The sequence below is a fragment of the Acinetobacter sp. 5862 genome, from assembly GCF_024494585.1.
Taxonomy (GTDB): Bacteria; Pseudomonadota; Gammaproteobacteria; order Pseudomonadales; family Moraxellaceae; genus Acinetobacter.
Window position 1 is genome coordinate 1 of sequence record NZ_JANHGP010000067.1, and the last position, 43755, is coordinate 43755.

The following is a 43755-nucleotide window of genomic DNA, read 5'->3' on the forward strand; positions in this document are numbered from 1 at the left end:
GACGTAACTGGCGCAATCAAGTTACAAGAAGGCGTAGAAATGGTTATGCCTGGTGACAACGTTGAGATGTCAGTAGAATTAATCCACCCGATCGCAATGGACCCAGGTCTACGTTTTGCGATCCGTGAAGGTGGTCGTACTGTAGGCGCTGGTGTTGTTGCTAAAGTAACTGCATAATCGCTTAGAGTAATAAAAAAACACCCCTTTGGGGTGTTTTTTTATGTCTATTGTTCGACAATCTATCCTTAATTGTGTCCTAAACTGATACCTTGCTGTCCTAAACTGCACTTAATTCATCGCAATAAAACCGTAATATAAAACACAAGAAAATGAACAAAAGTACTAAATGGAAATTTTCCATTTAAAAGGAGTCAACAGCATGAATGCTAAGGTCAATATTTCAAACCGCGCTGGCGCTAGTTTTCCTGTACGCCGAATGGATTTTGAGTTTGGCGAAGTTCCACGGTATTGGGCAAATGGAGATGCTGCTTTAACTCATTTTATGACTGCACTTTCAGCACTGTTTCCAGAGGGTGAACAATTTTTTGTGAATAGTACCCGTGCAGTTAGAAATGATCCAAAAGTTGCTGATCCTCGATTACAAAAAGAAATTAGTGCTTTTATTGGACAAGAGGCAATGCATTCAAAGGAACACTTGGCCTTTAATGCAGCTGCGCAAGCTTATGGTTATGATGTGCGCAAATTGGAGGCACAAACAGGTAAAGTGATTCAGTATGGCGTTGCTATAAGTACTAAATTATTAAAACCATTTGGTTTTACAAAAGAGATGATTGGTTTAACGGGTACTTGTGCCTTGGAGCATTTTACATCAACGATTGCTGAAGAACTATTGTCTAACCCAGATATTCAATCCATGTTTATGGATGAGACCATGTACCATTTATGGATGTGGCATGCAGTTGAAGAAAATGAGCATAAAGCGGTGGCATTTGACGTTTATGAAGCGATGTATGGGCAAGGATTTAAAGCGTATTTTATGCGTTCATTAGCTTTAGTGATTGCAATGGGTTTAATTTTTATTACCCAGTCATATTTCACTGCGACTCTTTTAAAAACTGATGGCAGACTTACATGGCGAGATACCAAATATATGCTCAAGTTCATGTATGGCTATAAAGGTTTTATGACACGTCAAATTCCAAAGTTACTGGCATTTTTAAGACCAAAATTTCATCCGAATGATGATGATACAACAGCATTATTGAATAAATGGCGTGCTGAATTAGGCTTTAATATGAGTTAACTAAAATGGGCAATTAAAATTGCCCATTTTCTTATTCAAATTTTGTATTAAATTGCTGATAATCTGCATCAGTATTTTATAGGGTAAAAGTTTGTGATCCGATTGATGCAGGAAAGTGATATAGGCCGTGTGACTGAGATTGAACGGTTAGTTCAGACACATCCCTGGTCTAGACAGCAGTTTCAGGAATCCTTGACCTCCTACCAATGTACTGTTTATGAAAAAGCCAATCAGGTTGTTGGGTTCTGTATTTTGCAGCCTGTTCTAGACGAGGCCAATTTATTACTGATGGCGATTCATCCAAGTCAACAGGGCAAAGGTCTTGGATACGAGTTGCTAGATTATTCAATTCAACTTTTAAAAAATAATCCGATTCAAATTTTTTTAGAAGTACGTGAAAGCAATCTTGCTGCAATTCGTTTGTATGAAAAAACGGATTTTCATCAAATAGACTTACGCAAAAATTATTATCCAAATTTAGATGGTACAAAAGAGCATGCTGTGATTATGGTCAAAACATGCACTGATGATTTTGCTGCTTTATTTAATAATTAAGTTATCCCACTCCGATGGTAGTGTCGTCATTAATGAATTTCCAAGTTGATGAATCTCTTTTTCTAAGAGTGGGCGATTAAGGCGACGCCATTGTCCATCTAATAATAATTCCAGTGGCGTATATTGTGATTTATAGTTCATTTTAGCTGAGTGAGGCACCCAATAGCCTAAATATAAGTAATCTAAATTTAAAGTGCTGACATATTCAATTTGTTTAAGAATCGCAAAAACACCAAGTGAACGACGTTGTTCTTGAGGATCAAAAAAAGTATATACAGCAGAGAGACCATCATCCATTAAGTCACAAGTAGAAACGGCAATAAGTTTCTGATCATCCCAAAGTTCAATGAAAAAACTTTCTGTACAACTGTGAACGAGGAATTTTTCAAACTGATCTAATGTTGCTGGATACATATCGCCATCTGCATGACGCTCGTTAATATAACGCTCATACAAATCATAATGCTGTTGAGTGGCTTGCGAAGTTGGCAAAATACTCATTTTTAAATCTTGATTACGTTTCCATGCCTTCTTCTGGCTACTATTCATTTTAAATTCTTGAATTGGAACGCGACAAGACAAACATTGGCGACATAAATGGCATTCTGGTCGATAGACAAAATCGCCACTACGTCGAAAACCGACACGCGAAAGTTCAGACAATGTCACCACATCAATACGGTGAATTGGATCTAAAAATACCATTCGAGCTGATTTGTTATCGAGATAACTGCAGTCGTGTGGCGGTGTTATATAGTACTGTAAGTCATTTAAAAGGGACTTGGGTTGGTATGATTTCATTAATCTCCCTCCAAGGTGTTAATCCATTAACCGTCTAATTTTGCAAAAACTGCTATTGTTTTACTTGAAAATACACGTTCTTGATAACTTTTCCAATTGATAGAGGGGGTAATAATTACATCTTGTAACGATTTTAGGTAGACTTGGCGAGAAAGTGTACGCGCACCTAAGCTTAAAAGATGATCATTGACCAGTTGGCAATCAATCCAAGGAAGCTGATTTTCTTGACCGATCAACATGAGTGTATAGAAAGCCATTTTAGAGACATCTGTTTCTGTACTAAACATCGATTCACCAAAACAGCCTTTACCTATCGTTACGCCATATAGTCCACCAACTAATTTTTCTTGTTGCCAGACCTCAATGCTGTAGGCATAACCCGCCTTAAATAGAGAACAATAGCCTTCGATTATATCTTCACTAATCCATGTTTCATTTGCGTAGCTACGGGGGAGTGAACATGAGCGTATTACATCTTCAAAAGCATGATTCACTGTAATCCGATAATCATGTTTTTTCATATTTCGAATTAATGATTTACTGGGTTTATATGCATGTGGCTCAATAATGCAGCGTGGCTCAGGACTCCACCAACAAATCGGTTCATCTTCATTAAACCAAGGGAAGAGACCATGTGTATAGGCCTCAAATAATGTAGCAGGTGATAAGTCTGCGCCAATACAAATAAAGCCATGTCCTTCTGGATCGGCTTCAATAGGATCTGGGAAAATATATTTTGATAAAGGCAGCGCTTGCATAGTTGCTAAAGTGAATAAGAATGATTCTAAATTAACGCAACTAGAGCGCGTTGACAATCTATTCTAAATTGTCAACGCAAGGGAATATAGAGATTACTTCAAATTGTCGAGATATTTTTCAGCATCCAAAGCAGCCATACAGCCTGAACCTGCTGAAGTGATTGCTTGGCGGTAGATACTATCTGCTACATCACCTGCGGCAAATACGCCTTCAATAGAAGCGGCTGTAGCATTACCAGCAGTTCCACTGTGCACCTGAATATAACCATCACGTAGGTTTAATTGACCATCAAACATTCCTGTATTCGGTTTATGTCCAATTGCAACAAAGAGACCTTGTACTTGAATATCTTGTGTTGTTTCATCTTGTGTAGACTTAATGCGAACAGAAGTTACACCTGTTTTATCACCTAGAACTTCATCTACTTGATGATTCCAAATAATACTGATCTTACCTTCTTTCTCTTTTGCAAAGAGATGATCTTGTAAGATTTTTTCAGAACGCAAGCTATCGCGGCGATGAACCAAAGTAACGTGAGCAGCGATATTCGATAAATAAAGCGCTTCCTCAACAGCCGTATTACCACCGCCTACAACCATCACATTTTGGTTTTTATAGAAGAAACCATCACAAGTCGCACAAGCACTTACACCTTGACCCATAAATGCAGCTTCAGATTCAAGACCTAAATATTGTGCTGTTGCGCCTGTAGCAATAATAAGGGCATCGCAAGTGTACTCTTCCATATCACCTTTTAACACAAATGGACGCGTTTTAAGGTCTACTTCGTTGATGTGATCATAGACAATTTCTGTACCGAAACGTTCTGCATGAGCTTGCATACGCTCCATTAACACAGGACCAGTTAATCCTTCAGGGTCACCAGGCCAGTTATCAACTTCAGTGGTCGTTGTTAATTGACCACCTAATTGCAAGCCTGCAATCAGTGTCGGTTTAAGGTTGGCACGCGCTGCATAAACTGCCGCGCTATAACCTGCAGGACCAGAACCCAAAATAATTAACCGTGAGTGACGAGCGCTCATTAAAGAACATCCTTTTTATATTGAAACTTTTAAAATTATACGTGAATCCACAGCGGAGTGGGTTGGATAATATTGATATACTTAATCGAATTGAGCTATATCATGGAGAGCATTTACTGATATTTCATCAATGTTTGCAACAACAATGGATGTTAACAACAACAGTAAACAATCGTGCATCTTTTTTGTAAGAACGAGTGCATAATATAAAACTTATTGATCAAGGTCAGTTAGACCTTAATCGATACCTACAAATAACAAATTGGGTTACAGGACTGTATATGGCTGCGGTGTCAAGTGTTTATGCACAACGCTTTTTAATGACATTATTTTTGATTTCTTTTGGCATTTATCTATTTCTTGCCACAGTAACCTACACACCTTTTGATCCAGGTTGGATGCATATTTCCAGTGATACGCAACAGGTCTCAAATGCAAGTGGTGTTGCAGGTGCTTGGATTGCAGACTTGTTATTCGGTTTTTTAGGGTGGGCAAGTTTGTTCATTCCTTTATTTCTATTTATCGAAGCAATTCAAGTGTGGTGGCCTAGAAGTTTTCTAAATCGCCCATTCCGTTATGCAGCACAGTTCTTCTTGATTCTGTCCATTTCTAGTTTGTTGTATCTACATTGGAATGTTCCAGCAGATACTTTAGAAAATGCAGCAGGTGGCATTATTGGTTATGAGTTAGGTCAGAGTCTTTCTCAACTTTTAACCATTTATGGTGCAACATTTTTTTTATTTGCTTTCAGTATTTTATTATTCACTTTAGCTTTTGGTATCCAATGGAATAAAACTTGGGCAACATTAAAAAATGCGCCAGCATATTTACAAGATTTGTTCTATAAAAATATACCTCAACACGAATCTGCTTATGATTTGACTGAACAATTAGCCTCAACAGAAACACCAACTATAAAGCAAAAAGCTCCACTCCAAGTGGCGGATTCAAATATTGTAGAGGCGAATGATACAGCCCAAAGTACACAGCACAGCATTGCAGCTAAAGCAGCATCAACAGACAATGCACATCATCAATTATTAGCCGAAAAACTATTTGCTGATGTTGTTGCCAAAGAGCAGCAAAGTGTTCAATCACAAGAAGTATTATCAACAGAAGACTTTGAGCAAACTTTAAAACAAGCACATCAACTTGCAGCCGATAGTCAGCGTTTAATTCAAACAGGTGAAGTATGGCGTGCATTACAACATGATGATGCGAGCCATAAACAAGAAATTGATGCACTTTTGCGAGCGGCAGATGATGCTATAAATCCTTCATCTCAATATGTACACGCAGCAACGGAAGTTTCTTCTGTAGAGCAACGTCCTCATCAGAGTCCAGTCGATTGGAATGATGACCAAATATTCGATGAATTATTGGCTGCTGTTCCTAATAGTAAAACGGCTACGGATGTACATAAGCCATTTATTCAAGAAACGCGATCAACGGCAAAAAATGAAAGTGATGAAATTGGCTTTGATATTGAGTTAGATTCAATAGACGTTCAATCTGTACCGCAAGCAACGGTAGTTCAGTCGCATCATACGATCAAAAACATGATCTCTGATGATAAGCAAAGTATTTTGGATGAAGGCTTTGATGAATTTGAAGATTTGTTCATTGAAGACAAACAACAGCAATCTGTATTGCAAACTCCGAGCTACGCGCAGTCTTCGGCTTTTGTAAAAGCACCTATTGAGATTGAAACGCCTAAAGAGAGTTTATCAAAAGAAGCATTTATTGAAGCATGGCAAGAAACTGCGGGTAAAGTTGAAGAAAATTTTGATATCGAAGATGATTTTGATGCACCGTTAACAGATTCATTTGGTCGTCCGATGTCTCGTGCGATGCAAGTGGCTCAAAAACGTCGTGATTTACCAACTTTGCCAGGTTTAGAATTATTGGACGAGGTAGATCCGAATAAAAAGGTGAACTTTACAGCTGAACAATTAGCTCGTTTGTCTGAACTGCTAGAAATTAAATTGCAAGAGTTTAACGTCAAAGCTCAAGTGGTGGAGGCTCAACCTGGGCCTGTCGTGACACGTTTTGAACTAGATCTTGCACCAGGTGTAAAAGCATCTAAAGTGACCAATATTTCGCGTGACTTAGCACGTTCAATGTCAATGGCATCTGTTCGTGTGGTTGAGGTGATTGCTGGAAAACCTTATATCGGCATTGAAGTCCCAAATAGCAGCCGCGAAATGGTTCGACTGATTGAGTTGTTAAAGACACCTGCATTTGAAGACCCAGCGGGTTTACTTTCGATGGCGATGGGTAAAGACATTTCAGGTAATCCTGTGATTACTGATTTGGGCAAAGCGCCACATATGTTAGTTGCGGGAACAACTGGTTCAGGTAAGTCAGTAGCTGTTAACTCAATGATTTTATCAATGTTGTTAAAATACACGCCTGATCAATTGCGTTTAATTCTAATTGACCCAAAACAGCTTGAATTAGCTAACTATAATGATATTCCACATTTATTAACACCTGTTGTTACTGATATGAAAGATGCTGTAAGCGCATTGAATTGGTGTGTAAATGAAATGGAACGTCGTTATAAGCTAATGTCTTTTCTAAAAATTCGTAAATTGGCTGACTATAACCGCAAAGTGGAAGAAGCGATTGCCAATGGTGAAGATTTGATTGATCCAACTTGGAAAGCTAGTGATTCAGTTGTAGGGGAGCGTGCACCGCGATTAGCTCCTTTACCATCGATTGTGATTGTTGCAGATGAATTCGCTGACATGATTATGCAGGTTGGTAAAAAAGCTGAGGAGATGATTACTCGGCTTGCACAGAAATCTCGTGCAGCAGGTATTCATTTACTACTTGCAACACAACGTCCCTCAGTTGACGTCATCACAGGTTTGATTAAAGCGAATATCCCAACACGTGTTGCATTACGTGTAAATAGTAAAATTGACTCTCGAACAATCCTTGATGCAGGTGGGGCAGAAGATCTATTGGGGCACGGTGACATGCTATTCTTAGGGCCAGGTAAAATCGAACCTGAGCGTGTGCATGGTGCATTTATTAGTGATGATGAGGTGAACCGCATCTGTGACGCTTGGCGTGAACGTGGTGAGCCTGATTATGTTGATGAAATCTTAACCCCATTTGATGAAGAACCAACCTCACGTGGTTTTGAAGATGGTGATGGTGATCCTAATCGTGATGCACTTTATGATCAGTGTGTTTCTTTTGTACTTGAAACGCGCAAGGCTTCAACATCATCGTTACAACGTAAATTTAGTTTGGGGTATAACCGAGCTGCACGAATTATTGATCAAATGGAAGAGAACGGGATCGTAAGTTCAATGGGAGCTAACGGCAAACGTGATATTCTCGTTTAATAAGAATATTCCACTAATAAAGCCCCTCTTTAGGGGCTTTATTGTTATAGGTTTATCAATTTTATATGGTAATAATCACGTTTTTTATTTAAGCTTATTGTTTAAAAATACAAGCTAAAGGGTGAGCCATGTTTGTTGCATTATGTACACTCATTTTTATTCATTTTTGTGCGCTTATCACTCCAGGGCCTGATTTCTTCTTAGTCTCTCAAACTGCTGTCAGCCGTTCTCGTAAGGATGCGGTATTGGTTGCATTTGGTATTTGCTTGGGGGCAATGGTCTGGTCACTTTTAGCATTGATGGGATTGAATATCCTTTTTGAGAAAATGGCTTGGCTAAAACAAGGCCTTTTAGTCGCTGGTGGTTTATATTTATGTTGGTTGGGATACCAAATGCTTCGTTCAGCTTTTTCAAAAGGTGAGCAAAGTATCAAACAGATAGTATTACCTCAGTCGCCTTATTTATTTTTTATGAAAGGTTTACTCACTAACTTATCGAATCCTAAAGCAGTGATTTATTTTGGTAGTGTATTTTCATTATTCTTAGCCAATCCTTTATTTGATCAGCATCACTCTTTGCTTTTTATTATTATTGCGATAGAGACCTTGCTATGGTTCTTAGTGGTAGCGTTTGTATTCTCATTACCTACATTTAGAACAGCATATCAAAATTTTGCAAAATGGATTGATGGTATTTCTGGTGGGATTTTTACCTTACTGGGCGTTTATTTGATTGGTAGTCGATAAAATAAAGAGATAAAAAAGCCTGCTTTAAGCAGGCTTTTTTATCTTAAGCAAATTTTGCTAAGACTTCTAAGAAGCCGTCTTTTTGACGTGGAAATTGAGCAATCACGTCATGAATACGCTGTCCTTCAGGATTAGTCGCATTTAAATCACGACCATCAGCTAAAAATTTGGTGATCAAGCGCTCATAGTCGAAGGGACGCATATGTTTGAAAGCATGATAGAGCACATGGAAGTCAGCATTGACATCTGCTGGTGGAAGTTGGTTGAGGTAGGCAAAAACACGCTCATCTGACCATTCTTCATTGAAAGTTGCTGGCTGTGATAATGCCATGACAATCTCCTCAGTCTTAAAATAATAAAGGCAAAATACGGGACTGAATAATTAACAAAGCATGGCCTTGTTCAGTCGCAATGTATTTTGCCTTTATTTGCGAAAAATCGCTAATGAAAAAACTTCTATCGATCTTCAGGTAAATTGATATTCATTTCTAACATTTCGATATTTGCTTCTGAACGAACTTGCATTTGAATGTGCTGTTCATCTACACCACGAACGTAACGACTGACCACTTGCATGATTTCTTTTTTCATTTGGTCAATTTTGTCTTGGCTTAAGCGACGACCTAAACCTTGTTCAGATGCAACAATAACTTTTAAGCGATCTTTGGCAGTTTGTGCACTTGATGGTTTTTCATCACTGCTAAAAAGTTTACTCCAGAATCCAGCCATAATTACGCTCCAAATAGTCTAGCTAACCAACCTTTTGGCTGTACTGCAATGTGTCGATAAGGACGATCTTCGCCTAGGAAACGAGCGACTAAATCATCATAGGCTTGCCCAGCTTTAGTTCCATCATAAAGAATTACGGGCTTACCTTCGTTCGATGCTTGAAGTACGCTTGGACACTCAGGAATAACACCCAAAGTCGGAACACGTAAAATATCTTTTGAAATATCATCAATCGTTAACATTTCTTGTTTGTCAGCACGTTCAGGGTTGAAACGTGTGATACAGAGATGTTTACGGATACGGCCTTCGTTGTGTTCAACTTTTTTAGTTTTACTATCAAGCATACCAATAATACGATCAGAGTCACGTACTGATGAAATTTCTGGGTTTGTCACAATGATTGCTTCATCGGCATGATACATTGCCAAGATCGCGCCACGCTCAATACCCGCAGGTGAGTCACAGATGATGTAATCAAACTCTTGAGATAGCTCATCAATGACACGTGCAACACCTTCATCGCTCAAAGCGTCTTTATCACGTGTTTGAGATGCTGGAAGAATGTATAGGTTTTCGATTTCTTTATCTCGAATCAGGGCTTGTTGTAAGCGAGCTTCATTATTGATGACATTGACAAAGTCATAAACGACACGGCGTTCACAGCCCATGATCAAATCGAGATTACGTAAACCTACATCGAAATCAATCACAACAGTTTTATGACCACGTAGGGCTAAACCTGTTGCAAAAGATGCGCTTGTTGTAGTTTTACCTACACCACCTTTGCCTGACGTTACGACAACAATTTTGGCCACCGAATCCACTCCTATTTATGGTCATACGGCCCTAAAAGGGCTTTTTGGGTGTTTAACAAGTTAAATTAAAACTGTAAGGCTTCAAATTCAAGCTCTTGCTTGTTATTTAAATAAATATGTACGGGTTTTTTGATCATATCTTTAGGAATATCATCTGCGACACAATATGTCCCTGCGATCGAGATTAACTCTGCTTCTAGTGAATGACAAAAAATTCGAGCTGATGTGTGCCCACCTGCGCCTGCAATGACTCTACCACGAGCATTGCCATAAATGTGAATATTTCCAGACGCAATGACTTCAGATCCACTATTCATACCCGCATTCAAGATAATATCACCTTGCTCCTGTACCAAACATTGTCCAGTACGCAAAATCTCATCATGATACGAGGTGATATGCGTAGTCGGTGTTTGTTTTTGTGGTGTTTGTATTTCTTGAGTTTCAGTATTTTTTTCAGGTGCTTGAGCAACGACTTGCTCTTTTGATGCTTTGATACGCTGTAAAGGTTGATCAGCAGGCAGTACAGGAAATTGAATCGCCCGAGCTTCATCACCTAAAATTCCATCAATTACCGCCATTGGCTGTAACCCAAGATCAATCAGCAATTGAATTAAGGCAATCAGTTCTTGTTCAACGGTACTGTCAATAATGACTAATGTTCCAAGATAAGAACCTTCATTGAGGGTGCTTGTAAGTTGCTGGCGGATCGCATTATGGTCATTTGTGTCGAATGTTAATCGACTAAAATTCACCATTCTGCCCGTAATCCGTATATCAGCCATAATTTATCCTTAAGGGCTTTTTTAAGCACTCTATTGTGTTAAAGCATGTTGTAAATAAAAGCAAATGCTAGAACAAATTACAGGAATTCTCTAGCTAGATTGGTAAATTTTCTTGTAATCATTCTGCTTTTTTATCCAATTGATCATATTCACGTAAAGTTTGCTGCCATTGTTTGACTTTGACTTGTTTTCGTATGGCTGCAAGACTTTCAAATACCACTGATTCGACCAATTCTTCTAAGTATTTATTATCAATATTCAATTCACTGACTTTTTCTGCAATAAATAAATAATTCTCATTGGGTTGATTTACAGATCCGTTAGTAAACGGCTCAATTAAACCTGCACTGATATTTTCACCCAAACGCTGCCCTATACTTTGAATTTGCTGTTCAATTCGCCCACCTACGATTGGGATTAGACGTAATAATTGAGTTAGCTCAGGCGTATCTTCAATGGCTTGATTAACAATAATCCCTACTTTTTGCGTAATGATCGGTTGTTGTGCTTGTAACGTTTTTGCTAAAGATTCTTGCAATATAGAAGAAAGGGCAACGGTAAATAATTGACGATGATGATCCACTAACTCATGAATAATATCTTTATGACTTGAACTGGTTTCTAGCTCCTGTCGGACGCTATCTATAACTGTAATCACCACACGATCTGACAATTCTTCCATAACGACACTGTAATAAAAAAGTGCCTTAATTCGAATATTATCTGGAACGACTTTATAACCTAGTTCATGTAAACGATAGGCAATGATACCTGCGCGGAATAAACGTAGAAAACGTAAATGGGGGATAATCGCTAAGATTTCATACCAATGAATAAATGGAAAAAACCACCAACGAGCATGGTGTTTATTCACAATCGCAATTGCCCATCGCACGGCAAGTTCAGTGATTAAAAAAATAATAAACCATGCTTCGGTGATAATCACCCAAGGGTGCAGATAGCTACGATAGAATTCAAGTACACTGGCTAAATGGATCGTATTAAAAAACCATTCGCCAATATTACTCATTAAAAAAAAGTTCATGCCTAAGCAGAACAAATTAAAAACAATAATAAACACCATGAAAATGTCATAAACCAGAAACAGTTTAAAAAACTTACTGTTTGGATTTACAAGGTTATATTTAGAGTTTTGTTTTGAGTCCTGCTGAGTCATGTGGTGAGTCAATTCCTAATCAGACTATTGATAATATTTAGATTTCATTTGTGAAATCAGTTGGTCTTTCTCTGTCCAAATTTGGTCGACCCATTGCTGGAAGCGTTCGCGGTAGATTGGATCATCTTCATAATTTCCACCCAGTACCCAATCTGGAATTTCTATTTTACGCAAATCCACAGCAATACGTGAAACATCGCCTAGCCAGAAATCACCATAATCTGGTACACCATCAGGATAGACAATTGTCATATCAACCAAAGCATCAATCTTATCGCCTAAGATGTTTAAAGCCAATGCCAAGCCACCTGCTTTTGGCTTAAGTAAGTTTTGATAGGGTGATTGTTGTTTTGCTTGTTTTTCGGCAGTAAAGCGAGTGCCTTCAAGATAATTGAGTAGTGTAAAAGGCTGACTTAATAATTGTTCACAGGCTTTACGTGCTTCTAACATATCGCGATGTTTCAGTTCCGGGTTTTTAGCCACTTGTTCCTTTGAGTGACGTTTCATCATTGGGAAACCCAAAATCTTAAAGGCTTGCCCAACAAAAGGAATAAAGATGAGTTCCCACTTGGTAAAGAAGCGGGTGAGAGGCATACGTGTGAGACCAAAATATTGATTTACTGTGGTGTCAACCCAACTTTGATGATTACAAATCATCATATAACGACCTTGTAAATTCAGATCGAGCTTTTCATCAATACTAATTTCCCATTTAAGATTTGGTAAGACTTTTTCAATCAGTTGATTATTTACGCCAATCCAACTATTCGCCAACTGAATATTGGTTTCATCTACCTTTTTTGATTTTTTAAATAATTTTGTAAAACCAAGAGCAAGAACAGGAGGACCATGTAAAAAAGTACTTCCTGTGATTACAGAACCAACAGTAAGTCCTTTAGTTACCCTTTCTAATAACGATACTTTTTTATTTGTGGTAGACATAAATCAAACCTTGGGTGCTAATTTTCGATAAAACAATGCTTTTAACTATAAACAACAGATATTTAAATACAACTGTATATTTTTAAATATTCACAATTTTCATATATTCCAGTACTTATAGATACAAAATCTGGGAAATTAAAATTTTTACCATAGAAGACTTAGATGATTACTTAATTTTTAATAATGTGACTTATTTCTCATAAGTGTATTTTTATGCAAAATGATAAACAGTGGAGAGAATGTGAGTATAAGATCAAGAAAAGTGCATCAAAATATTACAAAAATATAAATAAACTGTTTGTTATTAACAAAATATCAATGGTCTGGCTTAATTTTCTCATTCATCATTTGTTCAGACAACAAAATACATAGACAGGAGCTACGCAATGCGTGCATTAGTAATTTCAACATTGGTAGGGGCTGGATTGGTACTTTCTGGTTGCCAAACAATGAGCGGACAAGGTAATGATATCGGCGGTGTTTCATACGACAAAGCTGCTTTAGGTACATTAATTGGTGCGGCGGCTGGTTACGGTGTTTCCAAAGGTATTAATAACGGTAGCAGCAGCCAAAACAACCGTGCAATTGCAATCGGTGCGATTCTTGGTGGTGCAAGTGGTTTATATCTCGATAACAAAGAGAAAAAATTACGTGAGCAAATGGCAGGTACAGGTGTTGATGTAGGTCGTAATCCAGATGGTTCTGTTCAATTGATCATGCCGGGTAGCATCACGTTTGATACCAATAAATCAAACATCAAACCAAACTTCTACGGTACTTTAAACAAAGTGGCGCAAACTTTAGCTGAAGATAACAAGAGCGCAATCTTAGTTACTGGCTACACAGACAATACTGGTAATGATTCAATCAATATCCCATTGTCTCAAGCACGTGCTCAATCAGTTAAAAACTATTTAGCAAGCCAAGGTATTTCAAGCAGCCGTATTGATGCACAAGGTTTAGGTTCTTCTAATCCAATCGCTTCAAATGCAACTGCTGCTGGTAAAGAACAAAACCGCCGTGTAGAAATTAGCATTTATGCAAAGCAGTAATTATTACTGATTTAAAAAAACCACCTTCGGGTGGTTTTTTATTATGTCGAACAGCTTGCGACAAGCTATGGCGTGTTATTTGTATAAGGCATCATAATTTATACATATCCCAAGATTTACTATTGGGATTCTAAAACAGAGATGTCTATAATCATGCTCGAAAACTTGAGAGGTATTACGAGATGTCATCTGCCAGTCAACTCAATGACAAGCAACTTGAAGCGATGAAATATGTTCAAGGGCCATTGTTGGTGCTCGCAGGTGCGGGTTCAGGTAAAACCTCAGTGATTACACGAAAAGTTGCTTTTTTGGTACAGCAATGTGGTATTCCAGCACATCGTATTACTGCCATGACCTTTACCAATAAAGCCGCACGTGAAATGAAGGAGCGTGTCGCTAAGTTATTGTCACGTGAAGAAGCAAAAGGACTCTCAGTTTCGACTTTCCATACTTTTGGCTTAAATTTATTGCGTTTAGAATTAAAAAACTTACCTCTTAAAGCCAATTTTTCGATTTTAGATGCAGACGACTGCAAACGAATTCTGATGGACTTAATGCAGCGCGATAATATGTCGGGTGCAGAGAGTAAAGAACTCATTGCTAAAGCAATGAAGAAAATTTCTGATTGGAAAAATGACTTAGTTTTACCAGAGCAAGCTCATTCAACGTGTGAAACAGTTGACGATGTACAGTTAGCACATTTATATCAACTCTATGAACGTAATCTGCGCGCTTATAATGCCGTTGATTTTGATGATTTGATTGTGATGCCAACACGTTTGCTGCAAGAGAATGCTGAAGTCAGAGACAAATGGCAAAATCGGGTTCGCTATTTACTGGTAGATGAATATCAAGATACCAATACTGCACAATATACCCTTGTAAAACTTCTCGTTGGTGTGATGGGCCAATTCACCGCCGTAGGTGATGATGATCAATCTATTTATGCATGGCGTGGTGCAAAGCCTGAGAATATGGCTTTATTAAAAGAAGATTTTCATAATTTAAAAGTCATTAAACTTGAGCAAAATTACCGGTCAACCAGTCGTATTTTAAAAGCGGCTAATGCCGTAATTGAAAACAATCCACATATTTTTGATAAAAAATTGTGGAGTGATAAAGGACATGGTGAAAATATCCGTGTGATCACGTGTTTAAATGACGATGATGAAGCGGAACGTGTCGTTAAAGATCTCATCACGCATAAATTGATGAATGGTAAAAATTGGAAAGACTATGCGATTTTATATCGTGGTAATTTCCAAGCACGCGTATTAGAAACGCAGCTCCGTCAAATGCAAATCCCTTATAAATTATCAGGTGGGCAATCATTCTTTGCTCGTGCTGAGATTAAAGATGTGATGAGTTATTTACGCCTCATTATTAATCCTGAAGATGATAGTGCTTTCTTACGAATTATTAATACACCGAAGCGTGCAATTGGACCTGTGACTTTAGAGAAACTAGGGCTATTTGCACAAGAAAATACCTTATCGTTATTAACAGCTTCTTCAGATCAACGATTGTCGATGGTATTGCCTAAGAAAGCTGCCACTCAATTACATGAGTTTGCTGACTTTATCGCAACATTTACCCGTGAATTGTTAGACGATGATGAGCCTGTACCTAAAGTACGTCAAATGATCAACGAAGCGGGTTATATTGATTATGTTCGTGAGCAAGCTGCAACGCCAGCTCAAGAAAAAACCAAACTTGACAATATCGAGAGTCTATATACCAGTATTCAAAACCTGATTAATCGTACTGATGATGTTGATGAAAAGAATATTGAAAGTGTGATTCGTAAACTGGTATTGCTCGATATGTTAGAGCAGCAGCAAGAAGAAGAGGACACGGATAAAGTGAACTTATTGACGCTACATGCTGCAAAAGGATTGGAATTTCCTTATGTGTATATGATTGGCTTGGAAGAAGAGCTATTACCACATAAAAACTCGATTGCTTCAGAAACCATCGAAGAAGAACGCCGTTTAATGTATGTGGGCATTACCCGTGCTCGACAAGGGCTTACCTTGACACTTGCTGAGCAACGTAAAAACGGTGGTCAAATGCGTCAAATGACCCCAAGCCGTTTCTTAGACGAATTACCACAAGATGATCTAGAGTGGCATGGTCGTAAAAAGAAACTCGCACCGAATGTTGATCCGAAAGAGCAAGCTCAGCAATATCTCGCGAATTTAAAAGCATTATTGAAACGTTAAGAAATAGTAAGTAGGAAGTTGTAATGAAAGTTCAAGTTAAAGTATTAGATGCTCGTTTAGGTCAAGAATGGGCGTTGCCTTCTTATGCCACAACGGGTTCAGCAGGTTTAGATTTACGTGCCTGTTTAGATAGTGCAATTGATATTGCGGCTGGTGAAACGGTCTTAGTCAAAACTGGTCTAGCAATCTATATCGAAGATCCAAACTTTGCAGGTTTAATTTTACCGCGTTCAGGTCTTGGTCATAAACATGGTATTGTATTAGGAAACTTGGTCGGTTTGATTGATTCCGATTATCAAGGTGAATTGATGATTTCTGTTTGGAATCGTGGGCAAAATACATTCCGATTAGAACCAGGCGAACGTTTGGCTCAATACGTTTTAGTTCCTGTGGTACAAGCTGAATTTGAACAAGTGCAAGAATTTGTTGCGACTGAACGTGGTGCAGGTGGTTTTGGACATACAGGTCAACACTAATACTGCTTCCATTATCAATTTAAATGCAATGCTTTGCTTAAAAGCATTGCATTTTTGATATTGATTGTTCTTTGGATTTGTATTAAAAAGCAGCTGACAAATTATTTTAATTTTTCTGAACAAGGGTTAACTAATTTCTTAATAGTTCTGTTTTTTGAATCAGCTAATGATTATAAAAATAGGGGTTCACTGTGAATACAAAATATACATTTCCTCTGAGTATTTTTCGTGCTTATGATATTCGCGGAAAATTAAATCATTTAACACCTCATGTAATTCATTCAATTGGCTATGCTTTAGCACAACAATATAAAAATGCAGGACAATATCAAGTCGTTATTGGGTATGACGCACGTCTAACGAGTCCGACTTATGCCAATATTATTCAACAAATTTTTCAAACACAGGGCTTAACAGTCACCAACATTGGATGTTGCTCATCGCCCATGATGTACTATATTGCGCGTGATTTTGGTGGGAATGGAATTATGGTAACCGCAAGCCATAATCCTAAATCTGATAATGGAATTAAATGGATTTTACAAGGAGAACCACCAAGCCCTGAGATTATTCAACAGGTCGGTTTAGCAGCTCAATTTGCGTTAGAAACAATTGAAAAGAATAGTGATCTACAAGAATTATCGCATCATATTATTCCTGAATTTTGTTTAAAATATCAACAATCATTATTAAGTGATATTCAGCTAAAACGCCCTTTAAAAGTTGCATTAGATGGTTTACATGGTGCAGCAGGTCGTTGTGCAAAACTCGTCTTAGAAAAGTTAGGGTGTGAAGTTATTGCGATTCGATGTGAGGCAAATGGCACTTTCCCAGACCATGCACCTGATCCATCACATGCGGAACATTTAAAACAGTTGCAAGCGGCTATCCTTTTGGAAAAAGCAGATATTGGTATTGCCTTGGATGGTGATGGTGATCGAGTCGTTATTGTGGATGAGCTTGCCCATATTATTAGTCCAGACCGTTTATTGTCTTTATTCGCACAAATTTGTTTAAAACAGCATCCTCAAAAAGAAATCGTATTTGATGTAAAATGTTCACAAATGGTGGCTGAGACGGTACAAAAACTTCATGGCCAAGCCAAAATGATTCGTACAGGAAGTAGTTTCTTGCGCGCATATTTATCTCAATCAAAAGGCAATGCTGTATTTGGGGGAGAGTATGCGGGTCATTATGTATTTAATGATGGTCGTGGTTTTGGTTATGACGATGGTCTATATGCGGCGTTAAGAGTCATGGAATATATGACTCAATCAGACGAAGCAAACCTTTCTGCATTATTAGCAATTTACCCTGAACGTTATTGTACTGAAGATACCTATATCAGTACCCATGATATAAACCCTAAACAAGTTTTAAATGATATTGAAATTCAAAGTCATCGTTTAGGTGCTCGTTTAAGTAAAATAGATGGTGTAAGACTTGATTTTGATGATGGTTTTGGCATTATTCGAGCATCTAATACGGGTGAGTATTTCACAGTTCGTTTTGATGCAGATAATCCAAGCCGATTAAGTGAAATCCGCCAAGAATTTGTTTCTATGATGCAAGAGCAATATCCGCAAATTGCACAAGAACTCGCACAAGCTTAATAAGGAGACACGCATGCCACATGAGCATATCGGCATTGATAAAGCAAAAATTTTGATTGAAGCTTTGCCGTATATTCAACGTTTTGCAGGTAAAACGTTGGTTGTAAAATATGGTGGCAATGCAATGACTGATCCAGAGCTTGAAAGCTCATTTGCGCGTGACATTGTGCTATTAAAAACAGTGGGCTTAAATCCAATTGTTGTACATGGTGGTGGTCCGCAAGTTGACTCTTTATTAAAACGTTTAGGACAAGAGTCTGATCGTATTGATGGGATGCGCGTTACTGATCAAGCCACGATGGAAGTGGTAGAAATGGTGTTGGGTGGTAGTGTCAATAAATCAATTGTTAATCTGATTAACCAACATGGTGGTCGTGCAATTGGTTTAACAGGTAAAGATGGTAATTTACTTCGTGCCCGTAAATTGCTTATGGAAAAGCAAGAAGCTGATGGCTCAATTTCTCAAATTGATTTGGGTATGGTCGGTGAAGTGACAGGCGTTAAAACCGATGTGTTGGAAATGTTTACCCAAGGTGATTTTATTCCTGTGATCGCACCATTAGGTGTGGATGAAGAAGGGAATACTTATAATATCAATGCTGATCTTGTCGCTGGAAAAGTTGCAGAAGCATTGGGTGCTGAAAAACTGATTCTATTGACCAATATCACAGGCGTATTAGACGAAAATAAAAACTTATTAACTGGATTAAGTACGCAGGAAGTAGATCGTTTAATTGAAACAGGCGTTATCTACGGTGGTATGATTCCTAAAGTCGGTTGTGCATTAGACGCGGTCAAAGGTGGGGTCGTGAGTGCACATATTGTAGATGGTCGAGTACCCCATGCAACATTATTAGAGATTTTTACTGACCACGGGGTTGGAACGCTGATTACCAATCGTGCGAAGCACTAAAGATTAAAAAAGACCTCATGAAGGTCTTTTTTTTCGTCATGATCTGTTCACGTTATAGTCATTTCAATGTCATTTAATCGATTTAAGGTAACTCTAGACATAAGGAGCTTTCATTATGCTAGAAAAATTAAATCATTATCGTCAGACATTAACTTCACCTTTACGCCAAAAACCATCACAAAATCAATTTCGTTTTGGGTGGGTGGACAATCTAAAAGAATTACAAGAAGTACAACGTTTTAGAGCAAATCAATTCTCTCATCAATTTGGTATCTCTTTTGAAGATGGTCTCGATCAAGATCTCTATGACTTTGGTTGTGAGCATGCTGTATTACGTGAGAAATGGACTGGTGAAATTGTTGCCTATACACGCCTTAAATTATTTCAGGGGCATGAGATTGGGCAAAGCTATAGCGCTAAAGAGTTTGATGTTGTTCCTAACCTTTCACATTTGCCAAGTATTCTAGAAATAGGTCGTACCTGCGTACATCCACAATTCCGTTCTGGAAAAGCCTTATCAATGCTCTGGTTAAATTTGGTGCCAAAGGTGTTGTGGTCAATGCGTGCTAAGTACCTTATGGGATGTGTCAGTATTCATCTTGAAGATAATTTAGCGCGTGCCTATTACACTCATCGTCAGATTCAGCAATTGGGTGATCACCAAATTATTGATATTCGTTCAAAACGTGCATTCGAACCTGAGAGACCAGAATATAGCTTCCCACAAGATGAACGGATGCCAAAATTATTTGATACATATCTAGGTATGCAATCTAAGCTCTCTAAACAAGCATTTTATGATGAAGATTTCAAATGTTTAGATTATTTTGTTTTCTTAGAAATTAACAAAATTGCCACTTCTTTTGTCATGAATAAAATGGTGCAGCGATAGTTATATCATTGTTAGTCTAATACTGAGCACATATTGAGATTTACAAGATATCTAAACCTCATGCACAATAGGCTTAGATGTTAGACAGTTAGAAGATATGTGCCAGCTATTAGGAATGAATTGCGCTACACCAACAGATATTACTTTTTCCTTTCGTGGATTTTCTCAACGAGCTGGCATTACGTCTGATCATTGTGATGGCTTTGGTATCGCATTTTTTGAAGACAAAGCATGTCGGTTATTTGTTGATAATCAATCTGCAGTTGAATCACCAATTGCAGATTTAATTCGTAATTATCCTATTAAATCTCGTAATGTGATTGCACATATCCGAAAAGCAACACAAGGCAAAATTACGCTAGAAAATTCACATCCATTTCTACGTGAGTTATGGGGGCGGCATTGGATTTTTGCGCATAACGGTGATCTACACGATTTTAATCCTCAGCTTAGTGGTCGCTTTGAACCTGTTGGTAATACAGACAGCGAACGTGCTTTTTGTTATTTATTAGATCAAATGGTTGAAGCGTTTGGATATACAGAACCGTGTATAGAGAAAGTTTTTTCTCTGTTAGAACGGATTTCACCTGAAATTGCTGAACATGGCACGTTTAATTTTTGCCTATCCAATGGGCAAGCATTATTTAGTTATGCGACAACTAAACTGCATTGGTTAGTAAGAGAATATCCATTTCAACCTGCGCATTTAATTGATTTAGACGTCAAAGTAGATTTTAGCGAGGTAACGACACCTGAAGATCGTGTTGCTGTTATCACGACTGAACCGCTCACACATAATGAATCATGGACTGCATATCAGCCAGGCGAAATGATTTTATTTCAGCATGGGAAACCTATTAAATATGCACTCACACGTGTTGAACGTTTAATTCGAGAAGCAGACAATCCACTGTTAAAACGAATCACCAAAGCAGATCAATATTAATTAGGTATAATCAAAATTAATACATGATATATACCTTTTTTATAATATAAATTCCTTAACTTTTTATATTTAAATTCCATTTTTGAGTTTATTTTTAGAATTGGTTAAAAAATACTTGAGTATTTTGATTGGGTAAAATATTTAAATAAATATAAAACAATAAGTTAATTTATTTTATTGAAAATATTTAAAATCTGACAAAAATGCTGTGTTTTTATTTAATTACTTAGTCGATATTATGTCCTTATTCAATAAATCACATTGGTTTTAGGAATCGATATGGGCATGAAATGGTCTTCCGAATATAATACAGGAATAGAGGTAATCGATGATCAGCATCGACGTATTCTGGATTATATTAATGAAATCGCTGATTTAAAATATTCACATGATCGTGTAAAAATGAAAAGTGTATTAGATAATATTATTGACTATACACAATCACATTTTACCTTTGAAGAAAGTTTACAAGAAGAAGCAAACTATAAGTATCGTGTACCTCACAAGCGTGTGCATGACTTATTTATTAAAAAAATAGAGGCTTATCGTGAGCGCTTTGAACTGGGTCATGAAATTGATAAAGAATTGCATGAAGCTCTCTCTAAATGGTTAATTAATCATATTCGCCATGATGATGCAGATTATGTTGGTGCAGTAAGAGAAAATATGATTGGCATTATTAAAGAAAATGAAAAGAAAAAAGGCAAGAATTGGTTTTCACGGTTCTTTGCTTAACAATAAAATAATAACAATAAGACCTCTTATGGTAGAAAAATAATAAGGTGAAGATGAGTAAAAAATAAGAGGTCAGATTTACATAATAATAACTAGGCGCGGCAAGTCATCTTTATGGTGATTTGCCTTTTTCTTTGGGTATCTTTTGTTTTGATTTTCAGACGTGACAAAGGCAAAATAGATTGAATATTTCATTGTAAGCTCCATAAAGAAGCACAATGAGTTCAAAGCTTTTTAAGGAATGCAGTATGCAGGACACAACTCTGTCACGCTGGCTTACACCAGTGATGGCGTTTTGCTTATCTTTTGTCATGATTAGCACATTAGCACCAACAGTGGGTATTCAAATTGATCGTCAATTTGATTTTTGGTTATTGTGGCTAGGAACCATGCTTTTATTTGCACTACCGATTGGTTTTCTTGAAATTGCCTTAGCGAAACGTTCACAGATGACCGCGTTACAAGCACTTTCTACTTTAACGCGTGATGCTGATGCTTCCCCGAAATGGCGTTTAGTAGGTTGGTTCGCTGTTGTTTTTGTTCCTTTCTTTGCAGGCAGTATGATAAATACCTCTGCTCACATTGTGACTGAGCAGCTTGGATTAGATCTTCCTGTTCAAATCCTTTTCGCTGTTTTTGCCGTTATAGCGCTTGGTTTATCTTTTATACCGCGCCAATTTTTAATTGGACTTACAACAATTGGAGTCATTGCTGCTTTTATTGGTGCAAATGTGATGGGCACTCAGTTAACGACTTGGCACTGGACAGGTATTGAGTTTATAGAGTGGGGCAATGCTACAGTGCTCGCTTTAGTCGCAAGTGGTCTAGGTCTAGGATTGTATTGGCAAAGTAGCTTAGCGACAGTGAAAAAACAACAAGCGGTCACAAGTTCAGTCTTTCCGATCTGGGTCGCGCAGCTTATTGCTGTCATTGCATTTGGTTTCTTCTCTACCCAAGCGCAACTTCCAGCATTAGCGTGGGTTTTTGCTGCGATAATGTCTGCTGCATTATTGATCCAATGTGCTAAAGAGCAGTTAGCACAACGCCAACTTGCAATCATTATTCAATGGGGCATTATTCTCGCGGCAATTGCAGTTTGGGCTGTGCCACAAGTTGACCAAATTTTTAATACTCTATTGATGATTTGGGGATTAGTGATTTGTTTAATTTATGCCGTTTTTGCAGGCTGGGTTATGAAGATTAGCCATCTTCGTAAGGCCATGGGCTTTAGTAACGAATTATTTTATAACGTATGGCGTATTGCGGTACGTTTAGTTTTACCGCTTTCAATTTTGATTGCGATTGTCGCAATTATTGGGCAAGTTTTATAATGGAACAGAAACAGGTTTGGGTTGCATTTGCGACACCTGAACAGCAATTTATGATTGCCGTTCCATTCAATGAAGGAATGACTGCACAACAAGCGATTGATGCAAGTGGTTTAGCAGAACAGGTAAAACTTCCAGAGCTTTTAAATCTTGGTGTATTTGGTAGCAAGATTGAGGTAGATACTGTTTTGCAAGTGGGTGATCGAGTAGAGATTTATCGTCCATTGACGATTAATCCTAAAGATATTCGACGCAAGCGTGCCGCAAAGAACCCCGTTGGACGTTTTATTAAGGGTAATCGTTTCAGACCATCAAGTTCATAAATAAAACCCCTCACGAATGATTCGGTGAGGGGTTTCTTTTTTTGGGAAACTATTTATAGTGGTGGCGCAGTCAGAATCGCTTCTTTTGATGCTGGTAAACCAGGTTGTGATTCGGGAATCGTATCTAAACCTTCTAGACGTTCTACATTGCCATTCGCATCGAAATAAACTTTTAAGTGTTGACCACGCACTGCCGGTATTTTTGCTTTTTTAGCATAAGTACCTGGTGTGTAGTTGTAGATATAGTCCCAACGTAATGGATTTAATGGATCTGTAACAGTTGGACTACCCAGTAAGAAACGGACTTGCTGAAAGCTCATGCCTACTTGTACTTGAGATGCTTGTGCTTTGGTTAACGGTGTTCCTTGTGGAATATCAACTTTATAAACACCAAAGACTGAACAACCGCTAAGTACTGAAGTGACGAATAACGCCAGCATGATTTTTTGCATTTTGCTACACTATCCTGATAAATGATGATGCATTTGGTTCAAGGATAGATCATACTGCATCTAAACTCTATTGCCTATTCCAACTTAAGATTTGTTGAGAGACCTTTTTAAATGCCTATTTCCAATCAAGACTTACGCAAAGCTGGACTTAAAGTCACCCTTCCTCGTATTAAGATTTTGGAATTGTTAGAAAATTCAAAACAACATCATTTAAGTGCTGAAGATATTTATAAAACTTTGCTTGAACAAGGTGAAGATGTTGGTTTAGCAACTGTTTACCGAGTGTTAACACAATTTGAAGCGGCTGGCATTATCCAACGTCATCATTTTGAAAATAATCATTCAGTTTTTGAAATCATGCAAGAAGATCATCATGATCACCTTGTTTGCTTAAATTGCAACAAAGTTGTTGAATTTACGAATGATATTATTGAGAAAGAGCAACATGCTGTTGCAGATCAGCATAATTTTGCCTTAACTGGTCATTCATTAAACTTATACGGTTATTGTAGTGATTCTGAATGCCAAGATGCTTATCGTAAAAAATGAGTTTGATTTAGTTAAAGCTTAGTACTTTACTAAAATTAAACAAATAAAAAGGAAGGTTTTTTAAAACCTTCCTTTTTTTAATGTCTTAATTTCAATTATTGACCATCAAAGGTAATATTTCGGCTCGCACTCAATAACTGATCTGTACCTTCTTCTGAAAGTTTAATTGTGAGACGTAAGTCATTTGGCGAGTCAGCATGCTTCAGTGCATCTTTATACGTAATTTCACCTGCTTTATATAAATCAAATAATGCTTGGTCAAAAGTCTGCATACCTAACTCACGAGAACGCTTCATGAGATCTTTAATTTCGTGTACTTCACCTTTGCGTATGTAATCTGCCAAAAGTGGTGTATTAATCAGAATCTCAATTGCTGCACGACGTGAATTACCATCTGGCGTTGGGATCAACTGTTGAGCAACCATGGCCTTGAGATTAAGTGATAAATCCATATGCAATTGAGGATGGCGATCTGCTTCAAAGAAGTGAATAATACGATCAAGTGCTTGGTTTGCATTGTTTGCGTGTAGTGTTGCGAGCACTAAGTGACCTGTTTCAGCAAAAGCAATCGCATAGTCCATGGTTTCACGAGAACGAATCTCACCAATTAAGATCACATCAGGTGCTTGGCGAAGCGTATTTTTTAATGCGACTTCAAATGAATCTGTATCAATCCCGACTTCACGTTGAGTGACAATACAACCCGCATGTTGATGTACGAATTCAATTGGGTCTTCAATGGTAATAATATGACCCTTTGAATTTTGGTTACGGTAACCAATCATCGAAGCTAATGAGGTTGATTTACCTGTACCTGTTGCGCCTACAAAGATAATAATACCGCGTTTGGTCATGGCGAGTTCTTTCAGCACGCTAGGGAGCTTGAGTTCATCCATGGTTGGAATGACAGTTTCAATACGACGTAAAACCATTCCAGGCATATCACGTTGTTGAAATGCACTTACACGGAAACGAGCTGTTTTCTCACGGTTGACGATCGCAAAATTACACTCTCTTGTTTCAGCGAATTCTTTACGCTGCTTATCTGACATAATCGAATGAAGTAACTGACCAACGACTTCACCTGAGAGTTTAGACTTTGAAACAGGCACAATTTGACCGTTGATCTTCATTGAAGGTTCAACATCTGCAGTCACAAATAAATCAGATGCACTTTGTTGAATCATTAAATTGAGTAAATCATTAAAGTCCATGATATTTCTCTAATCCGTTTATTATTATAGGAATGACTCAGGTTGTTTTGCTGCAGTACGGGCAACTTGAGGGCTAATAACACCTTTTGAAACCAAGGTTTTAAGACTTTGGTCAAGTGTAGTCATACCGTAGTTTGCACCCGTTTGGATGGCAGAATACATCTGAGCTACTTTATTTTCACGTACAAGGTTACGAATAGCTGGAATTCCAATCATGATTTCATGTGCTGCAACACGACCACCACCATTTTTCTTCAATAATGTTTGTGAAATAACGGCTTGTAGTGATTCAGAAAGCATGGCACGAACCATATCTTTTTCTTCGGCAGGGAATACGTCGATGACACGGTCAATTGTTTTCGCTGCAGAGGTCGTATGCAGTGTACCAAAAACCAAGTGACCCGTTTCCGCAGCAGTCAATGCCAGACGAATGGTTTCCAAATCACGCATCTCACCCACAAGGATAATGTCAGGGTCTTCACGCAGTGCTGAACGCAGTGCTTCATTGAAGCCATGTGTATCACGGTGCACTTCACGCTGGTTGATCAGGCATTTTTTAGATTGGTGTACAAATTCGATTGGGTCTTCAACCGTTAAAATGTGGTCATAGCGGTTTTCGTTGATATAGTCGATCATCGCAGCGAGCGTCGTTGATTTACCAGAACCCGTAGGTCCTGTGACCAAAACGATACCCCGTGGATAATCACAAATTTCTTTAAAAATTGAACCTAAACCAAGGTCTTCCATGGTTAAAACTTTAGATGGAATGGTACGGAATACCGCGCCAGCGCCACGGTTTTGGTTAAATGCGTTCACACGGAAACGTGCAATATTAGGCACTTCAAATGAAAAGTCAGTTTCTAGATCTTCTTCATAATCACGACGTTGTTTATCATTCATGATGTCATACACTAAGCGGTGTACATCTTTATGTTCTAGTGCTGGTAAATTAATACGACGGACTTCACCATCTACACGAATCATTGGTGGCATACCTGATGAAAGATGTAAGTCTGAAGCACCGTTTTTAACTGCAAATGCTAGTAATTCTGTAATATCCATGATTTCCCCGAAACAATCAAAATGCCTCACTCTTTTATAGAATAATATACGGCTTTCACTCTGTGTTACCAACATATTATAGAATGTGAGAGAAAAAAGATTTTGTAAGTGAGAACTGTGTCAATGAATAAATCTGAGCAATTCCGTCAATCTGTTTTAAATCAAATAGAGCAAGCTTGCCAGCAGGTGAAACGTGATCCTTCGACTGTACAATTGTTGGCTGTTTCAAAGACTCATCCGAGCCAAACCTTACGAGAAATGTATACTGTTGGTCAGCGTTGTTTTGGTGAAAATTATTTGCAAGAAGCCTTGACTAAAATTGATGAATTACAAGATTTAGATATTGAATGGCATTTTATTGGTCATGTACAACGCAATAAAACCAAGCATTTAGCAGAAACATTTGATTGGGTGCATGGAGTCGATCGCTTCATTATTGCAGAACGTTTATCCAAGCAACGTTTAGAAAATCAAAAACCGTTAAATATCTGTATTCAGGTAAATATTGATGGGCAAAATTCTAAAGATGGTTGCCAACCAAATGAGGTTTTAGAATTGGTTCATCAAATCAGTCAGCTTCCACACATACGTTTGCGTGGATTGATGGTGATTCCAGCACCTGAAAATTATGCTGCGTTTATCGATGCCAAGGCCTTATTTGATGAAGTGAAGTCTCAGCATGCACAGCCGCAAGACTGGGATACATTAAGTATGGGCATGTCTGCCGATCTCGAAGCTGCGATTGCAGCAGGTTCAACTATGGTCAGAGTAGGAACGGCATTGTTTGGTGCAAGAGGATGAGCGAGGAAAAGCAAAGCTACCTCGTTTCACGATGTCTTGCGAAGCTATGTTTCTCATTTGCCCGAAGCGCGAGACGAGAAACTATGTTTCGGGTAACTGGTTAAGCCCTGTATCAGCCCACCAGCTCAATCCGACTTGAACCTGAGCCAATTGACTGTACCTGAATCTGTACAGGAATACGCTCATGCATTTCCTGAATATGCGAGATCAATACCACTTTACGGCCTTGGCTTTGCAGTTGATCTAGCGCATTCATCACCATATGCAAGGATGAAGCATCCAGTGTGCCAAAACCTTCATCAATAAACAGTGATTCGATTTTCATAGAACCTGAAGCCATATTGGCAATTGCCAAGGAAATCGCAAGGGCAGTCAGGAAAGACTCACCACCAGACAGTGAAGCCACTGAACGGGTTTCACCATCCATATCATGGTCAATGATGGCTAGGCTGAGGGAGTTATCCAAACGTTTTAAGGTATAACGCTGCGATAGCATTGCTAATTGTTGATTGGCATATTCCAGCAAAATATCCAGATTATATTGCTGAGCCAAGTCACGGAAATTTTTACCTTTGGAATCGCCAATTAAACTAGAAATCTTATTCCAACGGTGTTCCTGCTGCTGAATCTGCTGGATTTGATCTGCAAATTGTTTTTGCTTGGCAAGGTTTTGTTGATGTACTTCTAATTTCAGTTTGAACTTATCACGTTGTTCGGCTTGCTGTTGTAGCTTCTCATGATTGAGATGGATGTACTCAATCAACTGGGTGTGTTCGATGGGTGGCTGTTGTTGCTGATGTATCTGTAATTGCTGTTGCAGCGTTTTCAATGCAGAGGCGGCCTCATTGAGTAAGCGTTCTGCATGTTGTAGCGATGTTCGAATGTGCTGTTCTTGCTCAGCACGAATAGCAAGTAAGTCAGCTAATTGATGCTCTTCAAACTCAGGATGCTGGCTTAACCATGCTCGAATTTCAGTTTTAGATTGAGTAATAGTAGATTGTTGCTGTTGTTGTTGAGCCTTGAGCTGTTCCAGTTCATTTTTCTGCTGTTCATAGATTTGACGAGTCTGTTCAAAACGCTGCTTGATTTGCTGATATTGATTTTGGAGTTGCTGACGCTGTTGATCGTGTTGGTTTAACCATTCATTGGCTTTCAGTTCGGTTAAACCTGTCATCACTACAATGAGTTGATGCGCTGACTCTGTATTTTGTTTGCCTTTAAGCTCGACATCTTTGAGTTGCTGGCTAAACTCCGCATGTTGAGTGTTCAAGCTTGTTAAATTGGTCTTTAATAGATTCAGTTGCTGTTCAAGCTGCTGCTGTTGCTTGCTGAGTGTTTCAGCTTGTTCAATCTGTTGAACACGTTGCTGTAAACGTTGTGCTAGCTGTTGAGCAGAGCTTAGCGTTTGCTGTTGCCATAAGTTTTGTTCATCGCTAGTCAGGCAATCTACAACATGCTGAATCTGTTGCTGTAACTGCTGTACGCTTTCGAGTTGATAGCGGATATTTTGAATCGTTTGAGTCAGGTGATAGTGGTCTTTATTGGCCTGATGCAGTTGCTGTAACTCAATTTCAATCTGCTGTTTGAGTTTAGTTGCTTCACTCGTCCATTGTTGTTGAGCTACCGTGATTTCAGCATGTGGTTGGGTTAAATCTAACTGAATGTCGAACTGTGCGGCATGTTTGACTAACTCCTGATGTTGCAGTTTGAATTTGTCATCTGCTTGTTGCACTGCGGATTGCAATTGAGTCAGTTCGGTACGAATCTGGGTAAATTGCTGCTGTGTGTTTTGCCAAAGTTGAAAGCATTGTTGCTCTTGTTGGATGGCCTGTTGCTCCTGCTGTTGTTGCAGCTCATACAAGGCTTTGGAGAGCTGACTTGCATCATCACGATAGGGATGTTCGGTGCTACCACAGACCAGACAGGCTTCTCCGTGTTTGAGTTCTGCACGGAGATGTTCAATATTTTCAGCATGTAATAAACGCTGTTGTTGCAATATCTGCTGCAATTTTTCCCGTTCATTTTTGGCAGATTGGAATGCGCCTTGGCTAGTTTGCAGTTGTTGGTCAAGTTGCTGATATTGTTGCTGTGTGTTGCTGAGCTTATGGCTTAGTTCATCACGGTCTTTGTTAAGTTCAAAATAATGCTGTAACTTTTGCTGAATTAGATCCAGTTGATTCAGTTGGGCTTGTTGCTGTTCTCTAAGTTTTTGTTTTTGTTCAAGCTGGCTTTCAATCTGTTGTGGTGTACCAAATTTTTGAATGAGCTCATTCAATACGATCTGATCTTGTTCAAGTTTTGATTGTGCCTGTTGAATCGAACCTAAATTTTGTTCGACTTTTTGGTATTGCAGAATAAATTGCTGCAGCTGCTGAAGATGTGCATTCAAGCCCTTATCTAAAGTGGAGAATTGCGCGCTCTGTTGCAGTTGTTCAGAGCAGCTTTGTTGTTGTATCGATAAGCTATGGTGACTTTGTTCAAACTGCTGTTGCTGCTCAAGTAATGGTTGTTGTTGCGCTTCGTTTTGGTTTAAGCGGAGTTTGGTTTTCTTATATTCATCGGCAATGTATTCACGTTCCTGTACATATTTACGCACTTGAGTGAGTTCATGCTGATGGTTTTGTTCAAAACTCTGAAATTGCTGTAAGGCTGTTTCAGCCCGCGTATAAGCCGTTTTTTCTTGCTCAAATTGGCTGCTTACAGCGGTAAATTGCTGTTGCTTGTGTTGAATCTGCGGTTCAAGCTGTTGCAGTGCTTTTTCCAGTTGTTGCTGTTGGAATACAATCGGACGAATGTCTGAAAAGGTTTCAAGTTGGTTGAGTCGATTGCGATCTGCGGCTAAAGCCTGATGTGCTTGAATTTGAATCTCATGCTGTTGTTGTTTTAGTGTGATTTCAGTTTCGAGTTTCTGTCGCTGTTCAAACCATTGTTGCTGTTGATTAAGCTGAATTTTGTCAGCTTCCAACTGTTGAACCTGTTGTTGTATCTGCTGGAATTGAGTCTGTAATTCAGCAACTTCTTCATCTGAACGGATTTCAATATGACCGAGCACATTTTCCAGTTGCTTGCGTTGATCAGCTATTTCTTTGGTCTTCGCATAAGCCAGTTGTCCAATTTTGGCAAAAATACTGGAGTTGGTCAGATATTCCAATAATTCACCACGTTCATTATCGCGCGCCTTTAAAAATGCCGTGACTTCGGACTGTGCGAGCAATACTGCACGGGTGAATTGTTCAAAACTGAGTTGGGTAATCTGTTGAATATGTGCTTCAACCGCTTTGGTTTTATCTGCAATCACCACGCCATCAGTCAGGCATTTGAGTGAGCGTTGCACACTTTGCAGTTTGCCACTGGCATTTTCACGGGCACGTTTAATTTCCCAACGTGCGAGATAATATTTCTGATCTTGTGCCACAAAACATAGTTCGGCAAAACCATGGCCAGTGCCGCGACGCAGAACCGTTAAAGGGGAGTTGGTCAGTAGTTCAGAACCATCGACATCTAATAGTTTGCCATCACTGGTTTTGAGGCGTGGGATTTGATTAAACAGTGCTAAGCACATCGCATCTAAAATCGTAGATTTACCCGCACCTGTTTTTCCAACAATGGCGATCAGTCCCGCACTGGCCAAAGGCTCAGTTTCAAAATCAATAAAGTGCTCATCTGCCAGAGATGCCAAATTTTTTAGTCGTATTGATAAAATTTTCATGGCAGGTCCTTAAACAGTCTGATCATCTTCAAGTTGCTTTTGCGCTTCTGCGACCAAACTCATAAAGTCTTTGGTAACTTCGTCATCGGCGTGATAGCCCTTTTTCTCCCAAATTTGCTGAAATAGTTTTTCGGGTGTCGGTGGTTCTAAGCTAATGTTCTGCTTGCTCTCTGCATTGCTTTCATTGGAGAGATATTGTCTGGAAATCCGCACCAGTCGATAACGATCTTTGGGCAAGGCATCTTCAAATTGTTGTCGTAGATTCGGCTGTGGTGGTGTCGAGGTATGATATTCGATATCGACATATTCACGATGCTCGAGATTTTCGATCGGTTGATTTGGTAGATTGCGCAGATGTTGCATGACTACACTGAGTTCATCTTTAATTTTATGCAGTTGAATACTTCTGGGGATCGGCAAAGCTTCAAAGTTAAACGAATCTTCACTTTTTGTAGGATCAATGCTGACCTCGACCACTTGATGTTTATAGTTGATTTCACTAAATGACAGTGGAATCGGTGAGCCGCTATAACGAATATGTGGATGCTGCACTTTTTGCGGTTTATGCAAATGCCCCAGTGCAACATAATCGATACTGTCATCAAACAGGCTGGTAGAAAGCGCTTCTTCATTGCCAATGATAATCGGCCGCTCTGAATCAGAAGTTTCACCACCTTGCATATGCGCATGTGACATCAGAATCAGGGCCTGATCATCGGTTTTACGGCGTTTGGCTTCTTCGATTAACTGTTGATGTAAATAAGCAATCGCATTTTGGCTGTTGGTGGTGTGTTCATTAAAGCCTGTGATTTCAGCTGAACGTAGAAATGGCAGGGCAATACACCACGCCACAATCTGCTTTTGTTCATCATAAATTGGCAAAATGAGGCGTTCTAAATCCAATGTTTTATCTTGATTCCAGCGAATCACACCGACTGTTTTAGCATTGTATTTTTCTAATAAGGGCTCGACTTGTTCAATGCGATAGCCCGAATCATGATTGCCTGCAATCATCAAAGTTTGCATCTGTGGGGCAAGCTCGTGTGCATCGGCAAGGAATTGATAGAGTTGTTTTTGTGCCTGTGAGCTGGGATTAATCACATCAAAAATATCACCCGCAATGAGTAATGCATGCGGCTGTTTGGCTTTGATCTGCTCAAGTAACCATGCCAGAAATTGTTCATGTTCATAGTGGCGGGAATGATTATAAAAAAACTGCCCCAAATGCCAATCAGACGTATGAAAAAAATGCACGGTCATGGACGGAAAAATCCCTATTTTTGAATAGGGATAAGTTAGCATAGATTCAGTTGAAATTTATTGCGGTAAACTTTTATGGCGACAGCGCGTGTCGCTTTCTTGTACGCTGAACAGCTCATCATGATAGCTATAATGAAACGTAATATGCCTTTATTTTCTGTGCCATAAGTTTGCGTCTTAGGGTTAAAAAATCCTGATAATCGTTGATATTCATATCCATGATTTCAGTTGGAACACAATTCATTTTAAGATTATCTAAAAGGTCTTGTTCGGTTGAAAGACCACTGACTTGCCTATTTTCATCCTGTATTTGACTTTTGATGAGTTCAAAATAATCTTTGGGCGGTTTATTTCCCACTTTTATATTGACCTCGGATTGCATATAAACATAGTTGGCGATTTGGTTGTACTTTCCTCTATCTAAGCCATGCTTACTTAAATAATCTTTGGGGAATAAGTGGTGTATATCACCACGTAATGAAATTAAGTCGCTGATCAAAACATCCTTTGATAAAAAACCTTTGTCATTTGCTTTGACTTGTGAAGCGAGGAATACATGGAAATATGGACTACTCGCTACTGAAGTGTCCAAACTTTGCGGTAAAGAGGCATTCCAAAAAGCATCGGAAAGTTCACCATCTTCTTTTTCTTTCAAATAATCTGCAAATGGTTTTTGGGAAATTTGTTTAATATCAAAGTCAAATGTACTTTCAGGTGAGCCCGAATATCGCCCTGTTAAAATTGAGTACACCAACCATTTTTTGACATAACTTTCAATCTCAATAGAATTGACCCCAAGTTCCTTTAATTTTAGATACACGATATAGGCAAAATTAAGAGCATTTTGTGAACGAACTAGCTTGGGTGAAATAAAACCTGCTGATTTGACAATCATCAAAAAACGCTTGAAATTAGTTTCGTTGATAAAATTGTGCACGCCATATTTCAGTTTTTGGAAAGATTGTTCCGCAATTTCAGTTTCAAAGGTTCGGGTTTCAAAATTCCTGCCTGAAAGTAAACTTACCAAGTCTGAAAGCCGTCCTCGATTAAATTGAGAGGTAAATGCAACACGAATTAAATCGTTATAACTCGGATCATATAAATCTTCGTTTTCTGTTTTGAGCCACGACATTTTTTTGAAATAATCGCTTTCAGAAAATTCTTTGTCATTATCGACAATATGCTTATAAAAATCGGGTGCAATGGCTAAATGACAAAAATAATCAATAGCTTTTCGCAATTCGTTGCCCCCATTTTCAGTGTCCGAAGCAATTTTACTCATAGCAAAATCTGCCTGACTTAAAACCACGCCTTTAGAATTGATGCGGATGAAAATTTCTGTCACCGTTTCAATGTCCAATTCGGGTGCTAATTCAATCATTCCAATTGGTTTTTTCACAATGCTAATAAGCCGTGAAAAAGAATTTTCAATTAAATCTTCCTCAATTTCAGGGTTGAGTCTGGAATAATCACGTACTAATTTAAGCAAGCTCACATTGCCAGAGAATGCATCAGCAATATCGTGTAGCCATGTTTTGTCTTTTAGAATGGCTGGGTTTTGCACCTCAAATTTTTCTTCGATGGGGTTAAAAGCAATTTTAATTTTTATGCGTTGATAATTTTTATTGATGACATACTGACCTAAAATTGCAGCGGTCAATGCGGTAATTCTTTGTTGACCATCAATCAATACTTTTTTGCCTTCACTAACACTTCCATCCTTAAGTTTTACGTTGGGATTCCTCCACGCAATGACGTATCCAATCGGATAACCTTGATACAAGCTATCCATCAAATCACGAACTTTTGAAGTATCCCAAACAAACGGTCGTTGGATTTCGGGGATGGCAATTTCGCCTGATTTGACCCAAATTAATAAGGTTTCAATTAGATGCTGATTGACTGAATATTTTTGCATTGTAGTTTGAATAAAACGTTAAATGCTTTTTATATTACGATAATTTTTAAACAAAATCATAAAATAAAGCCTATTTTTGAATAGAGTAATCTAGCTAAATTTTTACCTTCTTTCAGGTTTATATTGTGATTGTATTCTTTTCAATGCATGAAATAAGTAGTGGTGTCTTTCTGGAGCGAGTCCAAGACCAAACGTGATAGGCTGATTTGCCTCAATGACAATTTGGGCCTGTTGTTTATTGGATGAGTTAGTTGAACGGTTTTCTCTAATTCGACTAACGTCATTCCAATTAAAATATTTTGATTTTCCTATTCTGCCAATTCCCGTAAATACACGTCCACCTTGTTGATTAATGGTGAGCTCAATTTTACCAAATAGCATCATCAGTGTAAGCGAACCAAAAATGATGGTTCCAATCAGAAATGGGATACCAAATAGACTTTGTAAGATGCTAAATTGCTGTTTTGCGATTTGAGTTCCATAGATTCCACCTAGTGAACCACCAGACCAAATCAACATAAAAGGCACTAGAAAGAAAGCAATCGGGCTTCTCAGTGTTGCGCCTAGTTTAATTTCTTGCATATTATTTTTATACCAAGTACCGCTTGGGGGTTGATTGATATCAAATGCATATGATGGCGTATCAAAATTTTCAGAAATACGAAAAATATGATTGCAAACTTGGCATTTCCCCATATCCGTTTGGATATTGATATTTTCATTTACAACGTCAACCTGACAGTTTGGACATTTCATTTTTATAGTGCTTAACTTGCTTAATTTTATGAAATTTTAGTATAGCATTGTCATTTTGCATTCTCATCAATTTCATATCGAACAAAGACGTGATGATCTAAATTCAGGAAATAGCTTTGCCAATAACAACAGTTACAGCACCCAATCGATGGTATGGCATCGGGCATTGCAATATGCTGTCGTGAACACTTTTGTTTTAATAGGATAATATTCAATAGAAAGATTTTCTATTTTGCTAATCGTCTTAACTGAACACAGATGTACATCGCATTGTGAACTTGAAAATTGAATTTCAATAGATATGACATGGTTTATATTCTGATTTTTTATTTTTGAGCATTATAAAAAATAAAAACCGACGATTCGAGTGATGATAAATCGTCGGTCAAAATCTTTTTCAACGGCTTTGGCTACTAACAAAGCCATTGTTAAAGATGGAGAGTCATAATGAAAGGTCACCGAAAAATATTGCGGATGCCGTGCAATGAACATTCGGTTCCTGCGACCTTGTACCCTATATAACGCTGCTAGGTGTGGATTGGTTGACATAAAAATGAAAAAAAAGTGAAAAAAATTTATAATTATTTTTGAAGTAGATTAGATTTGGTTTATTTACATGATTTCATTGCGTTTGTACTACCTTTGGTTTTTTATTGTGTGCTTGATTTCTAGCCTAATCGCTGGAGTCATCGCTGCAATTTTACCTAATAGCATTGGAGGAGTGCTTACAGCCATTCCTTATCTAATTGCAATCATTTTTGTTTTATTCAGGTTTTTAAAGCAACAGCGCCGTGCCCCAACTGCGCAGGAAAAGAAACGCCTGACTTTGGGATTTACCCTGATTTTTTGGGGATATAACATTTGTGGTTTATTGCTTGGTTTATTTATCTTTGCACGTAAAGACCCTGAAATCTGGCAGAATTTTCTGCTCTACCTAAAACAGCCACAGTTCCTTATCACGGTGTTAGGGATGTGGGCGATGCTTGCCATTCCACTATTTCTAATGACCTACTGGTTCTATGGTCCACAGGCGCAAAGAATGGCAAACAAGATGTTTAACTAGGATAAAAAAGTTCACTTGTAATTCACCTGTATTCTGCTAAAAGTTTTAATACGATTCATTTTTGATAGATCAGTCCATGAAAAAAATGACGGTATTGGTGACAGGTGCAAGTGGGTTTATTGGTTCTCATCTTTTACCTTTTCTATTGAAAAATAATTTTCAAGTGATTGCACTGACACGACAAAAAAATAAAGCTTCATATGATTCAGATTTAACATGGGTGAATGATTTAGATGAAATTAAAGTCATTGAAATTGACTATGTGATCAATTTGGCTGGTGAAAATATTGGTCAAAAACGCTGGACTGATCAAAGAAAAAAACAACTGATACAAAGCCGAGTCGCCATGACGGAGAAACTTTATCAGTGGTTACAGCAAAAAAGCATCTTCCCCCAATGTATTATTTCTGGCTCAGCTATTGGCTATTACGGGATTGATCCTCAAGAAATGTGGACGGCGATCTGTGACGAAAATACACCGCCACAAGTCATCTTTATGTCAGAGCTTTGTCAGGCTTGGGAACAAACAGCACTTAAATTTACTCAACAAAATACTAAAATTATTCGCTTAGGGGTGGTGTTTGGTGATGGCGGAATCTTGCCGCAAATGTTGTTACCGATTCGATTGAATATGATTGCTAAAATTGGCTCAGGCAAACAACCTGTTGTTTGGATTCATATTCAAGATGTTTTAAGAGCAATTATTTTTTTACTTCAATTACAGGCTGATCAAAAAGTTTACAATTTAGTTGCTCCAGAACAAATCAATCAACAAGGTTTTGCTGATGTTGCTGCACGAGTTTTGAAACGTAAACCTTTTATGACGATGCCTAAATGCGTGTTTGAATTAGCATTAGGCGAACAATCACAATTAATTTTAAATGGTCAATATGTAACGCCTCAGGCATTATTCAAGCATGGTTTTAAATTTCAGTACCCCAATTTAGAGCAAGCCTTAACCGAAATTTTATTGGATCACTAAATTTTTTTTCTTCAAACGACTTGGTGAATAGGCACTTGGGTCAACAATAGGCGCTTGTTTTAAAATGAGTTGGCGTAACAATTGCGCCGAACCAGCACCCATACACAGCCCGTTACGGAAATGCCCAAAATTTGCCCATAAGTTGGCTATATCAGGCATTTCACCAATATAAGGAATTCCTTGAGGTGAACTAGGACGTAACCCAGCCCAGCGTTGCACAATCGGGAACTGTTCCAGCTCAGGCACCATTTCTAGACACGCCGTTAAAATATCTTGCTGTGTTTGCTCATCCACAGCCGTACTAAAACCACAGTCAGCCATACTCGAACCACAGACAATATGACCATCCTGACGTGGAATGAGATACATCACACGGTTCATGCACATGGTAGGTAACCAGTTTTCAGGTGTTTTGAACAGCAGCATTTGCCCCTGTATGGGCTGTACAGGAATTTGTCGATGTATGTGTTCTTCCCAATATTGACTCCATGCGCCCGAGGTCAGAACAACATGATCAGCATGAAAAACTTGACGATTTGAAGTTTGTATTCCGTGTACCGTTTTATTTTTAACAATCAGTTGATCAATTGAGCAGTGCTCAAAAAAACGAACGAAAGGATGCTGTTTAAGATAGCTGATGAGAGATTGTAATAAACGAGGATTACGTACATTCGACAATTGCGGAAAATGGATGGCTTGTTGAAATTTTTCTGAAATATGCGGATTAATTTGTTCAAGTTGTTTGCGTTCTAACAAATTGCACTGTTGCATGGGTTCTTGATATTGATTGGCGTAATTCAGTCCTACATCAAAGTCTTCCTGATCGAAAATCAGCATGCCTGTATTGTGGATTTGAAAATCAATCTCCGTGATAGGCAGCAGTTTTTCATTCCACATTTGATACAGTGATTTACCGTATTGAGCAAGATGATTAACTTCTGGTGCATAACGCCACGGGTACATCGGGGAAAGAATTCCACCGCCTGCCCATGAGGCAGCCTGACCTGCTTGTTGTTGATCAAAAATATCAACAGAGCAACCTTGTTCAGCAAGTTCTAACGCTGACATCAAGCCGCTAATACCCGCACCAATAATGGCAATATGCATAAAAAATTAAACCAATTTCAAAATTCACCTCTTTGATATTAAAGAGGTGAGGAGTGTTTTAGCTCAGTAAGGGAGATTGCTATCTCATCTCTTTGAGTTTACGTGCAGCATCTTCGGCAAAATATGTCCAAATACCATCTGCACCCGCACGACGACAGCACATCAATGACTCTAAAATCACGCTTTCAGATAACCAGCCATTTTGAATCGCACCTGCAAGCATGGCGTATTCACCACTAACTTGGTAGACAAAAGTAGGTACACCAAAGGTATCTTTCACTTCACGAACGACATCTAGATAAGGCATACCCGGTTTTACAATCACCATATCTGCACCTTCCTGAATATCAAGTGCAATTTCATGCAATGCCTCGGCACGATTGCCAACATCCATTTGATAATTATATTTATTTGCACCTTTTAAATTACTTGCTGAACCCACTGCATCACGGAAAGGGCCATAGAAGCTGGAGGCATATTTTGCTGAATACGCCATGATATTGGTATAGATAAAACCATTTTGTTCAAGTGCTTGACGAATCGCACCAATACGTCCATCCATCATGTCACTTGGTGCAACGACATCAGCACCCGCTTGTGCATGGCTGAGGGCTTGTTTGACTAGGCATTCTACCGTTTCGTCATTTAAAACATAGCCAGTTTCATCAATAATACCGTCTTGACCATGAGTGGTATAAGGATCAAGTGCGCCATCGGTAATCAATACCATTTCTGGTAATTCTTTTTTCAGTAAGCGGCAAGTGGTTTGAACCAGACCCTCTTCATGCCAGGCCGCTTCTGCCGTTAAACTTTTATCTTGTTGTGGTGTTACAGGGAATAGCGCAAGCTTGGATACGCCAAGTTCCAGCAGGCTTTCTGCCTTTTTGAGCAATAAATCGGCAGACAGACGCTGCACATTTGGCATGCTTGGAATATCTTGACTTTGTTGTTGTCCCGGTAATACAAATACTGGATAAATCAAATGATTAGGTGTGAGTTGTGTTTCACTGACCATGGCACGAAGTTGGTCATTTTTACGGATACGGCGCATGCGAGTCGCGGGAAAAGCGGGACGATTGAACGTATAAGTCATAACAATCTCGATGTTCAGTATTACACTATAGGAATAATTGAAATATTTAAGTCATGCTAGGGAGAGCTTAGCGGCTAAGTTCAATTAAATATCCTCGCTATTGTAGCCCCATAATTTTAGATTTGTACAAAATAATGGGATGTTTATCGTTCCTTTGGATTTAGACAGCGTATGAATGATGTAAAGAAAAACTGGACAGGCAATATTCAGTTAGGTGCTAAAGCCGATCATGACGTGGTATTAAAGCAGCTTTGTAAAGCATTTAATTCTTCACCATTTTTTAAGCATTGTGGCATGAGCATGCGCGTTGTTGATGATCAAATTGAAGGTTATATCGAGATGCAGCCTGACTTGGTCGGTAATGTAGCCTTCCAAATTTTGCATGGTGGTGTTGCTGCGACATTACTGGATAGTATTGGTGGCGTGGTTGCAATGGAACAACTTTATCGCCGTGCAACCCCTGAAGATTTACCTGACACGATTAAGAAAGTATCGCGTTTAGCAACTGTAGATATGCGTGTTGATTATCTTGCTCCGGGTCGTGGTCAGTTTTTTACTGCGCGTGCGGAAACATTACGCTTAGGACGCAAAGGCTGTACTATGCGTATGACCATGCTCAATGATGAAGCTAAGCCAATTGCAACCGCAATCGCTTCTTACGCCTTTTAAGTATAGTGTTTGATATGAAAGCGTCTTTTGACGCTTTTTTATTGTTTAAATGAAAGTGAAGTAAAAATAATTATCAAAATATAAGAATTGAACGCATCAGTTATTTTTTTTATTCTCGTCATATGATTTTTTATCGTTAAAATGCGATTTAAATTTTTGTTTGTATTTTGATCTTTTGTTTTAACATTCGGTTAAGTTTTCAAAATTAAACTGATCTGCTGATTAAACCAAAAGTTAAAAATCCCTTTAATTTTCAGGAATAACATATGACTGACGCCCAAGCTAATCAACAAGATATTGCTGCTAATTCGGCATCAGATGATGCAATGAAAGCAAAACGTAAAAAGTTTTTAGGATTTTTCGCACTTATTCTTATCCTTGCAGCAATTTTGTATGCTATTTGGGCGTTGTTCTTTAATCATGCTGTCAGTACCGATAATGCCTATGTTGGGGCAGAAACGGCACAAATCACCTCAATGGTCAGTGGACAAGTCGCTGAAGTTTTGGTGAAAGATACCCAACAAGTTAAAAAGGGTGATGTTCTCGTTCGTGTAGATGAGCGTGATGCCAAAATCCAGTTGGCACAAGCACAAGCTGAATTGGCAAAAGCGCAACGTCAATACAAGCAAAGCCAAGCGAATAGTAGCTCATTGAATTCTCAAGTTGTGGTTCGCAATGATGAAATTAATAGTGCACAAGCACAAGTAAGTAAAGCGCAAGCAGATTTTGATAAAGCGAACTTAGAGTTAAAGCGTCGTAATGAACTTGCTGCTTCAGGAGCGATTTCTAAAGAGGAATTGAGCAAAGCGCAAAGTGCAGTATCGACGGCACAAGCAAGCTTAGATTTAGCTCAAGCGGGTTTAGCCCAAGCAACCTCAAGCCGTAAAGCCGCAGAAAGTACACTTGCTGCAAATGAAGCATTGATTCAAGGGGCAAATGAAGCATCAACACCTGATGTTTTGGTTGCAAAAGCCCATGTTGAGCAAGCAACGCTTGATTTAGAGCGTACCGTTATTCGTGCGCCTGTTGATGGTGTGGTGACACGCAAGAATATTCAAATTGGGCAACGTGTTGCACCAGGTACTGTGATGATGTCAGTGGTGCCTGTATCTGCACTGTATGTCGATGCAAACTATAAAGAAAGTCAGCTTGCTAAAGTGAAAGCAGGGCAGAAAGTAACGCTTCGTTCAGACCTATATGGTGATGATGTGGTTTATCACGGGACAGTTCAGGGCTTCTCTGGTGGGACAGGTGCCGCATTTGCCTTGATTCCAGCACAGAATGCGACAGGAAACTGGATTAAAGTAGTACAGCGTTTACCTGTACGTATTACGCTTGATCCCAAAGAACTTGCAGAACATCCATTGCGTGTAGGGTTGTCGATGCAAGCGGACATTGATCTCGCATCGAAGTAATCAGCCATGAAAACGCAGAATCCTTTTGCAGAACTTAGCGGTGGGCGGTTAATGCTCGCCGCATTTGTCATTGCACTTTCCAACTTTATGGTGGTGCTAGATACCACCATTGCCAACGTTTCAGTCCCCCATATTACAGGGAACTTAGCTGTTTCTAGTTCACAAGGGACGTGGGTGATTACCTCTTACGCCGTTGCTGAAGCCATCTGTGTGCCACTTACAGGTTGGCTAGCTGGACGTTTTGGCACAGTCAGAGTTTTTGTGTTTGGGTTAATTGGTTTCACCATCTTTTCATTCCTATGTGGTTTGGCGACCTCACTAGAAATGTTGGTATTTTTCCGTATTGGACAAGGGCTTTGCGGTGGTCCGTTAATGCCACTGAGCCAAACCTTGTTGATGCGAATTTTCCCACCTGAAAAACACTCACAAGCTATGGGAATGTGGGCCATGACCACCGTGGTTGGACCAATTCTGGGGCCGATTTTGGGCGGACTGATTAGTGATAATCTGTCTTGGCATTGGATTTTCTTTATTAATATCCCTGTTGGAATTTTCTGTGTATTGGCAGCCATCCGCTTGCTGTCTGTGGCAGAAACTAAAACTGAGAAATTACGAATTGATGCAGTTGGTTTAGGTTTGTTAGTGCTGTGGATTGGTGCTTTACAATTGATGCTAGACCTTGGGCATGAGCGAGATTGGTTTAATAGTACCAGTATTATTGTATTGGCATTAACGGCAGTTGTGGGTTTTATTGTTTTCATGATTTGGGAACTCACGGAAAAGCATCCTGTGGTTAACCTGTATGTGTTCCGACACCGTGGATTTGCAGTTTCTGTGCTTGCGCTCGCTTTTGGTTTTGGTTCGTTCTTTGGCAGTATTGTCCTGATTCCTCAATGGCTACAAATTAACTTGGGTTATACCGCCACGTGGGCAGGGTATCTGACTGCAACTATGGGTTTTGGTAGTTTGACGATGTCGCCAATTGTTGCCAAGTTATCAACTAAATATGACCCAAGAGCATTGGCTAGTTTTGGATTAGCATTGTTGGGTGTGGTTACGGTCATGCGAGCTTTTTGGGTTACAGATGCAGACTTTATGTCATTAGCATGGCCACAAATCTTGCAAGGTTTTGCAGTGCCGTTTTTCTTTATTCCGCTGTCGAATATTGCAATGGGCTCTGTTTTACCTCAAGAAATGGCTTCTGCCGCAGGTTTAATGAATTTCTTGAGAACAATGGCAGGGGCGATTGGTGCTTCAATTGCAGTGACAATTTGGGATGATCACACGAAGGTAGCTCGTAGTGAAATGGTGAATAATTTGCACCCACAAGAAGTCCAAAATACCTTGCTGCAAAATGGTTTTTCACCTGATGCAACACTCGCCACGATTGCAAATTTAGTTGATAAAGAAGCGATTACGATTTCGGCTAATCATGTGTTTATGTTATTAGCAATTGTATTTATTTTTGCGAGTGCATTAATTTGGATGAGTCCAAAACCTAAAGCAATTACGGGTGGACCTGCACCACATTAATTTTGATAGATAATCAATTTTTCTTTAGAAAACTCGGATTTATTCATCCGAGTTTTTTATTTAAATCTGATATGAATGTTTATTCCGTCGAGTTCCCGATATTCTTTTAATTCAGGTTCAAGATTAGTAAGTACGATGTCAGAAAGGAGATGGTATTTTATATCTGTTCTTTTCATAAATCCTCTAAATAAAAACTATTGCAATAAACCATAATTTCGCCAAGAAAATCAGGAGGTATTAATTCTGGATGATTTGTTATTTGATAATTTGACTCTTCTAATAGAGGAATAATATTACGAGTATCAGCGTAACCATCCGACATGATTAGTAATTTATAATCGCTATATAAATCGTGAATTTTTGAACTGTAAATGTATTTAGAGCCTATTGGAAAGCAGATGCGTTTTATCACAGCACCTTTCGATTGTGCATATGACTCAACACTTTTTAGCTGTGTACCTACAAAAACTGTACTTGATCTTGGTTTTATATTAAATTTACTCATAAACCAGTCATCAATAATATGATGAACATCTAGAGGCATATGCGTTGGTTTACGTGTTCCATCAATAAATAGATTTTCATGTATTCCATTTGAAATAGGGCTTCCAAATGCTCGGCGAATTCAAACATGAGGTGCGACAGTTTGAAAAGTCTTATGATAATCAACAAGCTGAGCAAATTTCTCTAATGG

General features: G+C 38.7%; 40 protein-coding genes and 1 pseudogene. 22 read left to right on the forward strand and 19 right to left on the reverse strand.

The window, feature by feature from the left end; translation table 11 throughout:
- The 3 genes and pseudogenes from NO346_RS13555 to rimI form a co-directional block, all read left to right on the forward strand.
- Positions 1-177, forward strand: a pseudogene (locus NO346_RS13555) (elongation factor Tu); the annotation flags it as partial.
- Between the two features lie 202 nt (positions 178-379).
- Complete coding sequence (locus NO346_RS13560) at positions 380-1264, forward strand: metal-dependent hydrolase (RefSeq protein WP_087537151.1); 885 nt, start codon at positions 380-382, stop codon at positions 1262-1264.
- Between the two features lie 93 nt (positions 1265-1357).
- Positions 1358-1819 carry a ribosomal protein S18-alanine N-acetyltransferase gene (gene rimI, locus NO346_RS13565; RefSeq protein WP_256415491.1) on the forward strand — a complete coding sequence of 154 codons (462 nt, stop codon included), beginning with the start codon at positions 1358-1360 and terminating at the stop codon, positions 1817-1819.
- On the opposite strand, the gene NO346_RS13570 is transcribed toward rimI, so the two are convergent.
- From NO346_RS13570 to trxB, 3 genes are all read right to left on the reverse strand, one after another.
- Entirely contained in the window at positions 1805-2620 is an 816-nt protein-coding gene (locus NO346_RS13570) for an arginyltransferase (protein ID WP_256415492.1), read from the reverse strand. The genes rimI and NO346_RS13570 overlap by 15 nt on opposite strands.
- Before the next feature lie 26 nt (positions 2621-2646).
- Positions 2647-3378, reverse strand: a complete 732-nt coding sequence (gene aat, locus NO346_RS13575; RefSeq protein WP_256415493.1) for a leucyl/phenylalanyl-tRNA--protein transferase — start codon at positions 3376-3378, stop codon at positions 2647-2649.
- A 93-nt stretch (positions 3379-3471) separates the two neighbouring features.
- Positions 3472-4422 carry a thioredoxin-disulfide reductase gene (gene trxB, locus NO346_RS13580; RefSeq protein ID WP_004663455.1) on the reverse strand — a complete coding sequence of 317 codons (951 nt, stop codon included), beginning with the start codon at positions 4420-4422 and terminating at the stop codon, positions 3472-3474.
- Positions 4423-4703: 281 nt separating this feature from the next.
- On the opposite strand from trxB, the gene NO346_RS13585 reads away from it, so the two are divergent.
- Together NO346_RS13585 and rhtC are read left to right on the forward strand one after the other, a co-directional pair.
- A complete protein-coding gene (locus NO346_RS13585) occupies positions 4704-7781 on the forward strand; it encodes a DNA translocase FtsK (protein WP_256415494.1) in 3078 nt (1025 codons plus the stop codon).
- A gap of 128 nt (positions 7782-7909) precedes the next feature.
- Positions 7910-8527: a threonine export protein RhtC gene (gene rhtC / locus NO346_RS13590; RefSeq protein ID WP_256415495.1), complete on the forward strand. Its 618-nt coding sequence runs from the start codon at positions 7910-7912 to the stop codon at positions 8525-8527.
- A gap of 43 nt (positions 8528-8570) precedes the next feature.
- Here rhtC and NO346_RS13595 read toward each other — a convergent pair whose 3' ends face one another.
- The 6 genes from NO346_RS13595 to NO346_RS13620 form a co-directional block, all read right to left on the reverse strand.
- Entirely contained in the window at positions 8571-8858 is a 288-nt protein-coding gene (locus NO346_RS13595) for a PA4642 family protein (protein WP_005158274.1), read from the reverse strand.
- A gap of 125 nt (positions 8859-8983) precedes the next feature.
- A complete protein-coding gene (gene minE / locus NO346_RS13600) occupies positions 8984-9256 on the reverse strand; it encodes a cell division topological specificity factor MinE (protein WP_004663449.1) in 273 nt (90 codons plus the stop codon).
- 2 nt (positions 9257-9258) lie between these two features.
- A complete protein-coding gene (minD, locus tag NO346_RS13605) occupies positions 9259-10071 on the reverse strand; it encodes a septum site-determining protein MinD (protein WP_005158270.1) in 813 nt (270 codons plus the stop codon).
- A gap of 65 nt (positions 10072-10136) precedes the next feature.
- Positions 10137-10856, reverse strand: a complete 720-nt coding sequence (gene minC, locus NO346_RS13610; RefSeq protein ID WP_087544913.1) for a septum site-determining protein MinC — start codon at positions 10854-10856, stop codon at positions 10137-10139.
- 118 nt (positions 10857-10974) lie between these two features.
- Entirely contained in the window at positions 10975-12033 is a 1059-nt protein-coding gene (locus NO346_RS13615) for a preprotein translocase subunit SecA (protein WP_256415496.1), read from the reverse strand.
- Positions 12034-12057: 24 nt separating this feature from the next.
- A complete protein-coding gene (locus NO346_RS13620) occupies positions 12058-12975 on the reverse strand; it encodes an acyltransferase (RefSeq protein ID WP_256415497.1) in 918 nt (305 codons plus the stop codon).
- A gap of 389 nt (positions 12976-13364) precedes the next feature.
- Here NO346_RS13620 and NO346_RS13625 point away from each other — a divergent pair, with 389 nt between their 5' ends.
- The 10 genes from NO346_RS13625 to NO346_RS13670 all read left to right on the forward strand — a co-directional run bounded on the left by NO346_RS13625 (position 13365) and on the right by NO346_RS13670 (position 23478).
- Positions 13365-14030: an OmpA family protein gene (locus tag NO346_RS13625; RefSeq protein ID WP_256415498.1), complete on the forward strand. Its 666-nt coding sequence runs from the start codon at positions 13365-13367 to the stop codon at positions 14028-14030.
- A 182-nt stretch (positions 14031-14212) separates the two neighbouring features.
- Positions 14213-16252, forward strand: coding sequence for a DNA helicase Rep (gene rep / locus NO346_RS13630; protein WP_208727741.1), 2040 nt, complete (start codon positions 14213-14215; stop codon positions 16250-16252).
- Positions 16253-16275: 23 nt separating this feature from the next.
- Positions 16276-16728, forward strand: a complete 453-nt coding sequence (gene dut, locus NO346_RS13635; protein ID WP_208727742.1) for a dUTP diphosphatase — start codon at positions 16276-16278, stop codon at positions 16726-16728.
- A gap of 191 nt (positions 16729-16919) precedes the next feature.
- Positions 16920-18341, forward strand: a complete 1422-nt coding sequence (locus NO346_RS13640) for a phosphomannomutase/phosphoglucomutase (RefSeq protein WP_256415499.1) — start codon at positions 16920-16922, stop codon at positions 18339-18341.
- 13 nt (positions 18342-18354) lie between these two features.
- Positions 18355-19254: an acetylglutamate kinase gene (gene argB, locus NO346_RS13645; protein WP_004663435.1), complete on the forward strand. Its 900-nt coding sequence runs from the start codon at positions 18355-18357 to the stop codon at positions 19252-19254.
- Positions 19255-19369: 115 nt separating this feature from the next.
- Positions 19370-20146 carry a GNAT family N-acetyltransferase gene (locus NO346_RS13650; protein ID WP_005158241.1) on the forward strand — a complete coding sequence of 259 codons (777 nt, stop codon included), beginning with the start codon at positions 19370-19372 and terminating at the stop codon, positions 20144-20146.
- 97 nt (positions 20147-20243) lie between these two features.
- Entirely contained in the window at positions 20244-21092 is an 849-nt protein-coding gene (locus NO346_RS13655) for a class II glutamine amidotransferase (RefSeq protein ID WP_256415500.1), read from the forward strand.
- Positions 21093-21371: 279 nt separating this feature from the next.
- The gene (locus NO346_RS13660) at positions 21372-21827 is read left to right on the forward strand and encodes a bacteriohemerythrin (protein ID WP_256415501.1); all 456 of its coding nucleotides are present in this window, start codon (positions 21372-21374) and stop codon (positions 21825-21827) included.
- 248 nt (positions 21828-22075) lie between these two features.
- Positions 22076-23158, forward strand: coding sequence for a hypothetical protein (locus NO346_RS13665; RefSeq protein ID WP_256415502.1), 1083 nt, complete (start codon positions 22076-22078; stop codon positions 23156-23158).
- A complete protein-coding gene (locus NO346_RS13670; protein WP_005158232.1) occupies positions 23158-23478 on the forward strand; it encodes an RnfH family protein in 321 nt (106 codons plus the stop codon). The genes NO346_RS13665 and NO346_RS13670 overlap by 1 nt, the downstream gene beginning before the upstream one ends.
- Before the next feature lie 53 nt (positions 23479-23531).
- Here the strand turns inward: NO346_RS13670 and NO346_RS13675 are convergent, their stop codons facing one another.
- Positions 23532-23930 carry an outer membrane protein assembly factor BamE gene (locus NO346_RS13675; protein WP_004663429.1) on the reverse strand — a complete coding sequence of 133 codons (399 nt, stop codon included), beginning with the start codon at positions 23928-23930 and terminating at the stop codon, positions 23532-23534.
- A 111-nt stretch (positions 23931-24041) separates the two neighbouring features.
- Here NO346_RS13675 and fur point away from each other — a divergent pair, with 111 nt between their 5' ends.
- Complete coding sequence (gene fur / locus NO346_RS13680; RefSeq protein WP_004663428.1) at positions 24042-24479, forward strand: ferric iron uptake transcriptional regulator; 438 nt, start codon at positions 24042-24044, stop codon at positions 24477-24479.
- A 95-nt stretch (positions 24480-24574) separates the two neighbouring features.
- Here fur and NO346_RS13685 read toward each other — a convergent pair whose 3' ends face one another.
- Positions 24575-25693, reverse strand: a complete 1119-nt coding sequence (locus NO346_RS13685; RefSeq protein ID WP_004663427.1) for a PilT/PilU family type 4a pilus ATPase — start codon at positions 25691-25693, stop codon at positions 24575-24577.
- A 24-nt stretch (positions 25694-25717) separates the two neighbouring features.
- On the reverse strand, positions 25718-26755 hold the full coding sequence (locus NO346_RS13690; RefSeq protein WP_087537169.1) for a type IV pilus twitching motility protein PilT: 1038 nt from the start codon (positions 26753-26755) through the stop codon (positions 25718-25720).
- Between the two features lie 123 nt (positions 26756-26878).
- Here NO346_RS13690 and NO346_RS13695 point away from each other — a divergent pair, with 123 nt between their 5' ends.
- Positions 26879-27556, forward strand: a complete 678-nt coding sequence (locus NO346_RS13695; RefSeq protein WP_256415503.1) for a YggS family pyridoxal phosphate-dependent enzyme — start codon at positions 26879-26881, stop codon at positions 27554-27556.
- A 112-nt stretch (positions 27557-27668) separates the two neighbouring features.
- Here the strand turns inward: NO346_RS13695 and NO346_RS13700 are convergent, their stop codons facing one another.
- From NO346_RS13700 to NO346_RS13715, 4 genes are all read right to left on the reverse strand, one after another.
- Positions 27669-31265: an AAA family ATPase gene (locus tag NO346_RS13700; protein WP_256415504.1), complete on the reverse strand. Its 3597-nt coding sequence runs from the start codon at positions 31263-31265 to the stop codon at positions 27669-27671.
- A gap of 9 nt (positions 31266-31274) precedes the next feature.
- Entirely contained in the window at positions 31275-32525 is a 1251-nt protein-coding gene (locus NO346_RS13705; RefSeq protein WP_305884340.1) for an exonuclease SbcCD subunit D, read from the reverse strand.
- A 127-nt stretch (positions 32526-32652) separates the two neighbouring features.
- Positions 32653-34443 (reverse strand): DUF262 domain-containing protein, encoded by a 1791-nt coding sequence (locus NO346_RS13710; RefSeq protein WP_256415505.1) that lies wholly within the window; start codon positions 34441-34443, stop codon positions 32653-32655.
- Between the two features lie 102 nt (positions 34444-34545).
- Positions 34546-35199: a hypothetical protein gene (locus NO346_RS13715; RefSeq protein ID WP_256415506.1), complete on the reverse strand. Its 654-nt coding sequence runs from the start codon at positions 35197-35199 to the stop codon at positions 34546-34548.
- Positions 35200-35815: 616 nt separating this feature from the next.
- Between NO346_RS13715 and NO346_RS13720 the strand changes: the two genes are divergently transcribed.
- Together NO346_RS13720 and NO346_RS13725 are read left to right on the forward strand one after the other, a co-directional pair.
- Positions 35816-36262 carry an ABZJ_00895 family protein gene (locus NO346_RS13720; protein ID WP_256415507.1) on the forward strand — a complete coding sequence of 149 codons (447 nt, stop codon included), beginning with the start codon at positions 35816-35818 and terminating at the stop codon, positions 36260-36262.
- 76 nt (positions 36263-36338) lie between these two features.
- Positions 36339-37244 carry a TIGR01777 family oxidoreductase gene (locus tag NO346_RS13725; protein ID WP_256415508.1) on the forward strand — a complete coding sequence of 302 codons (906 nt, stop codon included), beginning with the start codon at positions 36339-36341 and terminating at the stop codon, positions 37242-37244.
- Here the strand turns inward: NO346_RS13725 and thiO are convergent.
- The gene (gene thiO, locus NO346_RS13730) at positions 37230-38351 is read right to left on the reverse strand and encodes a glycine oxidase ThiO (RefSeq protein ID WP_256415509.1); all 1122 of its coding nucleotides are present in this window, start codon (positions 38349-38351) and stop codon (positions 37230-37232) included. The genes NO346_RS13725 and thiO overlap by 15 nt on opposite strands.
- Positions 38352-38430: 79 nt before the next feature.
- Positions 38431-39444 (reverse strand): porphobilinogen synthase, encoded by a 1014-nt coding sequence (gene hemB / locus NO346_RS13735; protein WP_256415510.1) that lies wholly within the window; start codon positions 39442-39444, stop codon positions 38431-38433.
- A 171-nt stretch (positions 39445-39615) separates the two neighbouring features.
- On the opposite strand from hemB, the gene NO346_RS13740 reads away from it, so the two are divergent.
- The 3 genes from NO346_RS13740 to NO346_RS13750 all read left to right on the forward strand — a co-directional run bounded on the left by NO346_RS13740 (position 39616) and on the right by NO346_RS13750 (position 43061).
- On the forward strand, positions 39616-40113 hold the full coding sequence (locus tag NO346_RS13740; protein ID WP_087544948.1) for a thioesterase family protein: 498 nt from the start codon (positions 39616-39618) through the stop codon (positions 40111-40113).
- Between the two features lie 266 nt (positions 40114-40379).
- Positions 40380-41528, forward strand: a complete 1149-nt coding sequence (locus NO346_RS13745) for an HlyD family efflux transporter periplasmic adaptor subunit (protein ID WP_256415511.1) — start codon at positions 40380-40382, stop codon at positions 41526-41528.
- A 6-nt stretch (positions 41529-41534) separates the two neighbouring features.
- Entirely contained in the window at positions 41535-43061 is a 1527-nt protein-coding gene (locus NO346_RS13750) for a DHA2 family efflux MFS transporter permease subunit (RefSeq protein ID WP_256415512.1), read from the forward strand.
- 172 nt (positions 43062-43233) lie between these two features.
- Here NO346_RS13750 and NO346_RS13755 read toward each other — a convergent pair whose 3' ends face one another.
- Positions 43234-43566: a hypothetical protein gene (locus tag NO346_RS13755; RefSeq protein WP_256415513.1), complete on the reverse strand. Its 333-nt coding sequence runs from the start codon at positions 43564-43566 to the stop codon at positions 43234-43236.
- Between the last annotated feature and the right edge of the window lie 189 nt (positions 43567-43755).

Coding starts and splice junctions, on each gene's coding strand:
- NO346_RS13560 (WP_087537151.1), top strand. CDS start 380: ATGAATGCTAAGGTCAATATTTCAAACCGCGCTGGCGCTAGTTTTCCT.
- NO346_RS13570 (WP_256415492.1), bottom strand. CDS start 2,620: ATGAAATCATACCAACCCAAGTCCCTTTTAAATGACTTACAGTACTAT.
- aat (WP_256415493.1), bottom strand. CDS start 3,378: ATGCAAGCGCTGCCTTTATCAAAATATATTTTCCCAGATCCTATTGAA.
- trxB (WP_004663455.1), bottom strand. CDS start 4,422: ATGAGCGCTCGTCACTCACGGTTAATTATTTTGGGTTCTGGTCCTGCA.
- NO346_RS13585 (WP_256415494.1), top strand. CDS start 4,704: ATGGCTGCGGTGTCAAGTGTTTATGCACAACGCTTTTTAATGACATTA.
- rhtC (WP_256415495.1), top strand. CDS start 7,910: ATGTTTGTTGCATTATGTACACTCATTTTTATTCATTTTTGTGCGCTT.
- NO346_RS13595 (WP_005158274.1), bottom strand. CDS start 8,858: ATGGCATTATCACAGCCAGCAACTTTCAATGAAGAATGGTCAGATGAG.
- minE (WP_004663449.1), bottom strand. CDS start 9,256: ATGGCTGGATTCTGGAGTAAACTTTTTAGCAGTGATGAAAAACCATCA.
- minC (WP_087544913.1), bottom strand. CDS start 10,856: ATGGCTGATATACGGATTACGGGCAGAATGGTGAATTTTAGTCGATTA.
- NO346_RS13615 (WP_256415496.1), bottom strand. CDS start 12,033: ATGACTCAGCAGGACTCAAAACAAAACTCTAAATATAACCTTGTAAAT.
- NO346_RS13620 (WP_256415497.1), bottom strand. CDS start 12,975: ATGTCTACCACAAATAAAAAAGTATCGTTATTAGAAAGGGTAACTAAA.
- NO346_RS13625 (WP_256415498.1), top strand. CDS start 13,365: ATGCGTGCATTAGTAATTTCAACATTGGTAGGGGCTGGATTGGTACTT.
- rep (WP_208727741.1), top strand. CDS start 14,213: ATGTCATCTGCCAGTCAACTCAATGACAAGCAACTTGAAGCGATGAAA.
- dut (WP_208727742.1), top strand. CDS start 16,276: ATGAAAGTTCAAGTTAAAGTATTAGATGCTCGTTTAGGTCAAGAATGG.
- argB (WP_004663435.1), top strand. CDS start 18,355: ATGCCACATGAGCATATCGGCATTGATAAAGCAAAAATTTTGATTGAA.
- NO346_RS13650 (WP_005158241.1), top strand. CDS start 19,370: ATGCTAGAAAAATTAAATCATTATCGTCAGACATTAACTTCACCTTTA.
- NO346_RS13655 (WP_256415500.1), top strand. CDS start 20,244: ATGTGCCAGCTATTAGGAATGAATTGCGCTACACCAACAGATATTACT.
- NO346_RS13660 (WP_256415501.1), top strand. CDS start 21,372: ATGGGCATGAAATGGTCTTCCGAATATAATACAGGAATAGAGGTAATC.
- NO346_RS13665 (WP_256415502.1), top strand. CDS start 22,076: ATGCAGGACACAACTCTGTCACGCTGGCTTACACCAGTGATGGCGTTT.
- NO346_RS13670 (WP_005158232.1), top strand. CDS start 23,158: ATGGAACAGAAACAGGTTTGGGTTGCATTTGCGACACCTGAACAGCAA.
- NO346_RS13675 (WP_004663429.1), bottom strand. CDS start 23,930: ATGCAAAAAATCATGCTGGCGTTATTCGTCACTTCAGTACTTAGCGGT.
- fur (WP_004663428.1), top strand. CDS start 24,042: ATGCCTATTTCCAATCAAGACTTACGCAAAGCTGGACTTAAAGTCACC.
- NO346_RS13685 (WP_004663427.1), bottom strand. CDS start 25,693: ATGGACTTTAATGATTTACTCAATTTAATGATTCAACAAAGTGCATCT.
- NO346_RS13690 (WP_087537169.1), bottom strand. CDS start 26,755: ATGGATATTACAGAATTACTAGCATTTGCAGTTAAAAACGGTGCTTCA.
- NO346_RS13695 (WP_256415503.1), top strand. CDS start 26,879: ATGAATAAATCTGAGCAATTCCGTCAATCTGTTTTAAATCAAATAGAG.
- NO346_RS13700 (WP_256415504.1), bottom strand. CDS start 31,265: ATGAAAATTTTATCAATACGACTAAAAAATTTGGCATCTCTGGCAGAT.
- NO346_RS13705 (WP_305884340.1), bottom strand. CDS start 32,525: ATGACCGTGCATTTTTTTCATACGTCTGATTGGCATTTGGGGCAGTTT.
- NO346_RS13710 (WP_256415505.1), bottom strand. CDS start 34,443: ATGCAAAAATATTCAGTCAATCAGCATCTAATTGAAACCTTATTAATT.
- NO346_RS13715 (WP_256415506.1), bottom strand. CDS start 35,199: ATGAAATGTCCAAACTGTCAGGTTGACGTTGTAAATGAAAATATCAAT.
- NO346_RS13720 (WP_256415507.1), top strand. CDS start 35,816: ATGATTTCATTGCGTTTGTACTACCTTTGGTTTTTTATTGTGTGCTTG.
- NO346_RS13725 (WP_256415508.1), top strand. CDS start 36,339: ATGAAAAAAATGACGGTATTGGTGACAGGTGCAAGTGGGTTTATTGGT.
- thiO (WP_256415509.1), bottom strand. CDS start 38,351: ATGCATATTGCCATTATTGGTGCGGGTATTAGCGGCTTGATGTCAGCG.
- hemB (WP_256415510.1), bottom strand. CDS start 39,444: ATGACTTATACGTTCAATCGTCCCGCTTTTCCCGCGACTCGCATGCGC.
- NO346_RS13740 (WP_087544948.1), top strand. CDS start 39,616: ATGAATGATGTAAAGAAAAACTGGACAGGCAATATTCAGTTAGGTGCT.
- NO346_RS13745 (WP_256415511.1), top strand. CDS start 40,380: ATGACTGACGCCCAAGCTAATCAACAAGATATTGCTGCTAATTCGGCA.
- NO346_RS13750 (WP_256415512.1), top strand. CDS start 41,535: ATGAAAACGCAGAATCCTTTTGCAGAACTTAGCGGTGGGCGGTTAATG.
- NO346_RS13755 (WP_256415513.1), bottom strand. CDS start 43,566: ATGAGTAAATTTAATATAAAACCAAGATCAAGTACAGTTTTTGTAGGT.